This is a genomic window from Kurthia huakuii LAM0618 (assembly GCF_000505545.1).
Taxonomy (GTDB): Bacteria; Bacillota; Bacilli; order Bacillales_A; family Planococcaceae; genus Kurthia; species Kurthia huakuii.
Genome location: NZ_AYTB01000008.1, coordinates 170,977 through 228,647 on the forward strand (window position 1 = coordinate 170,977; position 57,671 = coordinate 228,647).

General features: G+C 39.9%; 62 protein-coding genes, 1 tRNA gene, 1 riboswitch and 1 other annotated feature (1 of these 65 running past the window's edge). Of the genes, 54 read left to right on the forward strand and 9 right to left on the reverse strand.

Translation table 11 applies throughout. The annotated features are described in order from the left end of the window. The 25 genes from V514_RS0105200 to V514_RS18810 form a co-directional block, all read left to right on the forward strand. On the forward strand, positions 1 to 238 hold the final stretch of the coding sequence (locus V514_RS0105200; protein ID WP_029498748.1) for a PBSX family phage terminase large subunit. Its footprint begins 1,091 nt before the window's first position; the window shows 238 of its 1,329 coding nt (coding positions 1,092-1,329); the start codon falls outside the window, past its left edge; the stop codon is at positions 236 to 238. A gap of 13 nt (positions 239 to 251) precedes the next feature. Next, positions 252 to 1,700, forward strand: a complete 1,449-nt coding sequence (locus V514_RS0105205; protein ID WP_029498749.1) for a phage portal protein — start codon at positions 252 to 254, stop codon at positions 1,698 to 1,700. Further along, positions 1,681 to 2,703: a phage minor head protein gene (locus V514_RS0105210; protein ID WP_051392431.1), complete on the forward strand. Its 1,023-nt coding sequence runs from the start codon at positions 1,681 to 1,683 to the stop codon at positions 2,701 to 2,703. The genes V514_RS0105205 and V514_RS0105210 overlap by 20 nt, the downstream gene beginning before the upstream one ends. 87 nt (positions 2,704 to 2,790) lie before the next feature. Beyond that, positions 2,791 to 3,429 carry a hypothetical protein gene (locus V514_RS0105215; RefSeq protein WP_029498751.1) on the forward strand — a complete coding sequence of 213 codons (639 nt, stop codon included), beginning with the start codon at positions 2,791 to 2,793 and terminating at the stop codon, positions 3,427 to 3,429. Positions 3,430 to 3,500: 71 nt separating this feature from the next. Continuing rightward, a complete protein-coding gene (locus V514_RS0105220; protein ID WP_029498752.1) occupies positions 3,501 to 4,091 on the forward strand; it encodes a phage scaffolding protein in 591 nt (196 codons plus the stop codon). A gap of 24 nt (positions 4,092 to 4,115) precedes the next feature. Continuing rightward, a complete protein-coding gene (locus V514_RS0105225) occupies positions 4,116 to 4,988 on the forward strand; it encodes a N4-gp56 family major capsid protein (protein WP_029498754.1) in 873 nt (290 codons plus the stop codon). Between the two features lie 149 nt (positions 4,989 to 5,137). Continuing rightward, positions 5,138 to 5,455, forward strand: a complete 318-nt coding sequence (locus V514_RS0105235; RefSeq protein WP_051392432.1) for a head-tail connector protein — start codon at positions 5,138 to 5,140, stop codon at positions 5,453 to 5,455. Between the two features lies 1 nt (position 5,456). Beyond that, a complete protein-coding gene (locus tag V514_RS0105240; RefSeq protein ID WP_029498757.1) occupies positions 5,457 to 5,783 on the forward strand; it encodes a phage head closure protein in 327 nt (108 codons plus the stop codon). Next, entirely contained in the window at positions 5,783 to 6,022 is a 240-nt protein-coding gene (locus tag V514_RS0105245) for a hypothetical protein (RefSeq protein ID WP_029498760.1), read from the forward strand. Before V514_RS0105240 ends, V514_RS0105245 begins: the two co-directional genes overlap by 1 nt. Next, positions 6,019 to 6,435 (forward strand): HK97-gp10 family putative phage morphogenesis protein, encoded by a 417-nt coding sequence (locus tag V514_RS0105250; protein WP_029498761.1) that lies wholly within the window; start codon positions 6,019 to 6,021, stop codon positions 6,433 to 6,435. Before V514_RS0105245 ends, V514_RS0105250 begins: the two co-directional genes overlap by 4 nt. Before the next feature lie 4 nt (positions 6,436 to 6,439). Continuing rightward, positions 6,440 to 6,853 (forward strand): DUF3168 domain-containing protein, encoded by a 414-nt coding sequence (locus tag V514_RS0105255; RefSeq protein WP_029498763.1) that lies wholly within the window; start codon positions 6,440 to 6,442, stop codon positions 6,851 to 6,853. A gap of 12 nt (positions 6,854 to 6,865) precedes the next feature. Beyond that, the gene (locus tag V514_RS0105260; RefSeq protein WP_029498765.1) at positions 6,866 to 7,396 is read left to right on the forward strand and encodes a phage major tail protein, TP901-1 family; all 531 of its coding nucleotides are present in this window, start codon (positions 6,866 to 6,868) and stop codon (positions 7,394 to 7,396) included. 61 nt (positions 7,397 to 7,457) lie between these two features. Continuing rightward, complete coding sequence (locus V514_RS0105265; protein ID WP_029498767.1) at positions 7,458 to 7,844, forward strand: collagen-like protein; 387 nt, start codon at positions 7,458 to 7,460, stop codon at positions 7,842 to 7,844. A gap of 69 nt (positions 7,845 to 7,913) precedes the next feature. Continuing rightward, complete coding sequence (locus V514_RS19635) at positions 7,914 to 8,369, forward strand: tail assembly chaperone (RefSeq protein WP_029498769.1); 456 nt, start codon at positions 7,914 to 7,916, stop codon at positions 8,367 to 8,369. 26 nt (positions 8,370 to 8,395) lie between these two features. Then, positions 8,396 to 8,707 carry a hypothetical protein gene (locus V514_RS0105275; protein ID WP_029498771.1) on the forward strand — a complete coding sequence of 104 codons (312 nt, stop codon included), beginning with the start codon at positions 8,396 to 8,398 and terminating at the stop codon, positions 8,705 to 8,707. Next, the gene (locus V514_RS19640; protein ID WP_029498773.1) at positions 8,708 to 14,245 is read left to right on the forward strand and encodes a hypothetical protein; all 5,538 of its coding nucleotides are present in this window, start codon (positions 8,708 to 8,710) and stop codon (positions 14,243 to 14,245) included. Between the two features lie 9 nt (positions 14,246 to 14,254). Beyond that, complete coding sequence (locus V514_RS0105285; protein ID WP_029498774.1) at positions 14,255 to 15,127, forward strand: phage tail domain-containing protein; 873 nt, start codon at positions 14,255 to 14,257, stop codon at positions 15,125 to 15,127. 14 nt (positions 15,128 to 15,141) lie between these two features. Continuing rightward, entirely contained in the window at positions 15,142 to 16,032 is an 891-nt protein-coding gene (locus V514_RS19645) for a hypothetical protein (RefSeq protein ID WP_029498775.1), read from the forward strand. Positions 16,033 to 16,035: 3 nt separating this feature from the next. After that, the gene (locus V514_RS0105295; protein WP_029498776.1) at positions 16,036 to 16,563 is read left to right on the forward strand and encodes a hypothetical protein; all 528 of its coding nucleotides are present in this window, start codon (positions 16,036 to 16,038) and stop codon (positions 16,561 to 16,563) included. 16 nt (positions 16,564 to 16,579) lie between these two features. Further along, positions 16,580 to 16,813, forward strand: a complete 234-nt coding sequence (locus tag V514_RS0105300; RefSeq protein ID WP_029498777.1) for a hypothetical protein — start codon at positions 16,580 to 16,582, stop codon at positions 16,811 to 16,813. A 29-nt stretch (positions 16,814 to 16,842) separates the two neighbouring features. After that, complete coding sequence (locus V514_RS20340) at positions 16,843 to 17,007, forward strand: hypothetical protein (protein ID WP_161630171.1); 165 nt, start codon at positions 16,843 to 16,845, stop codon at positions 17,005 to 17,007. 88 nt (positions 17,008 to 17,095) lie between these two features. After that, positions 17,096 to 18,994, forward strand: a complete 1,899-nt coding sequence (locus V514_RS20525) for a siphovirus ReqiPepy6 Gp37-like family protein (RefSeq protein ID WP_029498779.1) — start codon at positions 17,096 to 17,098, stop codon at positions 18,992 to 18,994. 24 nt (positions 18,995 to 19,018) lie between these two features. Then, a complete protein-coding gene (locus V514_RS0105315) occupies positions 19,019 to 19,360 on the forward strand; it encodes a hypothetical protein (protein WP_029498780.1) in 342 nt (113 codons plus the stop codon). Beyond that, the gene (locus V514_RS0105320; protein WP_029498781.1) at positions 19,357 to 19,629 is read left to right on the forward strand and encodes a holin; all 273 of its coding nucleotides are present in this window, start codon (positions 19,357 to 19,359) and stop codon (positions 19,627 to 19,629) included. The genes V514_RS0105315 and V514_RS0105320 overlap by 4 nt, the downstream gene beginning before the upstream one ends. A gap of 1 nt (position 19,630) precedes the next feature. After that, positions 19,631 to 20,407: an N-acetylmuramoyl-L-alanine amidase gene (locus V514_RS18810; RefSeq protein WP_029498782.1), complete on the forward strand. Its 777-nt coding sequence runs from the start codon at positions 19,631 to 19,633 to the stop codon at positions 20,405 to 20,407. Positions 20,408 to 20,453: 46 nt separating this feature from the next. Here V514_RS18810 and V514_RS0105330 read toward each other — a convergent pair whose 3' ends face one another. The 5 genes from V514_RS0105330 to V514_RS0105350 all read right to left on the reverse strand — a co-directional run bounded on the left by V514_RS0105330 (position 20,454) and on the right by V514_RS0105350 (position 24,430). After that, complete coding sequence (locus V514_RS0105330; protein WP_029498784.1) at positions 20,454 to 21,026, reverse strand: DUF4352 domain-containing protein; 573 nt, start codon at positions 21,024 to 21,026, stop codon at positions 20,454 to 20,456. A gap of 559 nt (positions 21,027 to 21,585) precedes the next feature. Continuing rightward, on the reverse strand, positions 21,586 to 22,263 hold the full coding sequence (locus V514_RS0105335) for an ABC transporter ATP-binding protein (protein ID WP_029498786.1): 678 nt from the start codon (positions 22,261 to 22,263) through the stop codon (positions 21,586 to 21,588). Continuing rightward, entirely contained in the window at positions 22,264 to 23,385 is a 1,122-nt protein-coding gene (locus V514_RS0105340) for an ABC transporter permease (RefSeq protein WP_029498788.1), read from the reverse strand. It lies immediately after the preceding gene. Positions 23,386 to 23,481: 96 nt separating this feature from the next. Beyond that, the gene (locus tag V514_RS0105345) at positions 23,482 to 24,054 is read right to left on the reverse strand and encodes a TetR/AcrR family transcriptional regulator (RefSeq protein ID WP_235073110.1); all 573 of its coding nucleotides are present in this window, start codon (positions 24,052 to 24,054) and stop codon (positions 23,482 to 23,484) included. A 130-nt stretch (positions 24,055 to 24,184) separates the two neighbouring features. Further along, the gene (locus tag V514_RS0105350) at positions 24,185 to 24,430 is read right to left on the reverse strand and encodes a hypothetical protein (RefSeq protein ID WP_029498792.1); all 246 of its coding nucleotides are present in this window, start codon (positions 24,428 to 24,430) and stop codon (positions 24,185 to 24,187) included. Positions 24,431 to 25,048: 618 nt separating this feature from the next. Here V514_RS0105350 and V514_RS0105355 point away from each other — a divergent pair. The 6 genes from V514_RS0105355 to V514_RS0105380 all read left to right on the forward strand — a co-directional run bounded on the left by V514_RS0105355 (position 25,049) and on the right by V514_RS0105380 (position 30,810). Then, positions 25,049 to 25,804 carry a hypothetical protein gene (locus V514_RS0105355; protein WP_029498793.1) on the forward strand — a complete coding sequence of 252 codons (756 nt, stop codon included), beginning with the start codon at positions 25,049 to 25,051 and terminating at the stop codon, positions 25,802 to 25,804. A gap of 86 nt (positions 25,805 to 25,890) precedes the next feature. After that, positions 25,891 to 26,076, forward strand: a complete 186-nt coding sequence (locus tag V514_RS0105360) for a hypothetical protein (RefSeq protein WP_029498795.1) — start codon at positions 25,891 to 25,893, stop codon at positions 26,074 to 26,076. 85 nt (positions 26,077 to 26,161) lie between these two features. Next, complete coding sequence (locus V514_RS0105365) at positions 26,162 to 27,292, forward strand: sensor histidine kinase (protein ID WP_029498797.1); 1,131 nt, start codon at positions 26,162 to 26,164, stop codon at positions 27,290 to 27,292. 4 nt (positions 27,293 to 27,296) lie between these two features. Next, positions 27,297 to 27,770, forward strand: coding sequence for a hypothetical protein (locus tag V514_RS0105370; protein ID WP_029498798.1), 474 nt, complete (start codon positions 27,297 to 27,299; stop codon positions 27,768 to 27,770). 60 nt (positions 27,771 to 27,830) lie between these two features. Then, positions 27,831 to 28,913 (forward strand): ABC transporter ATP-binding protein, encoded by a 1,083-nt coding sequence (locus tag V514_RS0105375; protein WP_029498800.1) that lies wholly within the window; start codon positions 27,831 to 27,833, stop codon positions 28,911 to 28,913. Between the two features lie 79 nt (positions 28,914 to 28,992). Further along, positions 28,993 to 30,810 (forward strand): hypothetical protein, encoded by a 1,818-nt coding sequence (locus V514_RS0105380; RefSeq protein ID WP_152528942.1) that lies wholly within the window; start codon positions 28,993 to 28,995, stop codon positions 30,808 to 30,810. 58 nt (positions 30,811 to 30,868) lie between these two features. On the opposite strand, the gene V514_RS0105385 is transcribed toward V514_RS0105380, so the two are convergent. Continuing rightward, a tRNA-Lys gene (locus tag V514_RS0105385) sits at positions 30,869 to 30,942 on the reverse strand. 261 nt (positions 30,943 to 31,203) lie between these two features. Here V514_RS0105385 and V514_RS0105390 point away from each other — a divergent pair. The 8 genes from V514_RS0105390 to V514_RS0105430 all read left to right on the forward strand — a co-directional run bounded on the left by V514_RS0105390 (position 31,204) and on the right by V514_RS0105430 (position 38,350). Then, positions 31,204 to 31,845: an alpha/beta hydrolase gene (locus tag V514_RS0105390; RefSeq protein WP_029498805.1), complete on the forward strand. Its 642-nt coding sequence runs from the start codon at positions 31,204 to 31,206 to the stop codon at positions 31,843 to 31,845. A gap of 172 nt (positions 31,846 to 32,017) precedes the next feature. Beyond that, positions 32,018 to 32,245, forward strand: a binding site (T-box leader). Positions 32,246 to 32,372: 127 nt separating this feature from the next. Beyond that, on the forward strand, positions 32,373 to 33,401 hold the full coding sequence (gene trpD / locus V514_RS0105400) for an anthranilate phosphoribosyltransferase (protein ID WP_029498807.1): 1,029 nt from the start codon (positions 32,373 to 32,375) through the stop codon (positions 33,399 to 33,401). Continuing rightward, entirely contained in the window at positions 33,398 to 34,180 is a 783-nt protein-coding gene (gene trpC / locus V514_RS0105405) for an indole-3-glycerol phosphate synthase TrpC (RefSeq protein ID WP_029498809.1), read from the forward strand. The genes trpD and trpC overlap by 4 nt, the downstream gene beginning before the upstream one ends. Continuing rightward, entirely contained in the window at positions 34,177 to 34,773 is a 597-nt protein-coding gene (locus tag V514_RS0105410) for a phosphoribosylanthranilate isomerase (RefSeq protein WP_029498811.1), read from the forward strand. Before trpC ends, V514_RS0105410 begins: the two co-directional genes overlap by 4 nt. Further along, positions 34,770 to 35,960: a tryptophan synthase subunit beta gene (trpB, locus tag V514_RS0105415; protein WP_407636642.1), complete on the forward strand. Its 1,191-nt coding sequence runs from the start codon at positions 34,770 to 34,772 to the stop codon at positions 35,958 to 35,960. The genes V514_RS0105410 and trpB overlap by 4 nt, the downstream gene beginning before the upstream one ends. Further along, positions 35,960 to 36,733: a tryptophan synthase subunit alpha gene (gene trpA / locus V514_RS0105420; RefSeq protein ID WP_029498815.1), complete on the forward strand. Its 774-nt coding sequence runs from the start codon at positions 35,960 to 35,962 to the stop codon at positions 36,731 to 36,733. The genes trpB and trpA overlap by 1 nt, the downstream gene beginning before the upstream one ends. Positions 36,734 to 36,857: 124 nt before the next feature. Then, on the forward strand, positions 36,858 to 37,577 hold the full coding sequence (locus V514_RS0105425) for an MBL fold metallo-hydrolase (protein ID WP_161630172.1): 720 nt from the start codon (positions 36,858 to 36,860) through the stop codon (positions 37,575 to 37,577). Further along, on the forward strand, positions 37,559 to 38,350 hold the full coding sequence (locus V514_RS0105430; protein ID WP_235073199.1) for a transposase: 792 nt from the start codon (positions 37,559 to 37,561) through the stop codon (positions 38,348 to 38,350). The genes V514_RS0105425 and V514_RS0105430 overlap by 19 nt, the downstream gene beginning before the upstream one ends. 676 nt (positions 38,351 to 39,026) lie before the next feature. On the opposite strand, the gene V514_RS20345 is transcribed toward V514_RS0105430, so the two are convergent. Next, on the reverse strand, positions 39,027 to 39,182 hold the full coding sequence (locus V514_RS20345) for a hypothetical protein (RefSeq protein ID WP_161630173.1): 156 nt from the start codon (positions 39,180 to 39,182) through the stop codon (positions 39,027 to 39,029). Between the two features lie 492 nt (positions 39,183 to 39,674). Between V514_RS20345 and V514_RS0105440 the strand changes: the two genes are divergently transcribed. The 4 genes from V514_RS0105440 to V514_RS0105455 all read left to right on the forward strand — a co-directional run bounded on the left by V514_RS0105440 (position 39,675) and on the right by V514_RS0105455 (position 47,430). Beyond that, entirely contained in the window at positions 39,675 to 40,637 is a 963-nt protein-coding gene (locus tag V514_RS0105440; protein ID WP_029498820.1) for a tyrosine recombinase XerC, read from the forward strand. Positions 40,638 to 40,824: 187 nt separating this feature from the next. Continuing rightward, complete coding sequence (locus V514_RS0105445) at positions 40,825 to 41,991, forward strand: RNA-guided endonuclease InsQ/TnpB family protein (RefSeq protein ID WP_029498821.1); 1,167 nt, start codon at positions 40,825 to 40,827, stop codon at positions 41,989 to 41,991. Positions 41,992 to 42,213: 222 nt separating this feature from the next. Then, positions 42,214 to 43,845, forward strand: a complete 1,632-nt coding sequence (locus tag V514_RS0105450) for a sensor domain-containing protein (protein WP_235073114.1) — start codon at positions 42,214 to 42,216, stop codon at positions 43,843 to 43,845. Positions 43,846 to 44,019: 174 nt separating this feature from the next. Next, the gene (locus tag V514_RS0105455; protein WP_029498825.1) at positions 44,020 to 47,430 is read left to right on the forward strand and encodes a hypothetical protein; all 3,411 of its coding nucleotides are present in this window, start codon (positions 44,020 to 44,022) and stop codon (positions 47,428 to 47,430) included. Positions 47,431 to 47,480: 50 nt separating this feature from the next. On the opposite strand, the gene V514_RS0105460 is transcribed toward V514_RS0105455, so the two are convergent. Next, on the reverse strand, positions 47,481 to 48,515 hold the full coding sequence (locus V514_RS0105460) for a PTS transporter subunit IIC (RefSeq protein WP_029498827.1): 1,035 nt from the start codon (positions 48,513 to 48,515) through the stop codon (positions 47,481 to 47,483). 392 nt (positions 48,516 to 48,907) lie between these two features. On the opposite strand from V514_RS0105460, the gene V514_RS0105465 reads away from it, so the two are divergent. From V514_RS0105465 to V514_RS0105515, 11 genes are read left to right on the forward strand one after another with little or no spacing between them, the layout of a single operon-like run. Beyond that, positions 48,908 to 49,474, forward strand: coding sequence for a biotin transporter BioY (locus tag V514_RS0105465; RefSeq protein ID WP_029498829.1), 567 nt, complete (start codon positions 48,908 to 48,910; stop codon positions 49,472 to 49,474). A 22-nt stretch (positions 49,475 to 49,496) separates the two neighbouring features. Continuing rightward, entirely contained in the window at positions 49,497 to 50,906 is a 1,410-nt protein-coding gene (locus tag V514_RS20200) for an AMP-binding protein (RefSeq protein ID WP_029498830.1), read from the forward strand. After that, positions 50,834 to 51,964: a thiolase family protein gene (locus tag V514_RS0105475; RefSeq protein ID WP_029498831.1), complete on the forward strand. Its 1,131-nt coding sequence runs from the start codon at positions 50,834 to 50,836 to the stop codon at positions 51,962 to 51,964. The genes V514_RS20200 and V514_RS0105475 overlap by 73 nt, the downstream gene beginning before the upstream one ends. Then, positions 51,961 to 52,275: a hypothetical protein gene (locus V514_RS0105480; protein ID WP_029498832.1), complete on the forward strand. Its 315-nt coding sequence runs from the start codon at positions 51,961 to 51,963 to the stop codon at positions 52,273 to 52,275. Before V514_RS0105475 ends, V514_RS0105480 begins: the two co-directional genes overlap by 4 nt. A 5-nt stretch (positions 52,276 to 52,280) precedes the next feature. After that, positions 52,281 to 52,604: a MaoC family dehydratase gene (locus V514_RS0105485; protein WP_029498833.1), complete on the forward strand. Its 324-nt coding sequence runs from the start codon at positions 52,281 to 52,283 to the stop codon at positions 52,602 to 52,604. Beyond that, on the forward strand, positions 52,601 to 53,341 hold the full coding sequence (locus V514_RS0105490) for an SDR family NAD(P)-dependent oxidoreductase (protein WP_029498834.1): 741 nt from the start codon (positions 52,601 to 52,603) through the stop codon (positions 53,339 to 53,341). The genes V514_RS0105485 and V514_RS0105490 overlap by 4 nt, the downstream gene beginning before the upstream one ends. After that, on the forward strand, positions 53,335 to 54,105 hold the full coding sequence (locus V514_RS18815; RefSeq protein ID WP_029498835.1) for an energy-coupling factor ABC transporter ATP-binding protein: 771 nt from the start codon (positions 53,335 to 53,337) through the stop codon (positions 54,103 to 54,105). Before V514_RS0105490 ends, V514_RS18815 begins: the two co-directional genes overlap by 7 nt. Then, entirely contained in the window at positions 54,075 to 54,869 is a 795-nt protein-coding gene (locus V514_RS19650; RefSeq protein ID WP_029498837.1) for an energy-coupling factor ABC transporter ATP-binding protein, read from the forward strand. The genes V514_RS18815 and V514_RS19650 overlap by 31 nt, the downstream gene beginning before the upstream one ends. Next, positions 54,853 to 55,596 (forward strand): energy-coupling factor transporter transmembrane component T family protein, encoded by a 744-nt coding sequence (locus V514_RS0105505; RefSeq protein ID WP_029498839.1) that lies wholly within the window; start codon positions 54,853 to 54,855, stop codon positions 55,594 to 55,596. Before V514_RS19650 ends, V514_RS0105505 begins: the two co-directional genes overlap by 17 nt. A 12-nt stretch (positions 55,597 to 55,608) precedes the next feature. Next, a complete protein-coding gene (locus V514_RS0105510; RefSeq protein WP_035944326.1) occupies positions 55,609 to 55,926 on the forward strand; it encodes a CHY zinc finger protein in 318 nt (105 codons plus the stop codon). After that, positions 55,923 to 56,888: an NAD(P)H-dependent flavin oxidoreductase gene (locus V514_RS0105515; protein ID WP_029498843.1), complete on the forward strand. Its 966-nt coding sequence runs from the start codon at positions 55,923 to 55,925 to the stop codon at positions 56,886 to 56,888. Before V514_RS0105510 ends, V514_RS0105515 begins: the two co-directional genes overlap by 4 nt. Before the next feature lie 54 nt (positions 56,889 to 56,942). Then, a riboswitch (SAM riboswitch) is annotated at positions 56,943 to 57,043 on the forward strand. Positions 57,044 to 57,137: 94 nt separating this feature from the next. Here the strand turns inward: V514_RS0105515 and V514_RS0105520 are convergent. Next, a complete protein-coding gene (locus tag V514_RS0105520) occupies positions 57,138 to 57,497 on the reverse strand; it encodes a hypothetical protein (protein ID WP_152528943.1) in 360 nt (119 codons plus the stop codon). Positions 57,498 to 57,671: the final 174 nt, after the last annotated feature.

A 57,671-nucleotide genomic window follows, 5' to 3' on the forward strand; every position in this document is an offset into this window, starting at 1 on the left:
AAATGATGTAGTAGATGGGATTCGTAATGTAGCTACTGCATTGGAGCGGATGCTTATTAAGTACAACGATTGCTGTAAAGAAACATTTCGAGAGTTTTCTTCGTATGTTTGGGATGAAAAGGCAGCAAACCGAGGTGAAGATAAGCCAATTAAAGAGAATGATCACCAGATGGATGGCGATAGATATTTCATAAATAAAGTTGTTATGACAGGACCAGGATTCACATTCTTAAAATGAGAGAGGTAAGAATATGCATAATATTTATGATTTTGGAGCGGGCACATATGCAGATGAACTAATTGCACAGATTAAGAATGATGCGCCTAAAGAAATCGAAACGGTGAAAAGTCTATATGAAGCGTTTGATAGCTCTAAAATGCTACAGGGGCAGAAATATTATTGGAACGAATCAGATATTATGGAACGTGAAATTTACACGTACAGCAATGGTGGCAAGAGTGTAGATAAGGAAGCGACGAATGAAAAAGTTCCTAGCGGTATGCACAAAGTATTGGTGGACCAAAAAGTCGCCTATTTAGCAGGAGAACCTATGTCTTTCGGTAGCCGCTCCGATAACCAAGAGCAACTGGAATTGCTTGAAACGATTATTGGGGAGGAATGGGAAGATACACTACCAGAGCTAATTAAAAATGCCTCAAATAAAGGCGTAGAATGGCTCCATCCGTTTGTGAATGAAGATGGCGAATTTGATTATATGATTGCCGAAGCGGAACAAGTTATTCCTATTTACGACAGTAACAGACGGTATAAGCTAACAGCGGCTATCCGTTTTTATCAATATGCAGAGGAGCACATCAAATTAGAAGTATGGACAGATGTAGATGTCACTTACTATGAAATGATTGAAGGCGAAATGTACTTGGATGCTGAACGAGAACTGAATCCAGCACCACATTTCACGAATGCTGAGGGTACAGAAGGGAAATCATGGGGCAAGGTGCCATTTATCCGCTTCGCAAATAACAGCGAGCATTTAAGTGATTTACACTTCAATAAAGCGGCTATTGATGCGTACGAAAAATTAGTGAGTGATGCACAAAATACATTAGTAGATATGCAAGAACTGATTTATGCATTGATTGGTTATGAAGGAGAAAGTCTGGCGGAGTTTCAGAAGAATTTGAAGCGGTATAAGGCTGTTAAGTTATCGCCAGATGAAGGCTCCGATTTGCGAACTATTACAGCAGAAGTGCCGACAGCTGCTTATCAATTACAAGGTGAAACACTGCGGAAAAACATTATTACATCCGGTCAGGGTGTAGATCCATCACCTGATGTAATTGGAGATGCGCCTTCTGGCGTAGCGCTCGAAAATTTATATTCTTTGTTAGACATGAAAGCATCAATGTTGGAGCGGAAATTTACGCTAGCATTGCGTGAGTTCATGTTTTTTATTGGCGTTTATTGTGAATTGGCACGCGTTGGTGAATTTGATTATCGTGACGTCACCTTTACTTTTAATAAAATGCTCCTTACAAATGAAGCGGAAATTATCACAATGGTTAGAGACTCCCAAGGGATTATTTCAGATGAAACTATACTTGAAAATCACCCTTGGGTACGCGATGTGGCACAGGAGAAAGAGCGGCTAGAGAATCAGAAAGCTTCTGAACTAGACGCATATAGTACCCGCTTCGGTTCGTTAGAAGGTGAAGCGGATGCCGAAACAAATTCATAATCAACTAGACATTATCAAGCGCCTAGACGAACTGATTGCACAGAGTGAGCGTGAAGTAGATGAACTACTTGGAAAGCGTTTAAAAGAGATTCTGGCAACGCTTAGTAATATGTATAGTAAGTTCGTTGAGAGTGATGAGAGTAGTTATACAGATTTAAATAAATATAATCGACTAGCAAAGGAACTCGAACGCATTGCGCAACAGTTGAATGAAGATTACAAGCAAATTGTAAAGCAAATTGAAATGTCTCAACAACGCATTTATGTTGAACAGTACCTGATGGCAGCTTATTTGTTTCAAGTTTATCAAGGAACTGAAGATGGATTTACCTTACCAGGTGAAGATGTTATTGCAGCAGCACTAGCCAATCCAATTGAGTTGCTATGTTTGCCTAAAATATTAGAGGTGCATCGCAATGAAACAATTCGTAAAATACAAATCGAAATATCGCAATCACTTTTGGCTGGTGAAGGGTATTTCAAGATGGCGAAGCGGTTAGAAAATGCAATTGGTATTAGTCAAAACAAAGCACGCACCGTGGCACGTACAGAAGGTGCTAGAGCAATGTCGATAGCAGACGAAGCAGTCACAGAGGAGATGCGCAAATACGCTGATATTGAATGTATATGGCTATCAACACTTGATACACGAACACGGCATGAGCACCGTAAACTGGATGGACAAAAAGCTGATGCGGATGGTTATTTTCATTTCAAAGGAATGAAGGCAAAAGGACCGACAATGTGGGGCGTAGCGAAAATGGACATCAATTGCCGCTGCGTGAAGATTAAACTCATTGATGGGCAGTTGCCAGCCGTGCGTAGAGGTCGAGATTACAAAGATGCAACGTATCAAAAACGATTAACAGACCTAATTGATAAGTATATGGAAGATGGCTACACATATGCGAAAGCGTATCAGAAAGCAGATAAAGAAGTGTTGCCACCTAATAAGGTTACAACATTTAAAACATATGAAGAATGGAGCAAAAATAGCGTGTAGATACTGCACTGAAATGAGATTTTGAGAATTTGCAAACCAAATATTTGCATTTGTTATATAATGTTAATATTTGGGGGGAGAAGGAGTTTGAATTATGGAAAATTATTTTGGGGAACCGTGTTACCTTTTAGTGTCATTCTTTTAATCATTTCAATTTTAGCTATGACAGATATGTTTGGAGAAGACAGCGGTTTAAGTTTAGCAGGCGCTGTTTTTAGCCTTTTTGGTGGTTTAGCCGGAGGATTAAGTGCGTTTTTTATCGCAAGGGAACAAATTAAGAAGCAAGAAAGTATGAAAATAGTAGATTTAAAGCTTCAGAAGTTTCAAGAAATTATTTCTTGTACGACAGAAATAAGACAAGGTTTATATGATTATCAAAGGTTAGTTAAACAATATTTTGAAAAGAATCCAAGTCATGAAAGTATAAATTTTTATTCTCATCACAAAGATGATATATGTGGAATTTATAACGAAAACAAAAAACAAGAGAAAGAAATTTATAAAAATATGGTGTATATGAAAACCTTGGGATTTGATGAATACGAAGTGCATCATTGTCTACGATATGTAGATGACATATATGTTTTTGAAAAACATTTCAAGTCATTAGAAAGAGAAAATCTTTTAAAACATGTTAATCATAAAATGTATTTAACTAACGGTTATATTGAGGATTTTCAAGAAAAGTTTGAAAAAGAAATAGAATATATTTTATTAAAACCATAAGAGAACTTGTCCTGAGCATGACGATATAAAAGGCTTTTTTATTATGCACAAAATTGGAAAGGAGCTTCACTATGACAAAAGAAGAATTACTTGCATTGGGGATTAACGAAGAGACAGCACAAACTATTGTAGATAATTACGCGGCTTCGTATGTAGAAAAATCTGTACTAGAAGCGGAGCAATCCAAAGTAACAGATTTAACGCAGCAACTTACTGATCGTGACACTCAACTTACGGAATTACAAAATCAAGCAGCTGGGAACACAGATTTACAAGCACAAATTACAGCTCTACAAGAACAGAATGCAAATGAAAAAGCATCGTATGAGCAAACGCTGAAGCAAAAAGATTATGACTACGCACTTTCAAACGCTTTACGTGATGCAAAAGCAAAGAATCCTAAAGCGGTACAAGCGTTATTAAATACTGAAGCCATCACGTTAGATGGAGATAAGTTGATTGGGCTGTCAGAGCAATTAGAAACACTGAAGAAGTCAGATGATTATTTATTCGTACCAGATGGCTTAAAGGGTGGCACGCCTCCACTTGGTTCAGGTGGTCAATCACAGACTTTAACAAAAGCAGAATTTGCTAAAAAATCTTATGAAACACGAATGGATTTAATTAGCAAAAATCCGAATTTGCTACAAGAACTAAAATAAATTGAAAAAAGAGAGGTTTTATAAATGAATACATCACAATTATTGGCCAAGTTGAATTTGCAATTCTTTGCTCAAACACAAGCATCTGATTTAGTAGATCCAGAAGTCATGGCACCAGCTATTGCAGGGAAAATGGAAAATGCCATTAAATTTACAAAATATGCAGATTTAGATACGACACTTGTAGGTCAGCCAGGTAGTACAATTACTCGTCCTAAGTATGGTTATATCGGTGCCGCAGAAGATTTAACAGAGGGCGTACCAATGGACACAAGTAAAATGTCTATGACAACAACAGAAGTTGCTGTAAAAGAAACGGGTAAAGCGGTGGAAATTACAGAGAAGGCTATCATCACAAATGTTGGTGGAACAGTAGGTGAAGCGGAACGTCAACTTGCGATTGCGATGGCTGACAAAGTGGAAATTGATTATATTGCTGCACTTGATACAGCTTTACAAACAGTTAGTGGTTCTCCTACAACACCAGCGAAAATCCTTGAAGCGGTTACAGTATTCGATTCTGAAGGGGATTTAGATTTAGTACTATTTATGAATCCAGCAGATTACACAACCCTTGTGCAAAATCTTTTAACTGTTGGCGGAACAGTACAGGAACGAGCGTTAACATCGGGCCAAGTATCAGAGCTATTGGGATTAAAAGCAATTGAACGCTCTCGCCGTGTGGCTGCTGGTAAAGGGTACTTGCAAATCTATTCTACAACCGCTCCAGAAGAATCGGAAGATCCTACGAGTGCTGTGGAAATTGTTCTAAAACAAGATGTTGGCGTTAATAAGGACGCTGACATCCTAAAACGCACAGTAGTAATCGCGGCGAATCGACACTATGTTGTAAACCTTAAAGATGATAAGGGTGTTGTGAAATTCACAGGGGCATAGTAAATCATTAGAAAAATAGTGGGGAGGGATTGTATGTTGTTGCGAAGGTATCATGAAAAGCCGCTTCCTGTGAATTTAAAAGAAGTTAAAAAGGAAGTGAAGCCCAAGCCACGTAAACCACGCACACCACCTAAAAAGGCTGGTGAAGGATGATGGCATGGGAAGTTACTGAGATTGAAGTTCAACAGCTTATTGCTTTGAATAGTGATATTTTGACTCCGGAGCGGCTAGAACATTATAAAATGCTTGCTCCTATTTATTATGAGATAGCTTGTGATTATTGTAATGCTACGTTAGAGGTTACAAATAGTGGTGTACAGGTATTTGTTGCAAAGGCGATTCAATACTATGCCAATAAAGCGGGGTTAGTATCACGCTCAATGGGAACTGTTAGCTACGCATATACAACATCGTTACCTTCTAGCGTATTACAGTTGCTAAATCCTTTTAGGAAGTTGAGGTGGTAGCGTGTACGATGAATTTCCACATAAAGTAGTTGTATTGCGATTTGCAGAAGGAATAGAAGATGAATTGGGCAATGCGCAAGATAGCGAGTGGCTCACGTTATACGATGCATTTGCATGCTTTATTGATACACCAAGTGCAACTGAAAAATACAATGCGATGCAGATTAAACATCAACTAGACCGCTATATGTATTATGCGTATGGTGCTGACGTTAAACCAAATACCCGCATCCGCTTCAAAGGTGTTGAGTATGAAGTTGAAACAGATGCAGAGGACCAGGGCGGCATGCATGAAATTATGCGTGTGGCATTAAAGAGGGTGAGATAATGAAATGCGAACATGAATGGGAAACAACTGCAATATTAGAGCAACAGTGTAAAAAATGTGGTGTAAAACGAATGCAAAGTGTTATGAAGTCTGTAGTTGAGGATGTTGTCCTTCCTGTAGCTCAACCATATGCTCGCGAAACTACAACGATTTTTCAAAACGGGAAACGTCGAGTAGTTTATAAAGACGATATGAAAAAACAAATATTGAAAAGCGTTGGAATGGGATTATACCAATGAGCATTACGCAATTTGGTTCAAATAAGCTACAGCGCGCAATTGAGCGTTGGGGAAATAGCGTACTCGATGATGCAAAACGTGCTGTAATTGATACGGCCAATCTTATCCAGTCGCAAGCTAGAGCATTGGCGCCGGTTGATACCGGTTACTTGCGCCAGTCAATTGAGGTGGAAGTGTTAGATGGCGGCTTAAAAGCTGTTGTCACAGTCGGTGCAGAGTGGGCAATTTACATTGAATACGGTACAGGTATTTACGCTACAAAAGGCGGCAATGAAGATGGCTGGGTGTATTACAGTGATAAGTACGGCAAGTTCGTCTTCACTCGCGGTCAAGAAGCACAGCCATTTTGGTTCCCATCGCTTAAAGAGGGTCAAAAATATTGGTCTAAAGCAGTTGCAGCAATAGGAGGTTGATACGGTGGTTTCGTTTTTAGCATTGCATACGGCTGTTTATCAACGCTTAGTTAATGATGCAGCTGTAAAAGCATTAGTTTACAAAGATACAAAATTTAAAGGTGTGTATGATGCGGTGCCTAACGATGCACCATTTCCTTATATCGTGATTGGTGAGCCGAGCGAATCGGATTTTGATGTGAAGCTGAAAGAAACAGTGGAAACGTCACTTACGATTCACACTTGGAGCAATAAAACAGGCAAGACGGAATCATACAAACTATTACAGGCTGTTAGCGATGCGCTAACGGCTTTTTTAATTGTCACGAACTATGAAGTGGATTACGTCAAAAAGGTGCGCATAAGCGTATTTGATGATATTGACGGGGTACTACGACATGGCGTTTTAACATTTGAATACACATTAACGAAAATTTAGGAGGAATCATACATGAACAAAGGTAAAGATACGATTTTATTAGTACAACGAGCAAAAGATGCATTAGGAACAGCAGCGTATTTAATCGCAAATCAAACAGAAAGCTCATACTCAATCGAAACAGAAATCATTGACGAGCAAACAAAATTCGGGCGTTTAGTTGAATATGGCAATACGTCTGAATCATTCGAAGTAACTGCATACGGCCAAACGGGTGATGCTGGTCAAAAGGCTATCTTAGATGCAATTAAAAACAAAGAGCAGTTAAAAGTTTGGGAAGTAAACACAAATAAAAATGCTGCAGGTAAATATGATGCGAACTTTGCATATACAATCGTTGAATCGGTTGAAAAGTCAGGGTCAACAGATGGCTTTGAAGAATTATCAACAACACTTCAAGTAATTGGCCAAACACAAGCAGGTGAACTTGATACAGCAGATGTACCAGATGCAGTTATCGAATTTGCGTTATATGGCTTCGAAAAACCAGGTGAGTTCACAGGTGAATATGGTAAAGATCATAAAGGCACAGTGACACCCTAGTGCTGCCGCAATCGGAAATGCGGCTATCGGTTCAACATTTGTAATTCAGTAGGAGGTCCACATGGCTAAAACAAAAGCAGAATTAAAAACAATCTTTGTCACAGGCGCAAAGCCTACGCAAGCTGACTTTCACGATTTAATCGAGGGAGTGCAAGGCGAACAAGGGCCACAGGGTTTGCAGGGTCCAAAAGGCGACACAGGAGCAAAGGGTGAAACTGGTGCACAAGGTGTTAAAGGTGATACCGGTCCAATTGGTCCAGCAGGCGCTAAAGGTGACAAGGGAGATACAGGCGCAACAGGTGCTAAAGGTGCTGACGGTGCAAAGGGTGCGAATGGCTTATCTATTACAGCTATCGCACTTACAACAGACGTTGACGGTAAAGTAACGGGCGGTACAGCGACTCTTTCAGATGCATCAACGGTAGCAATTACAGTAACAACAGCTTAATGACATATCAATATGGAGGGCTTCGGCTCTCCTTTTTATACTTAAAAAACACTAGGAGGTCATTTAATTATGGCATTAACTTTAACTATTCAAGATAAGAAATACACTGGTAAACCTTCATTTGCTATGGCGCGATATGCGAATGAAAACTATGGTAACTACATCGAAAAGGCGAACAAATACGCGCAAGGTATCGAAAACATCTTATCGGGTGTTATCGAAGGTTCAATTGAATCAATCGTACAGTATTGGGATGCAGCACTTGCACACCTAAAAGAACGCCCGTCAATCGCTGAAATTGAAACAGCATTAGAGGAACGTATCGAACAAGATGGCGATACAGAGCCGCTTCTAAAAGAAATTTATCGCGAGTTATCGACAAGCGGTTTTTTCAAGAAAACGATCAAAGAGTTTTGGAAGAACATCGAAATGATGCAAGACTTTGGGGCGACGGACGAGGAGAAAGAGCAGAACAAGAAAGCCTACGACATGATGCAAAAACTCAAAGCGGAAATCGAGGAATAGATTTTGAACAGTTAGAAATTGATGCAATGCAGTATTTGAATATTGCAGACAACGACTTGTTATATGCGATGACACCGAACGAATACAATCGAAAAATAAAAGGTGTCATGCTACGAGATGTGCAGACGTATGAAAACATGACTATTCAAGCAATCTTTAATGCGCAGGCAACGAACGGAAAACGTATTACGGCCAAGAAGTTGTTTGATGCAGAAAGAGTGCGTCAAAACATCTTGCATCCGAAAGAACAAAAAGAAAAAGAGCGAGCAAGTCGTGATTACACGTATTTACAACGAGCACTTGCAGCAATGAACCAATCTAAAGAAGGGAGTGAGTAGATGGCAAACGTTGAACAATTTACTGCGATAGTTGGTGCAGAGGTCAAAGAGTTTAAGCGCAAAATGAAGGAAGTCGACAAGGCGATTCGTGATGCTGCAACTGGGGCAGATGTTGATATAACCGCAGATGTAAAAGACTTTATGCGTAACATCAAAGAAGTACGCACCGAAATGCGTAATCTTGTAAATAATGATGTAACGGTAGATGTACAAGCAAGTGTTGCGGATGTATTAGCAGAATTAAATGCTGTTGAGGACCGTTTAAAAGAATTAGAACGCGAAGATGCGACAGTTGATGTACAAGCAAATGTACGTGACTTTTTGCGTGATATGCAAACGCTTGAAGCAAGGGTGCGGGATTTAAACCGCGAACAAGCGAAAGTTAATGTTACTGCCGACGTAGACCAGGCAATCATTGAAATGGCTCGTATTGAACGTAAAGCGGACAAGTTAATCGAAAGTGATGTACACGTTGATGTTGAAGCAGATGTAGATGATGCGTTGACAGACTTTGAAACAGTACAAAATCGTATTCGTACATTATCACAGCAAGAGCCGACGATTGAAGTACAAGCAGATATTCGTGATTGCATGCGCGACTTGCAAAGAGCTGAATTGCGCTTGGATCAATTAACGGAACGAAATCGGCAAATTGATATTGACGCAGACGTTACAGAAGCGTTAGGTCAATTACGATTAGTTGAAAATGTTGCAGAGCGTTTAGAAGGTGAAGCACACGATGTTGAAATCCACGCAGATACTTCAGATGCCTTACGCCGCATGGCTGAACTTCGAGCAGAAATTATGAACATGGACCGCTCAAGACCGACAGTTGATGTACAAGCGGACATTTCACAGTTCATGATTCGCATGGCACAGCTACGAGCAACAATTGAAACATTACGTCGTACAAATGAAATTCGTATTGATGCAGAAACATCGAGTTTTAAATACAAATTAGCATTGCTACGTGCGCAAATCCAAGCGTTAACTCGTTCAGCAGTTATTAAAATTACTGCACGTATTGATGTATTTCAAGCATCAATCGCTACACTCGCAAGTAATATTCGAGCATTTGGTGAGGTAGCTGGCTATGCGTTAAGAGGAGTCTTTGTTAGCTTATTACCAATGATTGCACCAATCCTTGCAAACTTAGGTGCTTTAATCGGTAATTTAGGTGTCATGATTGGGGTTATTGCAGGGCAAACAATGGGCTTTGCATTTGCTCTAGGTACAGCCTTTGCGGGCTTCGGTGGCGTTATGGCGATGGCAGTTGGTAATGTGAAAGCATTGTATGAAAAGAATGCTAAACTGAACGCCCAGCAACAACAGACAAAGGCGGCTATTGATGGCATAAAAACCACATATGAAAGCCTTTTAAAAGCAACGCAAAAGCCGATTTTAGAAGGTGTGCAAAAGGGAGCGCAAGTCGCATCATCTCTTTTAAATCAACTTAAACCAATGTTTATAGGTGCTTCGCAGGCATTCAACGGATTAATGACATCACTAAAACAAAGTATCGGTACACCGCCAGTCCAGCAGTTTATTGAATATCTTAATAAAAACGCAGGTCCAATGCTTACGACATTTGGTAAAGCGGTAGGGAATTTATTTAAAGGATTAGGCTCAATGTTCGTGGCCTTTGCACCGCTTAGTGAAAGTGTATCAAAAGGGTTCTTAAAAATGTCGGAATCATTTGCTACATGGGCGCAAGGATTGCAAAAGAGCGAGAAGTTCAAATCTTTCATTAGCTATGTGCAAGAAAATATGCCAAAGATCAGTAGTATTTTTGGTAATGCAATTGTTGGAGTAGTAAACTTCTTTGCAGCCTTCGGTGGTTCCGCTTCTGGAATGATGACGAGCTTACAAGGGTTGATGGAAAGATGGCGCGCTTGGACTGCGGCACTCGAGGAAAATCAATCATTCCAAAAATTCCTCTCATACGTTAGCGCCACAGCACCAGGGGTAATGTCGCTAATTGGCAACTTAACAACCTTCCTAGTGAACCTAGGGATTGGTATGGCTCCGCTAGGCGCAATCCTTTTAGAAATGGTAAATAAGTTTTTAGCATGGTCTAACAGTATGATGCAAGCACATCCAGCTATCGGACAAATAATTGCGATTGTTATTTCTTTATCAGGTGCGTTTATGGCAATTATGCCGGTTATTTTAATGTTCAAGGCATTGTTTGCAGGTCTTGGTACAGCAATGATGGCTGGTATTGGTAAAGCAATTACGTTTATCACAGGATTGTTTACGAGTTTTAGCGGCACATTAACAACAGTTGGTACATGGGTAGCGAATTTGGCAACGAAGTTTCCTATGCTTGGTACAGTAATCAGTTTATTAACAGGCCCTGTTGGTCTTGTGATTGCTGCTATTGCGGCATTTGTTGCGGTGTTAATTGGTGTGTATCAAACGTCTGAAACATTCAGAAATCAAGTATCTACAGCCTTTACAGCGGTATGGAACGTTATTCAAACGGCGTTCGGTGCTGTTGCTTCTTTCCTTTCAGCTACATGGGCACAAATTATGGCCATCTGGACGACGAATAGCGCAAACATCATGACAATTGGTACAGTCGTTTGGGGTCTGATTAAAGACACGATTACAATGACAATGAGTCAAATTATGACGGTGTTCCAAACGGTATGGCCATTGATTTCAACAATTGTGCAAGTTGCTTGGGAAGTAATTAAAGCAGTCATTACAACTTCTGTAGCAATTATTTCAGGTGTTTTAACAGCATTGACAAATCTTTTAACAGGCAATTGGTCTGCAGCATGGAATGCGATTAAAACAATGCTTACAACAATTTGGAATGCAATTGTTTCAGCAGCTAAGAATATTTTTAACATTTTAAAATCATTCTTGCTTAGTATTTGGGATGCGATTAAAGGGCCTACAACAAGCGTATGGAATAGTATTAAATCAACGCTGACGAGTATTTGGAATAGCATTAAATCAACTGCTACAACCGTATTTAACGCTGTTAAAACAGCGATTACGAATGCTTGGAATACAATCAAGAGTACGACAACGAGCGTATGGAATGGTATTAAATCAGCTATCACGACAGCATGGAATGCAATAAAAAGTGCGACAACAAGTGCGATAAACGGGATTAAATCCGCGGTAACAAATGGTTTTAATGCCATAAAATCAGCAATTACGAATGCAATGAATGCGATTAAATCGGGTATTAGTTCAGCTTGGAGTGCAATTAAGAGTGTAGTTTCAAGTGCCATTAGCGCGATTAAATCAGTTGTAACGAGTGGTTTTAGTGCAGTTCGTTCGGCTGTATCAAGTGCGATGTCTGCTGTTAAATCTGTTATTACAAGTGCTTGGAGTGCGATTACATCTGCCGTATCAAGTGCTGTTAGTACAATTAAAAACACAGTCGTAACAATGTTCAATTCATTAAAAAGTGCTGTATCAAGTGCAATGAATGGTGTTGTAAGTGCGATAAAAAGTGGTTGGCAGTCAGCACAGTCCTTTTTATCAAGTATTGATTTAACAGCGATTGGGCGACACATCATTCAAGGGCTTGTGAATGGTATTAAATCAATGGCCGGCGCAGTAATCGGCGCAGCTAAATCTATTGCGGATAAAGTGAAATCAACAATCAAATCAGCAATGGACATTCACTCGCCATCGCGCGTTACTTATGCACTTGGTGAACATACTGGGCAGGGTTTTGCGAATGGTATTACATCGAAAACGAAAGTTGTGACAGCAAGTGCTAAAAAGACAGCAAATGCGGCTAAAAAGGCGTTCAACGATTCACTTAAAAACTTAGATTTACGTTTATCTGCTGGATCTATCAGCACGAAAACTTATGTAAAAGAAGCTAAAGCGCTTGGTCAAAAATATAAAAGTGTAACGAATGCGATTGCAACGGTCAATGCAAAGATTGCGAAAACAACAACTGCAGTCGCTAAAAAAGCGCAACAAGAGGCGCACAATGCGTACTTAAAACAACAAAAAGCATTCAACAGCAAGATGACGAATTTGTCGAATAAGTATTCTGCAAATAAAATCACTGGCACTAAATATATTGATGAAATGAATAAGCTTGCTAAAACGTACAGTAATGTTGAAAATGCCGCTTCTAAAGTAGCCGCCAAAACTGCATCAATCAATAAAGAACTATTCAACAGCAAGATGACGCAAATCGGCAACAATTATCAAAATGGCGACTACACCATTGAGAAGTATTTGAAAAAGCTAGAACAGACGAAAGAGAAGTATAAGGATGTTAAAGGTGCCGAGACGAAAGTCGACAAAGAAATCGCAACAGTGCGCTATGAGTTAAATAAGCAAACAGTTGATTCTATTTTAGCTGACGAAACAATCGGAGCGAATAAACAAATCGCATTGATTAAAGAAATCGGCAAAGAGTATGCAAAAGGCTCTCAAAAGCGCAAATACTTTGATGAACAACTACAGAAGTCGAAACAAGAGTTATACAACAACTTAACTACTTTATCTGATACCTATACAACGAAAATCCAAGATGCCAACAACGCATTGATTGAATCTGAAAAGAAACTCAATGAAGAATATGAAAAAGCTGTATCAGATCGCGCGAATACTATCTACAAATCAATGGGCTTGTTTGATGAAATGGCTGAAAAATCAGCAACAACCGGTGCTGAATTAATTAGCAATTTAAAATCACAGGTTGCAGGTATGTCGGAATGGGCGACCAATATGGAAACACTTGCTGGTCGTGGTGTAGATACAGCGCTAATTGATGAATTGCGTGAGCTTGGTATTAAGTCAGCAGGAGAAATTGAAGCGCTAACAAAGATGTCTGATACGGAGTTAGCAGAATTTGTAGGTGCATGGAAAGAAAAATCTGAATTTGCAAATAAAATTGCTGTCAGTGAAATGAAAGACTTACGTGTATCAACAGATGCAGAAATTACGAAGATGCGTGAAGAAACAGCACTTCAACTTGATACGTACAATAAAGAATGGCAACAGTCGATTAAAGATTTAACTGGCGGTACGAAGAAAACATTCAATGCGATGACAGCGAGTATGCCTGCGATTGGTAAGAATGTCATTAAAGGCATGCGAAGTGGGTTAACAGATATGACGCCTAGTTTATTAGCGCAAGCAAAAAGCATTGCTGATGAAGTGAAATCTACAATTCAACAGGCTTTTGACATTCATTCTCCGTCAAAATGGGCGAATAAATTCATTGGCGTCAATATCGTCAAAGGGTTAATCAATGGTATGGCGAACATGCAAGCGCAAGCTGTTAAAACTGCGCATAAACTCGCTGAAAGCGTAAAAGATGAAGTGACGAGCAATTTAGTAAGTGCGGATGTATTAGGCTATACAGCATCATCTACAAGCGCTATCAGCAAAGAATTATCTGTTTCAGTGAAAGTTGAAGTTGAGGGTGGCGGAAATGGTACAGGTGGAAACGTTACAATCAATAATCAATACGACAATGCACCGTCAAGCCCTGCAGAACTCGCACGACAACAGAAAAAACAAATGCAAAATTTAGGATTTGGTATGTAGGAGGTCACGATGGAGAAACTAATTTATACAAACGCTTTAGGAGTGTCTATCGAAATCGGTGGGCCTCCTTTTTATTTGCAAAACGTGGAGGGATTAGGAGATGTCACAGCTGACATACAAACACAAAAGAGCGCCTACGAGGACGGCTCTACTTTACTGGATGTTATTTTAAATAATCGAGAAATACCAGTTGATTTCGTAATTGCTGCTAATTATGACGAAACATATGGCGATGTATCAGAACGGCGTGCGTTAATGGCGAAAGTGCTTAATCCAAAATTAGGAGTGGGCACGTTGCGCTATGAGAATGAACGTATTGTGCGCATCATCAAATGCATTGCCGATGGCGTACCGTCTTTCCCGGATAACGGAGGACGGGTGCAACGCATACAAAAAGGCTCGATTACATTTATTGCGCCATCGGTTTATTGGGAATCATTAAACATTATCGAGGAACCGCCGTATATCCCGTTGTTTAAATTTCCTTTTAGTGGAACACGCCCATTCAAAACAGGGCTACAACAAGATGAACGTATCATTACGAATGACGGTGATGCTGAAACGCCGCTCTACGTTGAATTACAAGGGCCAGCAACAAATCCACGTATCATCAATAAGACGACAGGCAAATATATTAAGGTGGACCAAGATTTACTGATTGGTGAAACGATGATTATCGATACGAATCCTGATACAGCAAAAGTTATTTTTATTGATGTAGAAGGGAATGCACGAAATGTTGTGCATTGGCTCGATCTAGGTTCATCACTCGCATCATTTAAATTACAAATTGGTGAGAATCGTATCGCATATGTCGCGGATAGCGACATTAGAAACAACACATTCAACTTAACATGGCGTAAGCAATATAACGCCGTATAGAAAGGGGAGAGAAGATGGCAGAACTATATAAAATGTTCGACTCAACAGAAGAAGATGAAAGATGGTATATGGCGAGTGATTTCGCCGAATACTTTGGTAACGTCTTATCGAGTGGGCTATTGCACACAAATAATGTGCCAGCGCTTCGGGTTTCAGTTGGTGATGGGTTAACAACACGCTTGAGTACAGGTAAAGCGTTGATCAAAGGGTTTAGCTACCAAAACACCACAGTTTTAACATTTGAACATGCTATCCCAAATGTAAGTAAATCGCGTATTGACCGTATTGTCCTTCGATTAGATTTACGTAGTGAAAATCGTTATATTAAAGCGTTTGTGAAACAAGGGGAGGAAGCGACTAATCCAGTAGCACCAACATTACAACGTGACAACTACATTTACGAAATCTCGCTTGCGCAAGTCAGAGTAACATCTGGCGATAAAGCAATCAATCCACTTTATTTCGTTGATGAGCGCTTTAACGAGGATTTATGTGGGCTTGTAAGTTCATTAATCAGCGTACCAACAAGTGAATTTCAATCACAATGGGATTACTGGTTTAGTGCTCAAAAAGGTGTATATGTCACTCAAATGTTAAATTGGTTAGCCCAACAACAACAAGTATTTACTGATTGGCGAAATAATGAGGTGCAATTATTTACCGATTGGCGTTCAGTGCAACAATCAGAATTTGAGGCATGGCGTAATGGTAAACAAACAGCATTTACAACATGGTTCAACGAAGTTAAGGACACTTTATCTGAAGATGCAGCAGGTAATTTATTTTTACGTATCACAAGTGAATTGCCCTTACGATTTACCAAAAACGGTGTAAATTATCGTTATGGTTTCACAGTTACCGATGATTTTAACGGCTTAATTTTTAAATACGAACAGGAGGTTTAATATATGCCAGAAATCCAATTACCAACAGCAACAAAACAAGAAACTATATTAACCAATGTAAACTCTAACAAAGCAACACTAAGTACAATTAATACAAATTTGGGCACACCAACAAGTACAGCAAGTAGTGCTATAAGCGCTAATGCACATGCAAAACTAAATGCACTTTTAGTGAGTACTTCTACTATTGCTGACGATGCTTTTGGAAGTAATATGTTTAATAGTGTGGTGAGTCTTAGTGACTTAACGCAAATAACATCAGAAGCAAACGGTACAGCAACTACCATCCTTACAGGTAAAATGTTATTAAAGAATGTAGTATTAAAATTATATGGCAACTCCACTAGTGCAACTTCTTACTCAACTGTTAATATTGACGGTAAAATATATAAACCAACAAAAAACGGATCACTATTAACATTTAATTTTAGCGAACTATATATCAATTCACTTTTAAGAGTAAAACCTACATCAAATTACAATTTTGACGGCATCGGTCTAACATACGGAGAAATGCACTTATTCCCATAACAAAGGAGGTATTAGGATGATTGATTTTTTAGAAGAAATTATTGAAGATGGTTATCGTATCACACGATATACTACTGATGGCAAAACAGTCTCACATGAAATCAAAACATTAATTGTCGAAGAAATTGAAGAAGACACAACACAACCCACAGTAGAAAATCGTTTAGAAGCTATCGAACAAACATCTGCATACACACAGATTCAAGTCGAATATTTAGCAACATTAGCTGAAATTAATAACGGCCTTTAATTTAATATCACTTGAAAGGAGATGATTTCATGATTACTTACAACAACGCCAAATTAGTTATTGGATCTGGTAACTACGATTACGAAACAATGGCAACAATGCTAGATATGTTCGTAATGCGTAACCGTATTACAGCAACACAATACAACGAATTAATGAACATGATGGATACTCAAAAAGAAGCACAAGCGTAATGTTTGGGCTTTTTATTATACAAAAAATTAACCTTCTACAGTGATTTCATTGTGGAAGGCTTTTTATTAAGGTTAAGGAGGAATTAAAATGATACCTCTACGCGTTATTGACACAGACTTCAAGTTTTACGGTGAAGTAGCAAAATACGAATCCCTACAAATCACAAATAAATTATATGGCATTGGTGAAATCGAATTACACATTAATCGACATATGCACAACGCAGATTTACTACAACAAGACCGCATCGTTTTTATCGAAAACGATTACGATACACCATTCCAAATTCTACACCGCGAAATCGCGCTTGATGAAAATGGCAAAGCAACGGAGAATTGGCTGATTAAAGCTGTACCATTAAAAAGTTGGTTATCCGATCGGATTGTGTTACCTGCTAATAATGCTATTTCAACATATTTCGACACAAATGTTGAAAGTATTTTCAAAGGGTTAATTACTGCAAATATTACCGATTCTAATAACATTAATCGTCACATCCCAAATTTAATTGTTGCCCCAAATCTAAATCGTGGACAAACACTAAAACGCATCGTGAAACGAGGAACGACAATTAGTGAAGAATTAAAAGATATTGGCGAATTTACTGGAATCGGATGGAATATTTGTATTGATATTTCAAACAAAAAATTTGTATTTGATATTGTTGATGGTGTAGACCGTTCAACCAATCAAATAGATAGACCACCAGTAGTTTTTAGTACAGAATTTGGTACGGTTAAAAGCCTAGAATATACAGAAAGCAAACTAAATTATAAAAATACTGCTTATGTAGCTGGCAAAAGTGAAAAAATCCAACGAAAAATTGCCGCAGTTAATGATGAAGTGTCTGGATTAGAAAGAAAAGAAATATACATTGATGCAGCCGTAACTGAAACAGAAGAAAAAGAAGTCACATTGATAGGCGTAGGAGAGCATGAAGATGGTCGTTCTTACGAATATGAATATAAAGTTAAAGTTGAAGTTGATCGTTCAGAAGAAGATATTATAACTGACCTTGCTGACAAAGGTAGGGAAAAACTTTCTGAATACGAGCAGACGCTATTCTTCAGTGGACAAATCAATACAGGACGCTTCAAATATGGTGAAGATTGGTTTTTAGGTGATATAACGACATTGCAGCATAAAGACTGGGGCGTGACGTTAGATGCACGAATTACCGAAGCGAAAGAGATACATGAGGTTGGCCATTCGAAACAAATTGAGGTTGTATTCGATAAAGCCATCCCAACGTTTATCGATAAGTTAAAACGCACAATCAAAGATGCAACAGGCACAGGTGGCGTAACGAGTGGTGTATCAAGAGCATATGTAGATGAAAAAGTAAGTTCGATTACATCAGTCGATTACAACTGGAATGGTACGCAATTAGGGGTTAAAGCGAATAATGAAACGCAATATAGATATGTGAATCTACAAGGCCCTCAAGGGTTAAAAGGTGAGCGCGGTGAAAGTGGCCCAATTGGTCCACAAGGAATACAAGGCCCACAAGGATTAAAGGGTGATATTGGACCACAAGGTATACAAGGAATACGCGGAGAAAAAGGTGATAAAGGAGATATTGGCTTAACTGGTCCTACAGGTGCAAAGGGTGATAAAGGTGATCCATTTGTTTATTCAGATTTTACCGTGGAACAGTTAGCTTCGTTAAAAGGCCCAAAAGGCGATGCTGGTGAACAGGGTCCGTCTGGTTCAAAGGGTGACAAAGGAGATGTGGGTCCAGCAGGTACTACAAGTTGGACTGGTATCACAGATAAACCAAATATCGTTACCAGCGTGACAAGCGAATCTACTACAGACATTGCAAGTGCTGCGTCTGTTAAAAGTGCATATGATTTAGCGAAACAGGCCAAGGAAGCTGCTGAAAACAGTAGTGGGGGAGATAACATAATGGTTGTCGATGGCGCAATAGTAGCGTGGTCCTTAAAATTAAATGCCAATAAAGATGGTTTGGTATTTGTATACTAAAAAGAATAAGAAAGTAGGTGTTTCATGGATTTAACAGCAGCGGAAACAATTGCACAAAGCCAATTTGTTTGGGCCATCTTGTGTATTCTTATGACAGGTGGAGCTATTGTTTACTTAGTCAAGAAGCAGAGTTTATCAGACGAAAAAAATCAATCTCTTACAAATAAACTTATGAGAGAGTCAAAAACGCGTGAGGATAAACTATTTAATAACTTATCTAGCTTAACTAAATCGCAAGAACGTACAGCTTCGTCAATTGAAGGGTTAAATCAATCGTTCAACCGGTTACAACAGGATCATAGTAATTTGGCAAAGGAAGTTGTAGACATTAAAGTCAAATTGGAAAAAGAGGAGGGGAACGAATGATTACATTAATCTCGTTTGTTTTGATATTGTTGGTAATTACTGCAGCATTTACGAAATTTGTGATGCATACATTTGAAATAAAAAAACGTTATGTACCGGCTACACATTTAGTAGTCGGTATTATTTTGGGGATTTTAGCGAGACCCTTCACTGATTTAGGCGTGGAACTACGTTTTTGGGCAGGGGCTTTTACAGGGTTAATTAGCGCAGGATTACTTGATTTTGAAACGTTTAAAATGATTTTTTTGAAAAAGAAAGGAGGAAAATAGCATGGTTAAAAAATATGTTATTTCGCGTGGACACGGAAAGTATATTCGCGGTGCAGCGGATATTTTAGATGAAGTGAATGAAGCGGGGCGGGTTGTCGAGCGCGTCGATGTCATTTTAAAAGAAGCATATGACGGTGATGGTTATACGTATTACGATAATACATCACGCGACCAAACAACAAATCTACGTGCAATTACCAACTTCCATAATAGTAAGGTACGCGATTTAGATATTTCAGTGCATTTCAATGCTGGTCAACGCAATATCGGAACAGGTGTTGAGGTACTGCATTACGGTGGTCATACCGCACTTGCCGCTAAATTATCGAAATCGATGGCCATTGCACTTGGACTACGAGATCGTGGCCCAAAAGTACGAAAAGATTTATACATTTTAAAAAATATGGAGAAGCCAACTTTATTGTTAGAAGTTTGTTTTGTGTCACATATGGAGGATGCAAAGGCCTATCATAAAAATTTTGAAGCTTTATGCCAAGCAATCGCTAAATTTATCGCGAATTATTTAGGCTATACAAAACAAAAGGGTACTCAATCTGAATCCACAACAAAAAAAGTGCAAGGCGCTATCAAAACCTTAGTGGACAATTTAAATTACTATGATGCTCCAAGATGGGATAAACCTAGTGGTACTGTAAAAAAAGGTACAGTACTTACTGTAGTAGGACGTAAGAAAGTAGATGGAGCCTATCAATATAAAACGGTAAGTGGTACGTATGTTACCGCAGCAGATAAATATGTGGCATTTACGAAGAAATAAAAGAAAAAGCCCGCTTCTAGAAATATATCTGGAAGCGGGCTTTTTTTTATTTCAATTTAATTACTTCTGTTTCTGTTCCCCAGAAACCAGTTTGAACTTGTAGTTTTAATGCATTTGATGAAGCGATTGACGATGATACATCGAATACGACTTTACCTTCTAGTTTTGAGTCTGGATTAATTGATTCTAAGAAGAAACTATTATCGATGTTGCCATCTTCTGATTGATTGGCACTCATACTCGCAGCAGAATCAGCCTCAAATTTCTTATCACCTTTAAGTAACGTGAATAAAGCTGTGTCCACTGTAACTGCTTCATTACCATTGTTTTTAACGACTATGTCGATCACAACATACGTATCTTTTGCGTTTTCTTTACCATAAGTAGGGCCAACTTCTTTAGCTGTAGCAACTGACTTCACTTTATACTGCATGTCACCAACCTTTACAGTATCACCAACTTTAAATGTTTTCCCTGTAGATGATGCTGCGGAATCTTTAGAAGATTTTTCTTCCGTTTTTGGAGTGGATTCTTCATCACTCCCTAATACTGCTGTACATGCGCCGATTAAAATAATAACGATAAATAAAATTCCAAACCACTTTAAACAACCTGACATTTCTCTACCTCCATTTTCTTTATAAATTAATACTAGCAATTATGTTAAATTTTGTATGTAATAAAATTATGTGTTTTATATATACAAAATTGATATCCATACATTTTTATAAGGACTTTTTAGAAAAAACCTTGCAAATAGCAAGAAAAAACACAGTGACCAAATAGTGACCGCCATGTCTTTTAAATGTTGATATGAGAACGTTTTATACAAAAAAGAATTCTCCCAGAAGGCATATCTTTGTTCAATTACAAAGCATCATAAAATTTAGAAAAAACCAGCCAACACAAGCTTGTGTTGGCTGGTTTTTTTAGTATGTAGCTTATTTTTCGCAAGCGATCCTGTCTTTACGAACGTCATGTGCATATGTTTTATTAAATGTTTGAGAATATAAAAAGGGGCTGGGACAAAAGAAAAAATGTGAGGCGATTTTCAAAATCGCCTCACATTTTTTTGCTTTCAAGGGTATTACATGCTTCATTTAGCTAAGAAAATTACTACTCAATTTTGATGGTTCTCCCGAAAATCGAGTTATGCCCCAGTTTCTTTTTGAAGTAAGTTAAGATTCTTTTGTTAAAATGCCATCTTCCATGCGATAAACATGGTCGCAAAGCGGTAGCATACGTTCATCATGGGTGACCATAATAGCAGCTTTTTGGCGTTCTTTTGCTTCTTTTGCGAGTAGTTGTACGACTTCAAATGCACGTTTTGAATCAAGGCTTGCTGTTGGTTCATCTGCAAGAATGACAGTTGAATTATTCATAAATGCACGAGCAATCGCAACACGTTGGCGTTCGCCACCAGATAATTCATTCGGCATTTTTTTTAGTTTGTCACCAAGACCTAATTCTATTAATAATTGTTTCGCAGTTTCTTTATCTGTTTTTGTCACACGGCTATCCATTTTTTTGACAAGTAATAGCTGGTCAAGGACATTCAAATACGGAATTAAATTAGACGTTTGTAAAATAAATCCCAGCTCATGTAAGCGGAAGCTAGCTAATTTTTTTGGTGATAAATTGGCTAGGTCTTGACCGTTAATTGTGACAGAGCCTTCTGTTGGCTGCAATAGAGCACCTGCAATGGAAAGCAATGTACTTTTACCAGAACCAGATGGACCGATAATGGCTACTAATTCACCAGCAGCTACTTCAAGTGAAGCATGTTTTAATGCTTGAACGGTAGTAGAACCTTCTGTATAACTTTTTGAAATATTTTGTAGTGATAATAGGGTCATTTATTCCACTCTCCCTAACGCTGTTAATGGATCAATTTTAACAATTTGACGAACTGAAATAATCGAGCTAAGTAATGCAATAATTAATAAGACAATCGCATATGTAGTGACTAATACAGGGTCTAAATTAAATGGCATACCTTCTGGGAAGATTAGTGCAGTAGCGTATGTTAATAAAATACCAATTAAAATACCGACAACTGAAAGAATGGCTACTTGAGCAACGATAGCGCGTGCAATAAAGCCATTGCTTGCGCCAATTGCCTTCATGACACCAAATTGTTGTGTTTTTTGCATCGTAATAACATAGAAGAATACGGCAATAATAAAGGCTGAAATGACAATACAAAACGCTAACATCATCATAATGGTACCGTTTTCTGCTGTATAACCAGGCATGCCGTTAACAGCTTTACTTTTCGTCACCGTTTCGATATCATCAATTGCTTTATCAAGTTTTTCTGGATCTAAATTAGGTGCTTTTAAGAAAAAGGCTTGTACTGGTTTGTTTAGGTCATTGTCAGAGCCAGGAGCAGCATATTGATAGCTACGCCATGTTTCGGGCACTGCAAACATCGCTGGTAAATGGTTAAATGTTTCGCCTTCAACAAAACCGACAACTTCCACTTTTAAATTTGAATTGGATACATGTAGCTTGTCACCAATTTTATAGCCAGCTTTTTTCAGTGTATCGTTAATAACAACACCTTTTTTATTTGAAAGTGATAATTTTTCTCCTTCAATAACAGTAGGCATGACAAAGGCATCAGGTTCTAAGCCAATTAATGCCACATCTTCCTTATCATCGGCATCCTTAGATGTTGTTTTGCCGACAGAAATTGTAGAAGCACCAAATGCTGCTACATCCTCAATATCTTTTTGATTCTTTAAATCATCGATTATATCTTCTGATAATATCGATTTTGTAAATGTCGCGCCCGCTGTTTCTTCATATACAACATATTCAGCGTTAATGTTTTTTAATGTTGCGGCACTTAGTGTTGATAGACCATTTCCAAGTCCGGATAAAATGAAGACGAGCCAGGCAATTAAAACAATAATTGCTGTCATCATTGCGTAACGGAACTTGGCATGTGTAAGTTCTTTAAATGCTAAAAACAAAATTTTTCCCTCCATAAAAAAAGTTGACCTCTTAAAAGGCCAACTAAAGTATACGCCAAAGTAACACATGTGTAAATAATAAAAGTGACAAATGTGTTACTTATTTGATATGCCATGTAAAATGAGGTCCTGGATTTCTGCGATAAATGTATCTAACGGTAGTCCAGCATGGTTTGGTATATCGATTGTTTGAAAGATAAAGCCAAGTAATAAAAAGTTATTACGTGAAGGGGCGATAAACCCTTGTTTTTTTCCTTCATCGATTAGTTGATTTAGTGGTGCATAAAGTTTATGATGCATCGTTGATAAAATCTGCTTTTTTTCTGTAATAATTGGTGAAACGTCTTCAATAGTTGAAGCCATTCCTAAAATTTGATGTAAATCTTTTAATTGAAACATTCTTTCTAATAAATCACGTAATTGCTCCTCAAAACGCTGCGTAAAGTCTATTTCACTTAATAGCGTGACACTATAACGTATTTTTTCCACCATGAATTCAATGAGTAGTTCTTCTTTATTTGGATAATGTTTGTAAATGGCCGCGCGTGAAACATGAAGCTTTGTTGCAAGAAGGCTCATTGAAAATCCTTGGTAGCCTGTTTCAACAATCAACTCATGTGTAGCTTGCCATAAATCTTGTGTCGAAAATTTTTTATCTCGTCCCATCATGAAACCTCCAATTATGTTTCATGCTATCATTGTCAGTTAAAAAAAGCGAGTGACGTTACGCTGTTTTAAACGAAAAAAAGAGAATTTGCAACGTATCGCAAATTCTTTATGTTTATAGCTATTGAAATGATTATTCGTGTGCACGTAAAAATTTCTCACCTAATGCGGTTATTTGCGGATTGTTAAAATGAATTGCTACATTTCCTTGTTCAAGAATGCTCGTAATACCACTGGCTAAACCATGTTCTTCTGCATTATAAATGGCCGTATGTAGGGCTTGCGGATCAGCTACTCTTGACCAGCTTGTCGTATTTTCACCAGCTGTTTCAAAATCTTTTAAAAATAAATAAACATTGTACTCTTGTTGTTTTTGCATAATTTCTCCACCTCCTGCTACTTAATTCGTTTCTTTTAAAGTGAATTCCTTCTTTTTAGAGAAAATATATTACATAAGAATGTATTTTTCGTAAATAAACGGAAGAATTAAAAATAATTCTTCCGTTTATTATACCAATTCAGTAGAAGCCCATAAATTTGAAAAGAATAATAAGTAAAGCGACGAAAATACTACTTTCAAATAGATGTTCTTTAAAAAATAGAGATGGAAAATGCATACTATCATTCCTTTCGGATTTTCTTTCATTATATGATGATAATTGAGTTTATTCAATTATTTTCTCTAAAAAAACATTTTTTTCTGCTTTATTCGATTTTTTTATTTAAAAGTACAATTATTTAATGTAAAAATATTTTTATGTGTTTTGATATAATTTTAGATGTGAATATTTATAAGAACAAAGGGAATTTTAATGAGATTAAATACTTATATATTTTTTAAAGAAAAGTATGGAAATTCTTTTGTGGTATTTAAAAATCAAATTACTATCTTTTTTTGATAAATTGTTTAGTTGAATTAAATTCAAATAATGGTATAAAGATGTATATTCATGCATGTGTTGTACTTTTATAATGAATGAAAAAGGAGGATTTACATATGAATAATAAGATTACAAATGTCTCTCTAGCAGTGCTGATGGGTGTTGCAACTGTTTTTACGACGACTTCAAGCCCGTTAAATGTAGAAGCGGCAACTACGAAAACATACTATGCAGAGTCAGGTACATATATTTACAAATCTGCAAATAAAAAAACAAAAAAACTTAAGTTGTTGAATCAAAATCAAAAAGTGACGACAACTACAAAAGCATCGTCGAACTATTATAAAGTGAAAGTGGGTTCGACGACAGGCTATATTTTAAAATCTAAAACGAATACAAAACCTACATGGTATTATTATGCTTATTCAGATAGATCAGGTGCCTATACAAATCGTGAAAAAACAACGTATGTACAACTGGATAATAAAAAGCGAAATTATAAATTTGTTAGTCATACAAAACCACGTGGCTATGATACAACATTAAATGGAGAAGACTTATTAAAGGTTTTGTTTAATAATAAAACCTATTATATGTATGATATTAATGTGACGATTAAACCGATTGTGTCAAAATACCGCGCATATCATAAGAAAATAAAAGCTGGTAAAGATTATGAATATGAAGGTGGATATAACGATATGTATGTATATCATTCAAAAGCGCGCGCTAAAAAAATGATAGCTAAACTAGAGCAAATCGGATATGTACGCATTTCAAAGGATTCGCTGATGGGTGGTATGTATACATACAAATATGAAGAATCGCATTATGGCAGTAGTCATGATTATCAAATTCGTTTAAATCATTAATGTTTACGGCGTGTAATTAGGGTATAGAACAATCAGAGAATATTGTTTCAGGCCGCCTTTGGAATTTATTGAAAGCAGGTGTTAATGTGTCAAATACGATTATTCAATTATCAAATGGGAAAGAAATTAGCTACGCATTACCTTATTCAGAATTTGATGAGAAGTTTTTAAATGCAGAAGGTGCATTTGAAGTGCCTTCTATTCGTCAAGAAAATGAGGGAAAACATAGCGTTATTTTCACAGCACATATTGTTTCAATTTCAGAAGGCTAGCATTTTGAAAAGCATCCATGATGATGAAGGGTGCTTTTTTTATATGCTTTCGGCTATAATAGAAAAGATTGAAAGGAGCGATTACATGCAAACAAAGGCTTTCGAAATCATTACGAATCGCCCTTTTTTAAGCGCTATTATTTGGTTTGTTGGATGCTTTATTCCGTTCGTATGGATTTTCCATAATGCAGAGACATCGATTATTAGCATTACAGTAGCAATTTTATTTACATTTTTAATTTGTACGTATTTTGCATCGGTGTTAACGAACGGCTTAGTCTATATGTGGCTATCGTTTATGATGGTCATTAATGCGGTGATGGCCGTGTTATTTGGCTATTTTTACTTTGCATTCTTTACGGCGATGTTTATTGGCCGTATTCGTAGTACTGTCGGCTTTTATGTCATGTATGGGATTCATTTAGGTATTACTGTTGGCTCGATTTTAGGTGGTTTCTTTATTGAAACGGAGTTATATATTCAACAAATTCCTTATATGGTCCTTGTTGTTTTTGGTGCTATTTTAGGACCGTTTTATTTGTATAGCCGTAAGCAAAACACCGAATTAGAAGGGCGCCTACAAACGGCGAACGAACGTATTTCGGAACTGAGCGTTTATGAAGAGCGTCAACGAATCGCACGCGACCTACATGATACACTTGGTCAAAAATTATCGATGATTGGCTTAAAGCTAGATCTTGCTATTCGTTTAGTCGATAAAAGCCCTGATAAAGCAAAAGAAGAGCTAAAAGATGTGCGTCAAACGGCGAGCATGGCATTAAAGGAAGTACGCGAAATGGTGTCAGATATGAAAAAAGTGCAGCTATCAGATGAACTGTATCAAGTTGAGAAGTTATTACAAATGGCGAATATCAACTGTGACATCGAAGGGGATCGTAAATTGTACGATGTGCCACTTATTTTAGAAAATACATTAAGTATGTGTTTAAAAGAAGCGGTCAACAATGTCGTGCGCCATAGTAAGGCGAAACATTGCACGATTACCGTTGAACAATCAACAAAAGATATTGTGTTGACTGTTGAAGATGATGGCATGGGCTTAAAAACATCGTTTGCTGAATCAGCGGGCAATGGCTTAAAAGGAATGCATGAGCGCATTGAATTTGTGAACGGTAAATTGGACATTGAACAGCGAGCAAAAGGGACTGCATTAACATTTACAGTGCCACTTGTAATCGTCTACCAAGAGGGATGAATGTATGAGAAGAAAAGGCATTTTTATGGCCGTGTTGATGGTTGTATTAGGAATTAGCGCATTTATGGCGATTCAACAAAATCGTCACGAACAACAAGATATCGCGGCGATTTTAGATCACCAAGCACAAATTGACAAAATCGTCATACAGCAACAACAAAAAACGATTGCGACGATTAAAGACGACGTGCAGCGCTACGTAGAACCAACGCCACTCGTTCATATTGCGCCATTAGAGCGTAAAATGAACAAGAAATTTGAAAAAGATGCGCGTTATACGATGAACTATTATTATGACAACAAGTTGTTATATACGGTCGATGTATTGCGTTTAAAGCAACATGAACCATTAACAGCTTCTGAAAAGCAATTTGTGTTCACCGTTAACGGGGCATCCTATATGCTTGTGTGGCAGCCGTATGAAAAGCAGCTATCACAGCATCATCATACCGTAGAGTTACTTAAAAAAATTCAATAACGTGATTGAGGGCAGGAGAAATCTTGGCCTCTTTTTCAATTATTTTATAGAGGTGAGCATATGGTAACGTTAGAATTACGACATATAACGAAATTTTATGACAAAGAAGTACGCGTTGTTACCGATTTTAATTTAACGGTAGCAGATAAGGAATTTATCGTGTTTGTTGGGCCATCTGGTTGCGGGAAAAGTACGACATTGCGCATGATTGCCGGCTTAGAAGAGATTTCAGAAGGCGAGTTTTTAATCGATGGTAAGCGCATGAATGATGTCGTGCCAAAGAATCGCAATATCGCGATGGTTTTTCAACATTATGCGTTGTATCCGCATATGACGGTGTTTGATAATATGGCATTTGGGTTGAAAATGCGCAACGTATCAAAAAAGGAAATCATGCAGCGCGTGGAAGTAGCGGCGGAGATTTTAGATTTAACGCAGTTATTAAATCGAAAACCAACCGCCTTGTCAGGTGGGCAGCGCCAGCGCGTGGCACTTGGACGAGCCATCGTGCGCGATGCGAATATCTTTTTAATGGATGAACCACTATCAAATTTAGATTCAAAGCTACGCGTACAAATGCGCACGGAAATTATTAAACTGCATCGACGTTTAAAAACGACAACGATTTATGTGACGCATGACCAAACGGAAGCGATGACGATGGCGAGCCGAATTGTCGTTATGAACGATGGGGTTATTCAGCAAATTGGGACACCAAAGGAAGTTTATGACGCGCCGCATAATGTGTTTGTCGGTGGTTTTATTGGTAGTCCTGCGATGAACTTTTTCCGAGGTGCTATCGAACAACAGCAATTTATTATAAACAATGTTGAATTTGAGATGGCGCCACGAGATAGCGAAGCATTACAGCCCTATGAGCAGAAAGAAGTCATTATCGGTATTCGCACGGAACACATTACAAGTCAGGAGCCAAGTGGGAACACAGCACGAGCGATTCTGGTGTTCGTCGAAGCGGTCGAATTAACCGGTGCGGAGCAAATAATTTATGGTAATTTCGCGGGGCAGCGACTTATTGGTCGTGCGGATGCGCAGCAACAACTAGCAATCGGCGAGACGCATCGATTTTACGTCCAGACGGCACATGTTCATTTCTTTGATGCGGAGACGGAACAGCGTATTTGAGTATTAAGGCTAATGGGTGTGCTTTTTTTCCATTATTTCGGTATAGTGGAGTTAATAGAGAATGGAGGGCGATTATGACATGGCACAATTCAAACAGTATATGCAACGTTCGTGGAAAAACATAAAGCAAGACCTCAAAGAAGAAGTAAAGCAACAATTTGATGTAGAGTTTGAAGGGCATCACGTAACCGTCCATACGACAGTAGCTGGAGCCACGTTATTTATTGATGGCGAGCTCGTTGATGAAGTGAACCGACCATCGAAATTAGGAAAGTTACGCCCAAGTGAAGTTGTGAAAGGCGAGAAAAATGGCTTGCACGTTAAGGCGAAAGTTAATGGCATTAAAACGCTCGATTGCACGTTTTATATAAATGGTAAAAAATTTATTAAACAAAAGCATGAATTGAACTTTTCAATGTGGAAGCATCGTGAAAAAATTGTGCCAGCTTTAATCGAAGCTTATGAAAAAAATGGCACATTAGAAAATTTTACGTTACCAGATGAAGGTTATTATTATTTTGATGAGGAGGAGCATTTGGAGCCTGGTGCCTATTATGAAGTGTTATTTTCGGAACATGAGCAAGGTTATGAACACGGCTTTGCGAAAAAGTTGTTAAAAAAAGTCGATTGGTTGCTTGAAAAACCGAGCGATAAAACACGCAATTCGATTTATGAAGATGTGCTAGATGATGATTTCCCGGAGTATGCGCTGCTTTTTAACGACATGTTGGCTGAGTTAGAGGTCGATGAAGCGGCACTTCATAAAGAGGCTATGTGGTTTATTGAGCATGCGGCACATCGTTATGTCGTCGATTTTGCGCTTTTATTACTTGGGCGTTCTACGGTGGCATGCGATGTCGACTTGCTGCGTGTAATCGGACGCCATGAAGAATTTACGGCGTTTGTGGCCGTGGCATTGCATCGCCACGGCGCACCTGCACATGAACTACTGTTTGAATTGGCGAAGGACACGACTGGATATGGTCAGCAAGCAGCTATTCTAATGCTAGAACCGACAACCGAGTCGATTCGTACGTGGTTATTGTACGACGCACCGCTTCTAACGGAAAGCTCACTCGCTCTGATAGTAGCGATCGCACAAAAAAGTGCATTGTCAGAGGCGTTGAAAGCAGATAGCGCTCCACGTGAACTATTTGCGCGGGCCACGATGATGCTTATGTGCCTTACTGAATCAGAAGAAACGGTCGAACTTTATAATGAACTACCCGAAGCATTACTTGACTATGTGCGCCATGCTAAAACGCATATTACCACGTATGAACAGTTGTATCCAATTGCTAAAATGGCCGAGTATTTATCGGCTTATGAGTGGGATTATTTAATTGAATATACATCCTGGCAACCAGTCGAAAGTAATTTAGTGTTGTCAGGTTTAGACGCCATTTTAACGAGTGCTAATTGGCAACCAATGATTGAGAAGGCGTTTGCAGAAGAGCGTACTATGGCGCAAGCAATTACGATTGCGCGCGCGAGTGGCGCTGAGTATATGTCGCTTGTTTATAAAAAAATCGTCAACGGGCATTTTGAACCGTATTTATATGCCGCGCTTATTGCGGGTGAAGATACGCACTTGTTTAGAGCGGTTATTGACTATGTCGAACAATTTGAATTGGCACCGTTAAATCCGCTAGAGCGAGAATGTATTGAACTCCTAATCGATGAGTTGTCATCGTATGATGGCGTTGGGAAACGTTTAATGCATCATGCGTTGCAATTGGAAGATGAGCTGTTGACATTTAGTGTGTTAGATACGCTACAGTTGTGGAAAGTATCAAGTTATTTACCAGAGTTTGAACAAGAGCTGCAAAACATAGCAAAAACATCAGCTAATCGTGCACAGCGCCGCTTCGCAAAGTGCTTAGCAAAAGGGCATTAAGTTATTGAAACATAATAAAAAGAGGGAATGCGTGTTCACGCATTCCCTCTTTTTATTATGGACCTGGTGGGGATCGAACCCACAACCCCCTGATTAAGAGTCAGGTGCGCTAGCCAATTGCGCCACAGATCCGAAATAATCATTGTATTCCCTCGAACAATTACTAGTATAGCACGCTCATATTTAAATACAATGTTTTGTAATATAAAAATTTAAGTTAAGTCAAGTTATTTTCTGTTGAATTATCAATAATTTCTGTTAAAAATGCGTATTTTCTGTTTCTGATGATGTGAAGCTCATTTTTGCAAAAACGGCAAGAAGAAATGTTTTTCGTTTTCGCATTACTGTGCTACGATAATAATAATGTTTGTATGTTGAAAGGAAGATTTTAAAATGAAATCACCATTTACTTTTGAGCATAGCGCTCCAAATAATGTCGAAAAAGGCAAGTTATATCCTGCTGTATTTTTAATGCATGGTATGGGCAGTAATGAACAAGATTTACCGCAGTTATTACATGATGTCAAAGATCAATGTCATATTTTTAGTTTACGTGGCCCGGTTGTGCAACCACCAGGTTATGCTTTCTTCACAATTGAAGAGTTTGGTAAACCACATAAAGTTGTTTTTGATAAAATTGTGGCACATATCCGCGACTTTATCGAAGAAGTTGTAGCACAATATCCAGTAGATGCGACAAAATTATTCGTCATGGGCTTTAGCCAAGGTGGTATTTTAGCGCAAACACTGGCGCTTGTCTTAGGCAATGAAAATTTAGCGGGTGTGGTGGTATTGAGTGCGTATTTACCAGAGCATGTGCGCGAAGAATATTTCAAGCATGATGTGACGAACTTACCAATGCTTATTACACATGGTACGATGGATTATGTTTTACCGTATCAATGGGGTGAGGCATCACGCGACTTCTTTAAAGAACAAGGAGCAGACGTAACGTTTGTATCATTTGAAGATGGTCATGGTGTGACGCCAGCGATTCAACAACAAATTACGCGCTTCTTTACAACGCAATTTTAGTGACATGAAGAAATGGTACCCGAGCGGTGCGATTTCTTCTTTTTTTTAGAAATACTTGACAGTGATGGAACGAGTAGTATAAGCTAAGAACAACTTATTCGAGCGGAAGGGTAGAAAGCCTTGAAAGCAGGGCTTCCCTTTAGCAGAGCACAGAATAGCAGAGCATAGTTGAGAGAAATTGAAGAGTAAGAGTAGTAGCAAATGTTGTCATGTTAAGAGAGTCAGTGGCTGGTGTGAACTGATCATGTGCATTTGTGAATGGACTTATGAGAGCATTTGTGAACCGTTTCGTAGTAGCAAATGACGCGTCATCCCCGTTAACGGATGCTGAGCAATCAGACAAAGTGGAAGCGTACGTGCTTCAACTTGAGGTGGCAACGCGGTAGCAATCGTCCTCATGAAAGAGTTATTCTTTCGTGAGGGCTTTTTTTATTGCTCGTAAGTCAGCTGAAATTTCTCGCTTATCTCGAACTGATTTTCGAATTTTAATGTTTGAATATTCCGTCAATATAGAGAGGAGCAGTAACATGAAAGCATTGATTACACGCGCACAACAACGACAAGATTTAACATTCGAGGAAATGACGGTGGCGGCAACGCAATTGTTTGAAGAAACGACGCCATTAAAAGAGATTGAAGATTTTTTAATCGCACTATCACAAAAAGGGGAAACGGCAACAGAGCTTGCGGCACTCGCGAAAGTGATGCAAAAGCAAGCACTGACATTGAATGAAGCGCCGCAAAATTATTTGGATAATTGTGGTACAGGTGGCGATGGTGTTGGGAGCTTTAACATTAGCACAACAGCTGCCTTCGTGTTAGCAGCAGGTGATGTGTATGTCGCAAAGCATGGCAATCGTAAAATTTCAAGTTTAGCTGGTAGTGCGGATACGTTAGAAGAGCTTGGCATTCATGCAAATTTTACAGCGGCTGAATTAAAAGAATTGCTTGAAACGGAGCGTCTAGCATTTATTTTTGCACCAGCCGTTCATCCAAAATTAAAGCGCATCGGCCAAGTTCGTCAAAAAATTGGCAAGCCAACGATTTTTAACTTAGTAGGTCCACTTGCGAATCCAGTGACGTTAACAACGCAATTTACCGGCATTAATCGCACCGATTTTGTGTCAGATTATGCGCAGGTTATGAAGTTATTAGGAAGAAAACGTGGCGTTGTCGTCTGCGGTGCTGGTGGTTTAGATGAAGCCTCGCTTGCTGGGGAAAATCGTTTAGCTATTTTAGAACAGGGTCATGTGCGAGAAGTAACGATTACACCAGAAGCGCTTGGTTTAAAAACACAGCCACTATCGGCCATTAAAGGTGGCAATGGCAAGGAGAATGCACAAATCGTTTGTGACGTCTTACAAAATAAACAAGGTGCCTATTTAGATACGGTGCTGTTAAATGCAGGCATTGCTTTTTTCGCCTATGGCAGTGTCGCAACAATTGAAGAGGGCATTCATAAAGCACGTAAAATCATTGCTTCTGGCGCAGCATATGCCAAATTACAGGCCGTTGTTGCGTACAGTAAAGAACATGTGAAGGAGCTGGCACAATGACGATTTTAAATAAAATTTTAGCACAAAAAGCGGTGGAGGTAGCGGCGTTAAAACAACGACCAAAACCAGCTATACAGGCGCGTAAACAACGTGCGTCATTACTTGAAGTATTTCAGCGCCCGACATTACAAGTCATTTCAGAAGTGAAACGTGCATCGCCGTCAAAAGGCATTATTAATGATCGTATCAATCCAATTGAGCAAGCGAAAGCCTATGAGGCAGCGGGGGCCGCTTGTATTTCGGTCTTAACCGATGAAACGTTTTTCAAAGGCTCATTTGCAGATTTACAAGCTGTAACGGAAGCGGTCGACATTCCGGTGCTCTGCAAGGAATTTATTATTGATGAAGTGCAGCTCGATTATGCGTATGCCAACGGTGCATCGGTCGTATTATTAATTGTCGCCGCGTTAGAGCAACATACATTGGCACATCTTTTCGATTATGCGACAGCGCTCGGTTTAGATGTACTCGTTGAAGTACATAATGCCGACGAATTAGCACGCGCGCTCGCAATCGATGCAAAAATTATCGGTGTGAACAACCGTAATTTAAAAACATTTGACGTGTCGCTCGCACATACAGCAGCGCTCGCAAAAGCCTTTCCATTTCATGAAGGCCGCGTCTTAATTAGTGAAAGCGGTATGAAAACAGCGGCTGATGCAGCCTTTGTTGCAACGGCTGGTGCAAGTGCGATTTTAGTCGGTGAAACATTAATGCGTAGTGGTGATATTACAGCAACGGTGCAATCCCTACAAGTAACGAAGCCGGTGAATGTATGACGAACGTTAAAATTTGTGGTTTAAAAGAACCGGAACATGTACAAGCCGCGGTCGCAGCTGGGGTCGATGCAGTTGGTTTTGTGTTTGCACCGAGTAAGCGGCAAGTGACGGTGGAGCAGGCGACGATGCTTGCGCAGCATGTCCCGAAACACGTGTTAAAAGTAGGCGTTTTCGTCGATGAAACGGTAGAAACGATGCTTGCAATTGCGAAGCGTGTGCCACTAGATGTTATTCAATTGCACGGACAGGAAACGAATGACGTGATTCGGCAATTGCCATATCCAACAATTAAGGCAGTTGGCGTGCGTACAACCGCTGATATTGACGCATTGCAAACATTTGATTCGGACTATGTATTAGTCGATGCGCCGATAGCAGGAAGTGGCGAACCGTTTGATTGGAACTTATTAACCGCGCGTTATGAAAATTTAATTTTAGCTGGTGGTCTATCGAATGATAATATTACCGAAGCCTTACAGCGCATTGCACCGCTCATGGTCGATGTCTCAAGCGGTGTCGAAACAAATGGCGTCAAAGACCCAGCGAAAATAAGCGCATTTATCGCAGCAGTAAAGAATGGAGAGAATAGATGATGACAACAACAGAGAAAAAAGGGCGTTATGGCAAGTTTGGTGGCCAATTCGTACCTGAAACATTAATGACGGCGTTACAGCAATTAGAGCAGGCTTTTGAAGAAGCGAAGCAAGACCCAGCGTTTCATGAAGAATTAAACGGTTACTTAAAAGACTATGTAGGGCGTGAAAATCCACTGTATTTTGCGAAACGTTTAACGAAAAAACTAGGCGGCGCAAAAATTTACTTAAAGCGTGAAGATTTAAATCATACAGGCGCACATAAAATTAATAATGCGTTGGCGCAAGCGCTATTAGCAATCCGTATGGGGAAAAAGAAAATCGTCGCAGAAACGGGCGCTGGCCAGCATGGTGTCGCAACCGCAACAGTTTGTGCATTATTTGATTTAGAGTGCATCGTCTTTATGGGAAAAGAAGATGTACGCCGTCAAGCGCTGAATGTGTTTCGCATGGAGCTACTTGGTGCAACGGTCGTTTCGGTTGACCAAGGCTCAGGTACATTAAAAGATGCTTGTAATGAAGCACTGCGTTATTGGGTATCAAATGTTGACGATACGCATTACATTTTAGGCTCAGCGCTTGGTCCACACCCATTTCCAGCGATCGTACGCGATTTCCAACGTATTATTGGTGATGAAACGCGCGCGCAAATTTTAGAAAAAGAACAACGCTTACCCGATGCGATTGTGGCATGTGTTGGTGGCGGTAGTAATGCAATTGGCATGTTTACGCCGTTTGTTGACGATCAAGAGGTCAAGCTATATGGCGTGGAAGCAGCGGGAAAAGGCATTCAATCGGGCGAGCATGCGGCAGCCTTTGCGGATTTAAAAGAAGGCGTCTTGCACGGTGCCTATATGTATTTACTGCAAGATGATAATGGCTTTATTCAAGAAGCCTATTCGATTTCTGCTGGTTTAGATTATCCGGCTGTTGGGCCTGAACATTGCTATTTACACGATGCAGGTCGCGTGACGTATGAAGCGGTTGATGATGACCAAGCATTAGAAGGATTACAATTATTATCGCGCACAGAAGGCATTATTCCTGCACTCGAAAGTAGTCATGCGATTTACTACGCGGCAAATTTAGCAAAAACGATGTCACCAGACGACATTTTAGTCATTTGCTTATCGGGTCGTGGCGATAAAGACGTACAAACAGTGCAACAAGCATTGGAGGGAAAATAATGACGACATTACAACGCGCAATTGAGACGGTTACGACAGCGAATGATAAAGCATTTATTCCATATATCATGGCTGGCGATGGCGGTCTTGACACGATAAAACAACAAATTTTATTTTTACAACAGCACGGGGCAACGGCGATTGAAGTCGGCATCCCGTTCAGTGACCCGGTAGCAGATGGTCCAACCATTCAAGCAGCGGGGTTACGTGCATTAGAAGCGGGCGCAAATTTACGTACTATTTTAGCGGAAATTGCGTCATTTAAAGAAGAAATTCATATTCCGCTCGTTGTGATGACGTACTTAAATCCGATTATTCGTTACGGCATTGAGGCGTTTGTAGAAGCCGCAGAAGCCGCAAATATTAAAGGATTAATTGTGCCGGATATGCCGCTTGAAGAAGCGGATATGTTAACCGATGCTTTAGCGGGACATGATATCGCGCTTGTGCAATTAATTTCATTAACAAGTCCTACAGAACGCATTGAAAAATTAGCAGCGGCAGCACAAGGTTTTATTTATGCCGTGACAGTCAATGGTATTACCGGTACACGTGAAGGCTTTGATGAAGCATTACATGAGCATTTAAGCGCACTAAAAAGCGTGGCAGACATTCCTGTGCTTGCGGGCTTTGGCATTTCAACGCGTGAGCATGTTGAGGCGATGAATCATTCGGTTGACGGCGTCATCGTTGGCAGTGCAATTGTAAAGGCCTTTCATGAAAATCGCCTAGCAGCTATTGAGGCGTTATTAACAGTGCCAGCAAATCAGTAATAGTAAACGTGGGAGTTCAAAATTTTGAATTCCCACGTTTTATGTTGTGTGCATAACAAAAAACAGTAGTACATGATTTTCAAATAATTATGGTACAATATGGATAATTATGTTAGATGTAGGGATGAAGATGATACAAATACCGATTATTTTTGAAGAATCGACAACGGGCTTGCAGTCGTTTAACTGTTTCGTCACGGAAAATGATGGACAGCTCGTATTAATTGATGGCGGCATTCCGCACGCGCATTTTTACCGCTTTGCAGAGGAAGCGCTTCAAAAACATGGCTATGACTTTACGGATTTAGCGGCGATTTATTTAACGCATCATCATGAGGATCATGTCGGGCTAGTGCCGCATATTTTAGCGAAGAAAAATATGCCTGTTTATGTACACGCGGAAAGCATTCCTCGTCTATTATTCGATACGGATTTTTTAACGATGCGCATCGCCTTTTATGAAGCACTTTATGCGCGCATGGATTGTCTAGATGATGCAAGACCACGCTTAGAAAAGCAGCGCGCGACATTGGCAAACGTAAAAGAACGACGCATTGAAGCGGATTATCAGGTCATTGGAGCGGGGGATACATTAGGACGCTTTGAAATTATCGATTTACTAGGGCATTCGACTGATTCAATCGGCTATTATGATGCGGCGACGCGTGAATTGTTTGCAGGGGATACAATTCTAAAACATACGTCAACGAACGCCATTATTGATCCACTTGTCACAGGAGAATATATGCAGGCTAATTTATTACAACGGCAATCGCTCGAAAAAATTAAAATACAAATCATAATATCGCCATTATCGGCAACAAAATCAAGTTACCGAAACTAGGACTCGTCAAATTCAAACAAACACGCGCGCTCGAAGGTCGGATGATGCGCGCAACGATTCATTCTCACGCGAGTGGCCGTTTCTCGGTGTCCATTACGTGCGAGGTCCCCGAATTTCAGCCCCTGCCAAAAACCTATGAATCAATCGGCATTGATTTAGGCATCACCGATTTCGCGATTCTTTCGGACGGACGTAAAGTCGATAACCAACGCTTTACGGCCAAAATGGCAAAGAACCTCGCACGCGCGCAACGAAAACTTTCACGCCGTTACGAACAAGCGAAAAAAGACAGCCGGGATGTACGTGACTGCACGAACTACCAAAAACAACGTCGAAAAGTCGCGCGTTTACGTGAAAAAGTGGCGTTTCAGCGAGAGGACTTCTTACACAAGTTGACGACGGCATTCATTCGTCAGTACGATGTCATTTGCGTCGAAGATCTAAACACCAAAGGCATGTTGAAAAATCACAAACTAGCAAAAGCGATTCGTGACGTGTCCTGGTCTTCATTTGTACAAAAACTGACGTACAAAGCAAAATGGTATGGCCGAGAGCTCGTGAAAATCAATCGCTTTTTCCCATCGAGTCAGCTGTGCCATGTATGTGGGCACCGTGATGGCAAAAAACCATTAGCTATTCGCGAGTGGGTCTGTTCATCATGCCACACGACACTCGACCGCGACATCAATGCAAGTCGCAATATTTTAGCAGGCAGAAGGATTACGCCTTTTCGAAGCAACCCAACCGTAGGGACTACGGAGCTCGCCTACTAAAAAAGTGAAGCCGCTGTTTCGAGCAAGGAGGAACAAGCATGCACTGTTCGTAGGAATCCCCCACTTCAAGTGAGTTCATCAGAACGGCTAAGTGGGGGTAGTTCAAAGTAAGCTCTACGATAGCCAATTTTCACTGGTGATGTCGGAAATAATAGGGCAACTAGATTACTTACGACAGCAACAACTCATTACGGCACGTCTGCAGGATGGTGTCTATTTGTTTGAACAAAATAGAGGCTAGTTAGAAAAAACTACTTCTTGACTTACGATGGCACTCGCGAGTTTACCATGAGTAGGAGTAGCAGGCAAAGTCTTGTTCAAGATAAAATGTTTCGCACTTTAGGCCGGTGTAGAACGATTCAATCAGAGCATTATCAGCAAGCATGCCTTTGCGGGACATGCTCATGATAATGCCTTTTTTGTGTTGTCTCAATTTTCAAAATTAGCCCATAGCCTAGCAAAATATTTCACATACAAAAAGGATAGGTTAACCTAAGTTTTTATTATTAAATCAATGGTTATTAAAAGATAACAAAATATTTTTTTGTAAACTTTAATTCATCGTATGATGGAATATCAGGCTTCAATTGTCGTGCCGCTACTATCGCGTAAATGTAAATTATTATTTGTTGTAAGTGAGTGAATTCGAGGGGTGCAAACATCAGCTACGAGCTGTTTAACAGTAGATGGTAACTGTGAATCGATTACGCGAGAGAATTTCCGTATAATCATCATGCATCACATATATAATAAGACCAACGATTTTTTCATCTACTTCATAAGAATAGCCTTGTAGTTGTTTTACATAATAAATGACACTGGAAATAATCATTTCATTTAAGCTCCACCGGTCGATAAAGAAACTATAAACATCGTTTCTTTATCAATTTTTTTGAAAATCAAGTTCGTTTGAAAATAATTATACTGTGTAAACAAAAAAGTTCAGCATCTATATTATTGACATTATTGACGAAAAAGCAATTAAAACTAATTATTCAGAATATTAAAACGAAGTTGCGCGTTGTACAGAGGTATGATTAGGTGTTTGCGATAATGATGTGCCTATTCATTGATGGCATGAGTTGATCACTGCAAAGGGATTCGAAACGATGTGATGCTTTGTAGTGAATTGCAACATGTGAGCATGAAATCTAGTGGCGATACAAATTAGGAAAACTAACGGTTGCATCGCGAAATTGAAACAGTCATCTGGATAAAAAATGGCTTTTATGGCGCAAGCGAGGCGTATTTTATAAAAAGGTTCCCAAATATACATTTGGGAACCTTTTTATATGGTAAAATGAATAGCAATGAGGTGATAAAAATGCCAAACCAATCAAAACCAAAATGGCTACGTGATTTTTTAATTTATTTAACTGCTATTAAAGGGAAATCCAAGCGCACACGCGATGAATATGACTACGACTTAACACTTTTTTTCCGCTTTCTCTATGCGGTACAAGAAGATTTACCAACAACTGACCTCGCTTCTATATCTATTGCGGAACTTGATATCGCATTTGTGCGCAATATTAGTTTGGAAGATATGTATTTATTTTTAGCGTATTGCGAAGAAGTACGTCAAAATAGTGCTGCAACGCGCGCACGCAAAGTGGCGACTTTAAAATCATTTTTCAAATATTTGAAAACGAAAAAACAATTAATTGATGATAATCCAGCTGAAGATTTAGAAACACCTAAAATTAATAAAAAACAACCGGTTTACTTGAAAGTACCAGAAGCGAAACAATTTTTATCACACATTCCGTCAAAAACGCATTATTACCGTGATTACTGTATGATGACCTTTTTATTGAATCTAGGATTGCGTGCAACAGAGTTATGTAGGTTATCAATCGGCGATGTTGCGGATCGTTACGTGACCATTGTCGGAAAAGGCGGGAAAGAGCGCAGTGTCTATATGAATGATAGTTGTGTAGAGGCATTGGCGCTTTACCTCGAACATGAACGGAAAGAACTGGCAGATAAAAATGAAAATGAGGCATTATTTTTATCGCAAAAGGGTAATAGACTTACGAGACAACGACTGGCTAAAATTGTCAAACAAATCAACGAAGCATCGGCGTTACATAAAACAAACCTAACACCACATAAATTACGCCATACATCGGCGACGATGATGTATCAAAACGGCGCGGACATTCGGAGCTTACAGCAAATATTAGGGCATTCTAATATTGCGACCACACAAATTTATACGCATGTCGAAGACGAAACAATCAAACAAGTATTTGAAAATAATCCGTTAAATAACATGGAAAAATAAAGCATGAATAATAGTTTTATTCTTTGTTTAAAGTAGTCGCGTATAAAATTTTAGTGGTAAAATAGTTTCATGAAACTTTGTTTTTTTATTTGGAGGGAGTAATAAAACAGTAGACAAAAAAATAGACAAATGGGTATATATGTATAAGATGATATCTCGTTAAAATCAGGTGAAAGGATGCTAAGAAATGAAGCGGGCTTATAAGCTGGAAATAAAACCAACTGACCGGCAACGTGAAAAACTCATCAGAACCTTTGACGTTTGTCGTTATGTCTACAACATGTATATTGCAACGAATCGTGTTAATTATGAGGAAGACAGAAAATTCATGAGTGGTTATGACTTCTCGAAATGGTTAAATACTGTTCATACGAAACAAAACCAACAAGACTTATGGATTAAAACGGTATCGAGCAAGGCGGTTAAGCAATCCATCATGAATGCAGAACGTGCTTACAAAAACTTTTTCAAAGGGGGAAGTAAGCACCCTCGCTTCAAGAAGAAAGCTAGACAAGATGTGAAAGCTTATTTCCCTAAGAATGGGAAAGGTGATTTTTCGCTAAAACGCCACCAAATTAAGATTCCTACAATTGGGTGGGTAACACTAAAAGAGTTTAATTATTTGCCTCAAGACGCAATTATCAAAAGCGGTACAGTATCACAAAAAGCAGATAGATTCTATATCTCGGTCTTATGTGAAGTGCCCGACTGCATAAAACAATCGCCTGAATCAGAAGGTATCGGTATTGATTTAGGTATCAAAGATTTTGCGATGATGAGCAACGGAGACGTTTACGAAAATATGAATAAAACAGATAAGGTAAGAAAACTTGAAAAACGGCTAAAACAAGCTCAACGGAAATTGAGCAGAAGTTATGAACAAAATAAATTTAAAAAGGCAGGTGAAAACTGCTACTTTAACAATCGACAAAAACAAATTTGTCGTGTACAAAAGTTACATCAGCATCTAGTGAATATCAGAGAAAACTACCAGAAGAACATTGTGAGTGAATTGGTAAAAACCAAACCAGCATTCATTACATTAGAAGAGTTAAATGTTCGAGGTATGATGAAAAACAGACATTTATCAAAAGCGATTGCAAAACAAGGATTCTTCCATTTTAGAACAAAATTACAGATGAAGTGCGAAGCATATGGCATTGAATTGCGCCTTGTAAATCGCTTTTATCCGAGTTCTAAATTGTGTAGCGCCTGTGGTCATAAGAAAGTAGATTTAACATTGAAAGATAGGGTTTATGAATGTGTAAATTGTCATCAAGTGTTAGACCGAGATTTAAACGCCGCTATGAATTTAAAACAAGCTACAGAATATGAGTTGTTAGTGTCCGTTTAAATGAATAGAGTACGGTGGGCTACATCGGAATTGAAGCCTGTGGAGAGTGATACGAAACGTTAGTAGGGATACGTGCCGAGGACGCATTCTAAGAAGCAGGAAAAAGCTAGATGTATACTTTTGTATATGTTTTTAGTAGCAGATTAAATGAAAGACTTTTCTAATGCGTCATCGTCCACTTTAAAGTTTTCAAACTTAGATAATAATTCCATCCACAAATTAATGGCAGCTTTTAATGAATCGGTCATTGTGGCTATTACAGATGCAAAAGGAAAAATTTTATCTGTAAACAATCAATTTTGCGAAATTTCAAAATATTCACCTGAAGAACTTATCGGTCAAGATCATCGCATTGTAAATTCAGGCTATCATTCTCCCGCGTTTTTTAAAAACCTTTGGAAAACCATTAGTAGCGGTGAAATTTGGCATGGTGAAATTTGTAACCGCGCAAAGGACGGCTCACTCTATTGGGTAAAAACCGTTATTGTGCCTTTTATGAACGATTGTGGCAAACCCGAACAGTATATTGCCATCCGTACCGATATTACTGAACAAAAAAATACTACTCGATTAAAACGATTTGCTTATCACGATGAATTAACAGGCCTACGGAATGCACGCTCGCTAAAAATTCATTTTAAAGAATGTATTCGCCATAACACCGTATACGATAAAGCATCGGTCTTTATTTTATTGAACATTACGCGATTGAAACAAGTGAATGATGGCTACGGTCACTTTATTGGAGACCTCTTTTTACTTGAACTAACAAAATGCTTCCAACAAATCATTGGGAAAAATGGTGATTTATTTAGATATGACGGGAAACAATTTGTTATTTTAACGACGAGAGAATCGTACCGCGTTATTGTTGATACGATTTTAGAGCTATTTGAACAAGCGTTTACTATCGAACATTTCCAATTTTATTCATCGATTAATATTGGCGTATCTTTCTATGAGGAACATGCGGATACGTTGGATGTTTTATTAAAATATGCAGATTTAGCGATGGTCAAAACAAAAAAAGAAAAAGGCAATCGCTGTTTAGTGTTTGATTATACGATGAATTTAATGATAGAGGAGCAACTTGATTTAGAGAAGCGCTTGCGCAATGCACTTTTTACGGATAAGATGATGCTTTTTTATCAACCAAAATTCGAAGCGAAGACGCATCGCCTCGTTGGGATGGAAGCGTTGATGCGCTGGTATGACGAAGAATATGGCTTTATTCCACCGATTCAATTTATTCCATTTGCAGAAGAAGTCGGACTCATGCCGATACTTGGCGAATGGGTGCTTGTCACAGCGTGTACGCAAATGAAGCGCTGGGTTGATGCTTATCCAGATGCTCAACTGCGTGTGGCGGTCAATATTTCACCGCTTCATCTACAAGAAAAAGATTTCGTTTATACTATGAAGCAAATTTTGTGTGATACTGGTCTAGCAGCAAACTATTTAGAAATTGAGATTACCGAATTATCGTTTATGAACGGTACAGATGTTGTGGCGGAGACAATACGCGAATTAAAACAACTCGGTATTTCGATTGCTATTGATGATTTTGGTACCGGTTATTCAGCGCTAAGTTATTTAAAAAAATTCCCGATTGACACACTAAAGATTGATAAATCATTTGTGCGTGGTATTAAGGAAGGAACGAATGACGAATCGATGGTTACAGCCATTATTAATCTGGCGCATATTATGAACATGTCAGTTGTCGTAGAAGGGGTTGAAACGAACGAAGAACTGAAAGTCGTTGAAAAAGCAAAAGGCGACATGATTCAAGGATATTACTTCCATCCAGCATTACCTGTTGAACAATTTGATGAATTATTAAAAGAAGAATGATACAAATGGCCAACAACATACATGACACAAATAACAAGCATACAAAAACGCAAGAATCAGTTGATTCTTGCGTTTTTGTATGCGACATCAATAATACTTAACACCTATGTTATTTTAATGATTAAAATGGCATAATTAATGTGGGATTAGGAATGTGGGATTAGGAGGGAATTTATGAAAAAATTAGCGATTGTCACATTAACAGCAGCACTTGCGGCGTCAACAGGCGTTGCGCCGGTTGTCGATGCCAAAGCAATGGTAACGACCACAACAACAACAAACTACACACCTATGCAATTACTAGAAGTCAAAGATGGGCAATTTGACGAGCACGGTTTTGCTTATTTTAAATTAAATATTGCGCAAGAAGGATATTACCGCCTTGTTGGCGATAAGACGGGAAGTTATGAAACAGCGATCACAACAGAAGAAAATGTACTAGAAGCAGCCCCACTACAAGCCGCCTCTAAATTACGGATTCTTAATAAGGGGACGTATTATGTAAAAGTAAAAGGGACGCCAAATACAGCCTATCATTTTAAATTTGCGGAGCGCACATTTAATTTGGAGAAGGAATGGCCTGTAAGCACCGACACATGGGCTGATGGAAGGGATAAAAAAAATGTTAGGTACTTCCCTTTTTATGCGAACCGTCAAGTAAGTGCTACATTAAAATTAACCGAAGATAAACATATTCGTTTCTATAGTGGGCGTAAAGAAAGCATAAAATCATTAACCTTACGCAATGTGGCGACAGGAAAAACGTATACCGCGAAAAAGATTTCTGACTATACATTTTCAGCAAATGCGCCGAACGGGACGTACAACGTATCGTTGAACATGACCGATGAATTTATCAAAAATCCATTTATCGGAAAGGCCCGTATAAGTTATACATTAGGCAACCATTTGCCGTTAAATACAACGATTTCCACAGAACATACGCCATTTAATACATTTACACTCAATATGAAGAAAGATACAAAAATCCAATTTACAGTAATGGAACCAAATGGAGACAAACGAGGCGGAGGAAGGTTTTCCATCTATGATGACCAACATAATTTAGTTAAACGTGTTCACATCCAAAAAGGCCAATCCTCTCGTACATTTACCTATACGTTGAAAAAAGGGCGTTATAGTGTCGCTTCAAGCAATATGAAAATTCGAACACTCGTAAAAGATGGAACGGATACAACGTCAAAATTTAAACTTAAAAATAATATACTTGTTCATGCAGCTACCGGGAAAGTTGTGAAAGGGTATCAAGAATATCAAAAAAATCTATACAAAAACGGCGAATTAGCTCCGGGGCGTGTGAAATACGGGAAAGTCCCTGATATGAAATTATACCGTAATGGCATACTTGAAAAAGGGGATTATATTACAAAAGATTATAAATATGTATTTAAAGATGGTGTTTTACTTAACGGTACTTACAAATACGAATCACAAGAAGGGGAGGGGCTAACCGCCATTTACAAAGATGGCGTTTTAACTCATTATATCGAGCTGAAAAATAACAAGCTTTATGATAATGGCAAGCTTTATAAAGGGAATTATGTGCTAAGTAGTTATCAATATTTAGTAGACTACGACGAGCCGACGAGTACCTATTTAAGACTATTTATTAACGGCACATTAGCTAGCGGATATAAAGAAGCCATGTACAAAGGTGAAACCTATTTATTTAAAAATGGTGTAGCTGGAGACGGAAAATATGGTCATTTGCCGTTTTATTATAACGGGAAGGTATATGTAGCAGGAAAACCAGAGAGTGGATATGTCACGCTAGATGATAAATTATATTACAATCACGAATTGTTTACAGGTGCACAAGATTCGCGCTATTACAAAAACGGGGTTCATGAATATTATTTAGTGACCAAAGAATACGAAGATAAAGTACAAGAGGCGGCTGCTTTAAAAGCGCAAATCGGTCAACAGTCAAATGAAGTCGTTGCGGCATTACTGAAAGAAAAAGTCGCAGAAGTATTTAGCTATTTAGATGACCACGATAAAAAAAATCGTATTTATGATGATTATGGGCATATGCAGTATGATGATGTAGGGGCTGCTGGATATGAAACGCCATTAAACATTCCGCAAACGATCAAGAAACAGCTAGAGGAAATAGATGCAGTTACTAAGCAACTAGACGGAGCGGCTGAAGAAACGCACACGCTACTACAACAACGTATCAAGGACATTTATAAGGAATTTAATTTATATTACGAAAACGGTGCATTATTAGATGGCGAATATGAAGGAAATTTATACGAAGATGGCAAATTAATCGGTGCGATATTAAATCTGGCTTACTTCAAAACAGAAACCTCATTTTTAAATTATGAATATAAACGACTCGTTTCTCAAAAAGACGAAGTAGCCATTAAAGCGCGTTTGCAAGAGTATGTAGATGCTGCGACGAAGAACCTAGAGGCAGCAAACACCATTTTAAAAGCGTCTCAAGATTCTGACTATCCGAACGTAAATTTATATACAGATAGCGCTACAAAAACCGTTAATAAAAGCGTATCAACATTGCGTTTTATTCAAAATGTTATGAACACTTATGATGCTGAAGCGAATTTAACAGACTTACAGGAAACGATGACAGAAGGTTTTACGTTGTTAGGAAAAACAATTGATTTTAATGGGCCTGATTCTAGCGCAACTTATCAAGAAATGCCATTGGCACATGTTCAAGATGGTTTCCTTGACGATAAAGGTTACGCATACTTTAAAATCAAGTTAACAGAGGCAGAAGGTAACTATACATTTGTCGGGAATGACGATGTGAAATCGTACACGACATTCGTTGCCACAGCACCTGAAAATATCGATCGTTCTCAGCAATTAGCAGCTACAGACATACATTATTTAGAAAAAGGGACGCATTATATGGCGGTGAAAGGGCACCCGAACCAACCGTATCATTTTAAATTGAAGCGTCGCACGTACAATGTGGAATCAATGAGTGTCCTAAAACCCGCTTCGAGCGACTTTGACCGTATAAACGTAGCCAAAGTACCGATTTATCAAACGACTCAGCCGAGCGTAACAATGCAGTTAACGACAAATCAACATATTCAATTTTTAACGTTAGCTTCTAATACAACAGTTATTGACGCGCTTGAGTTGAAAAATGAACAGACCGGTAAAACATATACCCCGAAAAAAATGTCTGCGAATCGTTTTGGGATTTTTGCGCCGAATGGGACATACCGTGTGTCAATAAAATCATCAAGTCCATCCATTGGTCAGCACGTAGCATTACGTTATTTTTTATCGCCAACACTTGAATTGAATAAAACATTCTCTAGTAGTGATGGTGTCCGTAATCGATTTACAGTTGTAGCGGATAAAGATATGAAAATACAGTTCAAACTTTCTACTAAGTATGATCGTGCGAGTAATTCAAATCAAACGTTTAAGTTGTACAATGACAAACATGAAGTTGTAAAAAAGGTGACATTGAAAAAAGGGGATAAGACGCGCGAGTTTACGTATACCCTGAAACAAGGGAACTATTACGTGCACTTAGATGGCCCTGATATCCAGGTGACAACAACTACTAAATAATCCATTGAATAATACAAAAAAGCGAGCGCAACGACGCTCGCTTTTTTGTGTTATTCATAATCAACTTTATAATCTTCTGATGTAATCCAGTGAAGCTTTTTATCAAAGAGTTTTAGGAATGTTAAGTTTAACACGATTGGTAACACGATAAATAATGCGAGTGTAACGATCATATTGTAGCTCGTCCAACCTTCAAGTGATAAATATTTTAGTGGTCCAACGAAGCCTGCAAGCCCGAAACCAGCTGAATATGGGTCGCCGACGATTTTAAAGACGCCTGCTAGTGCTCCTAAAATACCCGCTGTGATAATCGCTGGAAAGGCAATTTTTGGTTTCATAAAGAAGTTACGCATTTGAATTTTTGCTGAAGCGACATGTGCAATCGCTGTTCCGAAGTTGTTCGCGCGGTAAGAAGCAATCGCCATACCGACACCTGATGCACAAACGCCAAGGTTCGCAGCACCCGCTCCAACACCTGACAGCATAATAACTGTTGCGACGCCAATTGTTGAAATCGGTGAAAGAATAAGAATCGAGAAAATCATCGCGATTAACGCGCCCATTAAGATTGGTTGTAATTCCGTTACATATTCGATCCCAACGCCAACATAATCAGCACCATTTTTAACGTATGGTAGGATCATCATTCCAATGAAACCAGGGATAAACATTGATAGTGCTGGCATTGCTAGTAATGTCCATTCTTTTAGTTTATTGCCAAGGAATTGAACGAATACCGTTGCTAGACCTGCTGTAATCCCGATATTAATAACTACACCAATACCAGCCATTGTCATCCCTTTATCTGTGAATGTGACAACACCTGAGCCGACCATTGTTGCTAGACCGATTGAAGCCATTTGAATCGGTGTTAATTTAAATTGAATGCCGACCATAACGCCAATGACAAGTGGTAAGCAACTCATGGCGAGAACCGATATATTTAAAATTGTTGGAAGGATCGGAACGTTTGGGTATTGTGCAATAATCAATTTTAAAATTTCTCCAACAAGGGCGTTCGGGATTAAACAAACAACAATCCCTAGGCTCATGCCGGTAAGAAGTTTACTAAAAAAGTCTTTCATCGAATCATTTCCTTTCTATCTGTGTTGCTTTATGTAAGTTTTGAAGTGTTTTCAGTATAGGAAGAATTCAATTGTTCGTCAATGCTGAATTTTGTAAAATTTTCAGACAATTTACGCTAAATAGATTGAAAGCGTTTTCCACTAGCATATTACCGTTAAAGAAAGCGGTTTTTTATAAGATAAATGTAATATATCGCATACAAATAAACGCTTTATATGGGGGAATGCCTCGAAATAAGTAAACTTATATTTTTTTAAGTTTACTTATTTGCGTTGTGTGCCTATTTTTGCTCACTTCTGTATTTTTTGTGTAAACCAATGTTACTTAAATGTTTACCAAGTTCCCGTTTTCTTGTATGCTTACATCACATTCAAACAAAGGGGATAGACAGATGACAACAAAAGAAATTGTATACGCAGCATTGTTTGCGGCGTTACTTGGTGTATTAGGAATGATTCCGCCAATTCCATTAGGCTTTATTCCGGTACCGATCACACTACAAACATTCGGCGTTATTTTAGCCGGTTGCTTCTTAGGGAAAAAAACAGGTGCCGTAAGTATGCTGTTATTTATCGTACTTGTTGCACTCGGCTTACCATTATTATCAGGCGGACGCGGTGGCATCGGTGTATTAATGGGGCCATCAATGGGCTACATTTTAAGCTGGCCAATTGCGGCATTTTTCATCGGTTACTTTACTGAAAAAGTATGGGCTAAGCCAAGTTTATGGAAAATTATCGGCTTCAACGTCTTGTTCGGCGTGTTATTAATTAATATTATTGGCGCACCAATTATGGCGATGATGACCAATACGTCTATTATTGGCGCCTTGACAGGTGGTTTGGCCTTTTTACCGGGTGATTGTATAAAAGCTGTACTTGCGGCGCTTGTTGCGGTGCAATTAAAAGCTGTAAGCCCTATTAATGCGCTTCATTTACAACGCACAGCAACACATTAACGATTAGAAAGAGGGGAATGGGATGCATTGTATAACACCGATTTTGCGACAAAGAGCTGAACATGTGGCCATTGTTATTGACGGTGAACGCATTACCTATCGCACACTGCAACGTGATATTGCACGCGTCGCGCACGTGTTACAACAAGCGCACTATAAGACGATTGCGCTCGATATGCCAAACAGTTACGACTGGCTACGGACATTTTTAGGTGCTGTTGCCGCTGGGGTGACGCCGTATTTACTCGATTCGAAATGGAGTATGCATGAAAAACAGCAAATTTTGTTGCACCATCAGCCGGACTGCGTTATTACCGAAAAACTTCCGCTTTGCGATAACGATACATATGAATTACGACAAGCACCGTCGCTATTTGTCGGTTTTACATCGGGCACAACCGGCATACCAAAAGGATATGAGCGCACCCATCTCTCGTGGATTGAAAGCTTTCGCGTCACAGCGGAAGCTTTTCGTCTTGAACAAACGAGGCATTACTGTGCGCCGGGCCCACTCGTTCATTCGATGACACTTTTTGCAGCCATGCAAGCACTGGTTGAAGGGAAAACGATTCATTTGCAGCGTAAATTTGATGCTATGGGTGTTATGACACTATGTCAGACATACGATGACATGGCGCTATTTGTCGTCCCAACGATGCTAGAAGCGCTCACAACAACGGATTCATGCGCAACAATTCATGCACTTATTAGCTCGGGTGCAAAATGGCAAGATGACTCAAAAGAGCGCGTGGCGAAAACATTTCCAAATACGGCGCAATATGAATTTTTTGGTTCTTCTGAAGCGAGTTATATTAGTTATTCAGATGGTACGAAGCCGCAAACAGTCGGGCGCTTCTTTTCAACTGTTCAATATACGATTCGCGACGAGGCGTTTCATGAAGTATCAGAAGGGTTCCTTTATATTAAAAGCCCGATGATTTTTAGTGGCTATGCACGCAATAAACAAGCGACAAACGCCGTCTTTCGCAACGGTTGGCTGGCGGTTGGTGATATTGTCACCGTTGATGAAGAAGGCTATTTAACGATAAAAGGACGTGCGAAAAATCGGATTATTTCAGGTGGGCTGAATATTTTCCCAGAGGAAGTAGAGCAATTATTAGCGGCGCATCCAGCCATTCAAGAAGTGATGGTTTGTGGGCAACAAGACGATTATTGGGGTGAGAAAGTTGTGGCGCTCATTCAGTGGCAAAAGGAACCACTCACACATGAAGAACTTGCGGCGTATTGTGCACCGTTTTTAGCACGCTATAAATTTCCGCGCGACATTTTCACCGTAAAAACATTTTATTATACCGGGAGTGGGAAAATTGCACGTCAAAAAATGAAGGAGGAATGGTTATGTCAGACGTCGTCGTTGTCTGGGCAAAACGCACCGCAATCGGACGCGCTTTTGGACAGTTCCAAACGTTAGAGCCGCGCGATTTAGCGGCACCATTATTGCAACAAGCTATCCAGGACACTTCCGTTGATGCGACAGTTGTTGATGATGTAATTTTAGGTAACGTCGTCGGCCCAGGTGGCAATATTGCCCGCGTGAGCTTACTGCAAGCAGGCTTTCCAACATCGGTGCCTGGTGTTACATTGGACCGTCAGTGCGGCGCTGGCTTAGAGGCAATTATGCGCGGCTTTGAAGCGATTAAAAGCGGCCAGGCAGACGTCATTTTAGCAGGTGGCGTTGAAAGCGTTAGTCGCGCTCCGTGGAAAATGGCGCAACCAACAGCTTCTGGGCACATGCCAACATTGTATAGTCGTGCGCCGTTTACACCGCCTGAATACGGCGACCCGGATATGGGGATTGCTGCTGAAAATGTCGCGGAGCGCTTTCATATTACGCGTGAAGAACAAGATCGTTATGCGCTGCACAGTCATGAAAAAGCCGTACGCAGTCAACAACAAGGCCGCTTCGATGCGGAAATCGTTGCAGTACATGGCATCGCAACCGATGAGTGTCCACGAACTGATACATCTTACGACAAATTGGCACGCTTACGCCCGGTTTTCAGCGACGATGGTACAGTGACCGCTGGCAATGCGTGTCCGTTAAATGACGGTGCAGCAGTCGTGTTATTAATGTCGTTAGAAGCGGCGGAGCACCATAATTTAAAGCCGCTTGCGACGATTGTTGATGCGACGGCAGCCGGTGTAGATCCCGATATTTTAGGCATCGGTCCTGTACCAGCAACGAAGAAACTACTTGCTAGACAACAACTACAAGTCGAGGCAATTGATATCGTCGAATTTAACGAAGCATTTGCCTCACAAGTACTTGCCAGTTTAACATTACTCGATATTCCACTCCATAAAGTCAACGTCGGTGGCGGTGCACTCGCGCTCGGCCATCCATACGGTGCATCTGGGGCTATATTAGTGACGCGCCTCGTTCATGAATTACAGCACGGGCACTCACTTGGCCTTGCGACACTTGGTATTGGTGGCGGTCTCGGGCTTGCGATGTTGGTGAAGCGATGAACGTTTGGCGACCGACAGTAGAGCAAGTACAAGCGTATCAACAGCTTATGGGCATACCGCAATCAACAGAAGTGCCGCTTAGTTTATTGCCAACGGTATTACAATCAGCATTCCCTGAAGGTTGGATTCACGTCTCGCAGCAATGTACATGTCAAACGCGACTTTATGCAAATACGACATATTATTGGCATATTGAAGAGCGCAACACACGCACGACCTCAAAAGGACGACAATTACAACAACTCATTGTACTATTTTTAGAGCAAGGGCACGTCGTAGCACAGGCGACTGTCGTGTTAATGAAAGGATGAGCGAGATGGACTGGCATATTACGACACAGCAAGTAGCTGATTTTTCGGCGATGAGTGGCGATTTTAATGCGCTTCATACAAGTGAACACGCCGCGCAGCAAGCAGGTTTTACGCGACCTATCGCGCATGGCATGTTGTTGATGGCACTCGCAGAAGGTGCGTGGCAACAGCATTTTGGCACACAACCAGCTTACATCGACTGCCGTTTTTTGCGCCCGGTATTTGTGCCGGCGACGCTTCATGTCACATTGACGAAACAACAGCTACAAGCATCATGTAACGGCGAACTCGTTATACATATCATATTTCAAAAGGAGCTGGACGAATGATTTTTATTACCGGAGCAACGCGCGGCATTGGTCTCGCCATCGCTCGCGCACTTTCATCACAACGACTTATTTTACATGGTTCATCATTACAATCGCTCGCGGCGCTTCGTGAGGAATTTCCCGAGGCTTTATGCGTCGCCGCTGATTTTTCAAATAAAGTAGCAATACAGGCAATGCTGGCGGAAATTCAACAGCAGACGACCGAATTAAGCGCCATTATTCATTGTGCCGGCAATACGCGGGATGCGCGCGCTGTTGCGATGCCACTTGAAGATTTTGAACATGTTTTCCACGTTCATGCGACGAGCTTTTTTATGATTGCGACAACATTAAAACCGTTATTAAAGCCGATGAGTGATGTGCTTGTGATGACGTCGACTGCCGGGTTATTTGGCTCTAAAGGGCAGCTCAATTATAGTGCAGCAAAAGGAGCATTGACGATGATGAGCTATACGCTAGCTGAAGAATGGCGCCGCGAACACATTCGTGTCAATGCGATTTCACCGGCCGCATTAACCGATATGACGCGTCCGGTTATCGACTATTTAACGCAAAAAAGCGCGCGGGAACAAACGCCATTTCCAGATTATTGGCGCGTTGGCTCTGTAGAGGATGTCGCCCGCTTCGTTGCAGCATTAATTAACCGCGATGATTTTTTCACAGGTCACGTATTTGGTGTGAATGGTACAAAAACGACACGTTATCGCGGTGAACTAGTGGAGTGGTCGCCATGTTAAAGGCAGAAGCATTAAGCTATCTCTATGCGCCAGGTTGTGGGATTCAAGAGCTATCGCTCACGATAAATGAGCGCGATTGCATCGTTTTAATCGGCGACAACGGTTCTGGAAAAACGACGCTGTTGTATGCATTAGCGGGATTGTTGCAGCCACAACAAGGCAGCGTAACATATGACGGTAAGCCGGTCATGCCAGGTGATATCGGCATCGTTTTTCAGCATCCGGACGATCAATTTATTACGACATCGGTATTAGATGAAGTTATTTTTGGTTTAGAAAATACGCAAGTGCCGCGCGAGGACATGGCGAAGCGGGCGTACCAAGCATTGGACGATGTCGGGATGCGCTGGGCTGAGGCGCATCATCCGATGACACTATCCGGTGGCGAAAAACAGCGCGTCGCCTTAGCGGCAGTACTCGCGATGCAACCGAAAATTTTATTATTTGATGAGGTAACGGCAATGCTTGATTCTCATGCACGCGCCGATTTTTATGCATTACTGAAAACATTAAAAACGCGTTATACGATTGTTATGACAACGCATCTTGTCGAAGAATATATGTTCGCCAATCGCATTTGTTATCTCGATGCACATCATCTTGCATTTGACGGGGATTTGGCCACCTTCGCCGCGCAGTATCCGGCGCACCCAATGCCCTTTGTCATCACATTACAGCGCGCGTGCCAACTGCCATTTCGCGTGCAATCTTATGAGGAGTGTGTTCAACAATTATGGGCATCGACGTACACAACATCACAATAGAGCGAGCATCACAAATTATTTTACGCAACACTTCGTTGCAATTTTCAGATAATAAGTGGACAGCGATTATCGGGGAAAACGGGGCAGGTAAGTCCACACTTTTACAGGCAATGCAACAACTACTACCATTAAAGCAAGGGCGTATTACCGTAGACGGGGACATCGGCTTTTTATTCCAGCATGCCGACCAACAGTTTTTCGAGACAACTGTTGAGAAAGAACTAAGCTTCGCCCCGCACTATTTTGGCTGGTCACGTGCCAAAATCGATGCCAAAATTCATGAAGTGCTCACGCTTGTTCAACTTGATCCATCGATTTTACCGATGCTTCCATATCAGCTCAGTGGTGGACAAAAGAAGCGGCTCGCACTTGCGACCGTATTGATGATGGAGCCAGCCATTTTATTAGCCGATGAACCAACAGCTGGCCTTGATCCGGTGCAGCATGACGTTATGCTAAACATTTTAAAAACATGGCAACAGCAAGGTCATACAATTATTGCGATTACACATGAACTCACCGATGTATTAGCATTCGCCGATGATATCGTTGTTATGGCAAAAGACAAGCCGCCACAACAAATGGACACCGAAGCCTTTTTCTTTGATGCTCCGGCGCGACAAGGTTTTCATTTCCCACCAAGCGTCGCGACTTTTCATTTAGTAGAAGAGAAGTTGCAGCGCCGATTACCTCGTGCCCGTACAACAGCCGAACTCATTCATATTATACAAGAGGAGGTACAACGCGATGGAGTCTGCGATTAATTATGTAGCGCATAACTCACTACTGCACCGCCTCGACCCACGTACGAAAATAATCGGCCTTGCCATTTTTTTACTCGGCTTCGTCCAAATCGAGCGTTGGGGACAGCTTGCTATAGCGGCATGTGTCGTCTTAGCGCTATGCTCTCTTGCCCACATTTCACTGCCCTATTTATGGCGTACTTTAAAGCCATTATTACTTATTTTGTCGTTAACCGTGCTCTATCATAGTATTTTTTCGGGTGTGACGCATATCGCAGGCTTTGTAATTGGGCTGCATTATGGCGCCAAAATTCTTTTAATGATTATTTCCGGTGTCTTATTAACGGCCACGACAAAACCAATGGATTTAGCACTCGGCCTTGAAACGATGTTGCGGCCACTTGAAAAATGGCGTGTACCGATTGGCCAATGGGCATTAATGATTGTGCTGGCATTACGTTTTTTTCCGCTTATCTTAGAAGAATCGGAGCGCATTCGTCTTAGCCAACAGGCGCGAGGAATCATCCCAAAAACGCTTCGCGAACGTATATATTGGCCCGCAAAACTCATTATTCCATTATTATTATCGCTTATTACACGAGCTGAGCGACTAAGTATAGCGATTGAAGCACGTGGCTTTCAACGAGGCTTTCATCGCACACATTTTCAACAATTAACATTTCATAAGCGCGATGGCTACAGCATTTTATTTCCAATATTTGTATCGATTATTGTATTATTAACGTAAGGAGTGACAATTATGAACATTCGCGGACAACTTGTTGATCATGAAACACGTTGTATCCACTATCATACGCCAAAAGATATTATCGCTATTCAAATGAAATGCTGTCATACATATTATCCATGTTACGAATGCCACGAAGCGGAGGCCGACCATCCCATTGCGCGATGGACACGAACAGAGCGGCACGAAAAAGCGGTGTTATGTGGCCATTGTCAGCAAGAACATTCAATTGCGACGTATGTAGCACATGATGCTTGTCCACATTGTCACGCCGCATGGAACCCTCGCTGTGAGGCCCATTATCACCTGTATTTTGAAATGGAGGAATGACGATGAATACACGTATTACTGATCTTTTTGGTATTCGAGTGCCGATTATTCAAGGAGGATTAGCTTATCTTGCCTATGCCGATTTAGCGGCAGCGGTATCAAATGCTGGAGGCCTTGGTCAAGTAACGGCACTGAGTTTGCCAGATCCCGAAGCGCTACGCCGCGAAATCCAGCGTACACGTACGTTGACCGACAAGCCATTTGGCGTCAATTTTGCGATGGGCATGCACGGGACAGGTTATGAGCCATTCGTCCAAGTAGCGATTGATGAGCGCGTGCCGGTCGTCTCGATTACGGGCGGCAATCCAGCGGCCGTACTACAAATGCTCGATGGCACAGGTATTAAAAAGCTCGTACTAGTCGCTGGTGTACGTCAAGCGCAAAAAGCCGAAGAACTCGGCGCCGATGCGGTCATTGTCGTCGGTCAAGAAGGCGGCGGTCACTTAGGTCGCGATGATTTAGGAACGACCGTCTTAACACCACGCGTCGTCGATTCGGTGTCAATTCCGGTCATTGCCTCAGGTGGCTTAGCTGATGGGCGGGGACTTGCTGCAGCTTTCTCGCTAGGGGCAGAGGGTATTGAAATGGGCACGCGCTTTATTGCGACAAAAGAATGTGTCGATGCGTCCGATTATTATAAGCAACTATTATTAGACAGCTCTGAGCAAAATACCGTTGTTGTAAAACGTTCCATCGGAGGACCTGCACGCGTCATTCATAATGATTTTGCTGATGAAATTTTAGCAATCGAACAAAAAACCCCGACGTATGAAGCGCTAAAGGAGCATATTAGTGGTCGTGCTAATCGACGCCTTGTGCATGACGGTAAGCCGAATGGCATGGCGTTTGCGGGTCAAGCTGTCGGTTTAATTGATGATGTGCCAACGGTCGCTGAATTATTTGCGCGTATCGAAGCGGAATATCAAACCATTTTAAAACGATTTTCAGAAATTTCAAAATAAAACTTGCAAAACCTAGTGGAATACTTTAATATAAGGATTAACAAATAAATCACTTTCTTATCGAGAGCGTTCGAGGGACTGGCCCGATGACAACGCAGCAACAGACATTTTGTACTGTGCTAATTCCTGTAGCATCATTTGCTAAAAGATGAGAAGAGAACGGCATCCCATTCGACACCAACCTCTTCTTATCGAGAAGAGGTTTTTTTGTTTACTAACATGATGTAACGACATAGATTACGACTTTTGCTAATTCGCTGCGATGCCTGTCATTTGAGGATCTGCAGTAGAGCGACTCATTTGTCGCAGATACAATGTGGGCTCATTCGTCCATGTCCATTTATTATTCCGCTCATTTGCGATTTGAACGGCCGCACTCATTCGTGCACAACAGTACAGCGGCTCATCTGCCACACTAAAAAGATAACGCTCAACAAGCATCGCGCCATTTCGTGATGCTTGTTTTTTTGTCGTACGCGTAAAAATAAAACAGCCTATCAGAAATGAGCTATGAGCCCAAGAAGCGTGTTTTGGATACAACATAATTGAAAATAAGTGCCAAACAAGTTCTATGTACGCATGGAAATAAGTCATTTTAGTAAGCATCATGCAAAAAGCTGTCAACAAAAATTTTTATTTGTTATTAAAAAGTAGATTGTTATGATTAGCACCGTGTGTTTCGGACAGTTTTTGCCCGTCAGGAACGCAAAACAGCCTATTTTTCGTTTCTGACGGCTATTTTCCACACGAATTTTTTTGTATTTGAAGGAATGCTGTCATTTA

Coding starts and splice junctions, on each gene's coding strand:
- V514_RS0105205 (WP_029498749.1), top strand. CDS start 252: ATGCATAATATTTATGATTTTGGAGCGGGCACATATGCAGATGAACTA.
- V514_RS0105210 (WP_051392431.1), top strand. CDS start 1,681: ATGCCGAAACAAATTCATAATCAACTAGACATTATCAAGCGCCTAGAC.
- V514_RS0105220 (WP_029498752.1), top strand. CDS start 3,501: ATGACAAAAGAAGAATTACTTGCATTGGGGATTAACGAAGAGACAGCA.
- V514_RS0105225 (WP_029498754.1), top strand. CDS start 4,116: ATGAATACATCACAATTATTGGCCAAGTTGAATTTGCAATTCTTTGCT.
- V514_RS0105235 (WP_051392432.1), top strand. CDS start 5,138: ATGATGGCATGGGAAGTTACTGAGATTGAAGTTCAACAGCTTATTGCT.
- V514_RS0105245 (WP_029498760.1), top strand. CDS start 5,783: ATGAAATGCGAACATGAATGGGAAACAACTGCAATATTAGAGCAACAG.
- V514_RS0105250 (WP_029498761.1), top strand. CDS start 6,019: ATGAGCATTACGCAATTTGGTTCAAATAAGCTACAGCGCGCAATTGAG.
- V514_RS0105260 (WP_029498765.1), top strand. CDS start 6,866: ATGAACAAAGGTAAAGATACGATTTTATTAGTACAACGAGCAAAAGAT.
- V514_RS0105265 (WP_029498767.1), top strand. CDS start 7,458: ATGGCTAAAACAAAAGCAGAATTAAAAACAATCTTTGTCACAGGCGCA.
- V514_RS19635 (WP_029498769.1), top strand. CDS start 7,914: ATGGCATTAACTTTAACTATTCAAGATAAGAAATACACTGGTAAACCT.
- V514_RS0105275 (WP_029498771.1), top strand. CDS start 8,396: ATGCAGTATTTGAATATTGCAGACAACGACTTGTTATATGCGATGACA.
- V514_RS19640 (WP_029498773.1), top strand. CDS start 8,708: ATGGCAAACGTTGAACAATTTACTGCGATAGTTGGTGCAGAGGTCAAA.
- V514_RS0105285 (WP_029498774.1), top strand. CDS start 14,255: ATGGAGAAACTAATTTATACAAACGCTTTAGGAGTGTCTATCGAAATC.
- V514_RS19645 (WP_029498775.1), top strand. CDS start 15,142: ATGGCAGAACTATATAAAATGTTCGACTCAACAGAAGAAGATGAAAGA.
- V514_RS0105295 (WP_029498776.1), top strand. CDS start 16,036: ATGCCAGAAATCCAATTACCAACAGCAACAAAACAAGAAACTATATTA.
- V514_RS0105300 (WP_029498777.1), top strand. CDS start 16,580: ATGATTGATTTTTTAGAAGAAATTATTGAAGATGGTTATCGTATCACA.
- V514_RS20340 (WP_161630171.1), top strand. CDS start 16,843: ATGATTACTTACAACAACGCCAAATTAGTTATTGGATCTGGTAACTAC.
- V514_RS20525 (WP_029498779.1), top strand. CDS start 17,096: ATGATACCTCTACGCGTTATTGACACAGACTTCAAGTTTTACGGTGAA.
- V514_RS0105315 (WP_029498780.1), top strand. CDS start 19,019: ATGGATTTAACAGCAGCGGAAACAATTGCACAAAGCCAATTTGTTTGG.
- V514_RS0105320 (WP_029498781.1), top strand. CDS start 19,357: ATGATTACATTAATCTCGTTTGTTTTGATATTGTTGGTAATTACTGCA.
- V514_RS18810 (WP_029498782.1), top strand. CDS start 19,631: ATGGTTAAAAAATATGTTATTTCGCGTGGACACGGAAAGTATATTCGC.
- V514_RS0105330 (WP_029498784.1), bottom strand. CDS start 21,026: ATGTCAGGTTGTTTAAAGTGGTTTGGAATTTTATTTATCGTTATTATT.
- V514_RS0105335 (WP_029498786.1), bottom strand. CDS start 22,263: ATGACCCTATTATCACTACAAAATATTTCAAAAAGTTATACAGAAGGT.
- V514_RS0105345 (WP_235073110.1), bottom strand. CDS start 24,054: ATGATGGGACGAGATAAAAAATTTTCGACACAAGATTTATGGCAAGCT.
- V514_RS0105350 (WP_029498792.1), bottom strand. CDS start 24,430: ATGCAAAAACAACAAGAGTACAATGTTTATTTATTTTTAAAAGATTTT.
- V514_RS0105355 (WP_029498793.1), top strand. CDS start 25,049: ATGAATAATAAGATTACAAATGTCTCTCTAGCAGTGCTGATGGGTGTT.
- V514_RS0105365 (WP_029498797.1), top strand. CDS start 26,162: ATGCAAACAAAGGCTTTCGAAATCATTACGAATCGCCCTTTTTTAAGC.
- V514_RS0105370 (WP_029498798.1), top strand. CDS start 27,297: ATGAGAAGAAAAGGCATTTTTATGGCCGTGTTGATGGTTGTATTAGGA.
- V514_RS0105375 (WP_029498800.1), top strand. CDS start 27,831: ATGGTAACGTTAGAATTACGACATATAACGAAATTTTATGACAAAGAA.
- V514_RS0105380 (WP_152528942.1), top strand. CDS start 28,993: ATGGCACAATTCAAACAGTATATGCAACGTTCGTGGAAAAACATAAAG.
- V514_RS0105390 (WP_029498805.1), top strand. CDS start 31,204: ATGAAATCACCATTTACTTTTGAGCATAGCGCTCCAAATAATGTCGAA.
- trpD (WP_029498807.1), top strand. CDS start 32,373: ATGAAAGCATTGATTACACGCGCACAACAACGACAAGATTTAACATTC.
- trpC (WP_029498809.1), top strand. CDS start 33,398: ATGACGATTTTAAATAAAATTTTAGCACAAAAAGCGGTGGAGGTAGCG.
- V514_RS0105410 (WP_029498811.1), top strand. CDS start 34,177: ATGACGAACGTTAAAATTTGTGGTTTAAAAGAACCGGAACATGTACAA.
- trpB (WP_407636642.1), top strand. CDS start 34,770: ATGATGACAACAACAGAGAAAAAAGGGCGTTATGGCAAGTTTGGTGGC.
- trpA (WP_029498815.1), top strand. CDS start 35,960: ATGACGACATTACAACGCGCAATTGAGACGGTTACGACAGCGAATGAT.
- V514_RS0105425 (WP_161630172.1), top strand. CDS start 36,858: ATGAAGATGATACAAATACCGATTATTTTTGAAGAATCGACAACGGGC.
- V514_RS20345 (WP_161630173.1), bottom strand. CDS start 39,182: ATGATTATTTCCAGTGTCATTTATTATGTAAAACAACTACAAGGCTAT.
- V514_RS0105440 (WP_029498820.1), top strand. CDS start 39,675: ATGCCAAACCAATCAAAACCAAAATGGCTACGTGATTTTTTAATTTAT.
- V514_RS0105445 (WP_029498821.1), top strand. CDS start 40,825: ATGAAGCGGGCTTATAAGCTGGAAATAAAACCAACTGACCGGCAACGT.
- V514_RS0105450 (WP_235073114.1), top strand. CDS start 42,214: ATGGCAGCTTTTAATGAATCGGTCATTGTGGCTATTACAGATGCAAAA.
- V514_RS0105455 (WP_029498825.1), top strand. CDS start 44,020: ATGAAAAAATTAGCGATTGTCACATTAACAGCAGCACTTGCGGCGTCA.
- V514_RS0105460 (WP_029498827.1), bottom strand. CDS start 48,515: ATGAAAGACTTTTTTAGTAAACTTCTTACCGGCATGAGCCTAGGGATT.
- V514_RS0105465 (WP_029498829.1), top strand. CDS start 48,908: ATGACAACAAAAGAAATTGTATACGCAGCATTGTTTGCGGCGTTACTT.
- V514_RS20200 (WP_029498830.1), top strand. CDS start 49,497: ATGCATTGTATAACACCGATTTTGCGACAAAGAGCTGAACATGTGGCC.
- V514_RS0105475 (WP_029498831.1), top strand. CDS start 50,834: ATGTCAGACGTCGTCGTTGTCTGGGCAAAACGCACCGCAATCGGACGC.
- V514_RS0105480 (WP_029498832.1), top strand. CDS start 51,961: ATGAACGTTTGGCGACCGACAGTAGAGCAAGTACAAGCGTATCAACAG.
- V514_RS0105485 (WP_029498833.1), top strand. CDS start 52,281: ATGGACTGGCATATTACGACACAGCAAGTAGCTGATTTTTCGGCGATG.
- V514_RS0105490 (WP_029498834.1), top strand. CDS start 52,601: ATGATTTTTATTACCGGAGCAACGCGCGGCATTGGTCTCGCCATCGCT.
- V514_RS18815 (WP_029498835.1), top strand. CDS start 53,335: ATGTTAAAGGCAGAAGCATTAAGCTATCTCTATGCGCCAGGTTGTGGG.
- V514_RS19650 (WP_029498837.1), top strand. CDS start 54,075: ATGGGCATCGACGTACACAACATCACAATAGAGCGAGCATCACAAATT.
- V514_RS0105505 (WP_029498839.1), top strand. CDS start 54,853: ATGGAGTCTGCGATTAATTATGTAGCGCATAACTCACTACTGCACCGC.
- V514_RS0105510 (WP_035944326.1), top strand. CDS start 55,609: ATGAACATTCGCGGACAACTTGTTGATCATGAAACACGTTGTATCCAC.
- V514_RS0105515 (WP_029498843.1), top strand. CDS start 55,923: ATGACGATGAATACACGTATTACTGATCTTTTTGGTATTCGAGTGCCG.
- V514_RS0105520 (WP_152528943.1), bottom strand. CDS start 57,497: ATGATGCTTACTAAAATGACTTATTTCCATGCGTACATAGAACTTGTT.